53 protein-coding genes and 1 CRISPR repeat array (1 of these 54 cut by a window edge) are annotated in these 54,107 nt (G+C 52.3%); of the genes, 36 read left to right on the forward strand and 17 right to left on the reverse strand.

The features are described from left to right. From AB5213_RS06060 to AB5213_RS06090, 7 genes are all read left to right on the forward strand, one after another. A protein-coding gene (locus AB5213_RS06060) for a hypothetical protein (protein WP_368276449.1) crosses the window boundary here: on the forward strand, positions 1-524 show its end. It extends 802 nt beyond the left edge of the window; only the last 524 of its 1,326 coding nucleotides appear in the window; its start codon lies beyond the left edge, outside the window; the stop codon is at positions 522-524. 40 nt (positions 525-564) lie between these two features. Further along, positions 565-1,359, forward strand: coding sequence for a Fic family protein (locus tag AB5213_RS06065; protein ID WP_195501703.1), 795 nt, complete (start codon positions 565-567; stop codon positions 1,357-1,359). A gap of 44 nt (positions 1,360-1,403) precedes the next feature. Next, positions 1,404-2,057, forward strand: coding sequence for a Fic family protein (locus AB5213_RS06070; protein ID WP_215634321.1), 654 nt, complete (start codon positions 1,404-1,406; stop codon positions 2,055-2,057). 108 nt (positions 2,058-2,165) lie between these two features. Then, positions 2,166-2,783: a hypothetical protein gene (locus tag AB5213_RS06075; protein ID WP_215634322.1), complete on the forward strand. Its 618-nt coding sequence runs from the start codon at positions 2,166-2,168 to the stop codon at positions 2,781-2,783. A 244-nt stretch (positions 2,784-3,027) separates the two neighbouring features. Further along, positions 3,028-5,172 (forward strand): DNA topoisomerase, encoded by a 2,145-nt coding sequence (locus tag AB5213_RS06080; protein ID WP_368276450.1) that lies wholly within the window; start codon positions 3,028-3,030, stop codon positions 5,170-5,172. Between the two features lie 212 nt (positions 5,173-5,384). Further along, complete coding sequence (locus AB5213_RS06085; RefSeq protein ID WP_008370648.1) at positions 5,385-5,864, forward strand: hypothetical protein; 480 nt, start codon at positions 5,385-5,387, stop codon at positions 5,862-5,864. Positions 5,865-6,140: 276 nt separating this feature from the next. After that, positions 6,141-6,659, forward strand: coding sequence for a hypothetical protein (locus tag AB5213_RS06090; protein WP_008370649.1), 519 nt, complete (start codon positions 6,141-6,143; stop codon positions 6,657-6,659). A 347-nt stretch (positions 6,660-7,006) separates the two neighbouring features. Here the strand turns inward: AB5213_RS06090 and AB5213_RS06095 are convergent, their stop codons facing one another. The 3 genes from AB5213_RS06095 to AB5213_RS06105 all read right to left on the reverse strand — a co-directional run bounded on the left by AB5213_RS06095 (position 7,007) and on the right by AB5213_RS06105 (position 8,681). Continuing rightward, positions 7,007-7,354 (reverse strand): Rep family protein, encoded by a 348-nt coding sequence (locus AB5213_RS06095; protein WP_368276451.1) that lies wholly within the window; start codon positions 7,352-7,354, stop codon positions 7,007-7,009. Positions 7,355-7,416: 62 nt separating this feature from the next. After that, entirely contained in the window at positions 7,417-7,686 is a 270-nt protein-coding gene (locus AB5213_RS06100; RefSeq protein WP_177279400.1) for a type II toxin-antitoxin system RelE/ParE family toxin, read from the reverse strand. A gap of 119 nt (positions 7,687-7,805) precedes the next feature. Next, positions 7,806-8,681 (reverse strand): antirestriction protein ArdA, encoded by an 876-nt coding sequence (locus AB5213_RS06105; RefSeq protein ID WP_368276452.1) that lies wholly within the window; start codon positions 8,679-8,681, stop codon positions 7,806-7,808. Between the two features lie 221 nt (positions 8,682-8,902). Between AB5213_RS06105 and AB5213_RS06110 the strand changes: the two genes are divergently transcribed. From AB5213_RS06110 to AB5213_RS06160, 11 genes are all read left to right on the forward strand, one after another. Further along, positions 8,903-9,934 (forward strand): hypothetical protein, encoded by a 1,032-nt coding sequence (locus AB5213_RS06110; protein WP_256171052.1) that lies wholly within the window; start codon positions 8,903-8,905, stop codon positions 9,932-9,934. Between the two features lie 113 nt (positions 9,935-10,047). After that, the gene (locus AB5213_RS06115; protein WP_368276453.1) at positions 10,048-10,272 is read left to right on the forward strand and encodes a hypothetical protein; all 225 of its coding nucleotides are present in this window, start codon (positions 10,048-10,050) and stop codon (positions 10,270-10,272) included. A gap of 91 nt (positions 10,273-10,363) precedes the next feature. Next, positions 10,364-10,879 carry a TadE/TadG family type IV pilus assembly protein gene (locus AB5213_RS06120; RefSeq protein ID WP_008370654.1) on the forward strand — a complete coding sequence of 172 codons (516 nt, stop codon included), beginning with the start codon at positions 10,364-10,366 and terminating at the stop codon, positions 10,877-10,879. Then, positions 10,873-11,361 carry a TadE/TadG family type IV pilus assembly protein gene (locus tag AB5213_RS06125; protein WP_008370655.1) on the forward strand — a complete coding sequence of 163 codons (489 nt, stop codon included), beginning with the start codon at positions 10,873-10,875 and terminating at the stop codon, positions 11,359-11,361. Before AB5213_RS06120 ends, AB5213_RS06125 begins: the two co-directional genes overlap by 7 nt. After that, positions 11,358-11,960 (forward strand): hypothetical protein, encoded by a 603-nt coding sequence (locus AB5213_RS06130; protein ID WP_368276454.1) that lies wholly within the window; start codon positions 11,358-11,360, stop codon positions 11,958-11,960. Before AB5213_RS06125 ends, AB5213_RS06130 begins: the two co-directional genes overlap by 4 nt. A 120-nt stretch (positions 11,961-12,080) precedes the next feature. Further along, positions 12,081-13,577 (forward strand): Flp pilus assembly protein CpaB, encoded by a 1,497-nt coding sequence (cpaB, locus tag AB5213_RS06135; protein ID WP_368276455.1) that lies wholly within the window; start codon positions 12,081-12,083, stop codon positions 13,575-13,577. Positions 13,578-13,580: 3 nt separating this feature from the next. Further along, positions 13,581-14,876 carry a CpaF family protein gene (locus AB5213_RS06140; protein WP_368276456.1) on the forward strand — a complete coding sequence of 432 codons (1,296 nt, stop codon included), beginning with the start codon at positions 13,581-13,583 and terminating at the stop codon, positions 14,874-14,876. Next, positions 14,876-15,781, forward strand: a complete 906-nt coding sequence (locus tag AB5213_RS06145; RefSeq protein ID WP_008370671.1) for a type II secretion system F family protein — start codon at positions 14,876-14,878, stop codon at positions 15,779-15,781. The genes AB5213_RS06140 and AB5213_RS06145 overlap by 1 nt, the downstream gene beginning before the upstream one ends. 12 nt (positions 15,782-15,793) lie before the next feature. Further along, a complete protein-coding gene (locus AB5213_RS06150; protein WP_008370673.1) occupies positions 15,794-16,705 on the forward strand; it encodes a type II secretion system F family protein in 912 nt (303 codons plus the stop codon). 186 nt (positions 16,706-16,891) lie between these two features. Beyond that, positions 16,892-17,266 (forward strand): hypothetical protein, encoded by a 375-nt coding sequence (locus AB5213_RS06155; protein ID WP_368276457.1) that lies wholly within the window; start codon positions 16,892-16,894, stop codon positions 17,264-17,266. Between the two features lie 4 nt (positions 17,267-17,270). Continuing rightward, positions 17,271-20,084: an RICIN domain-containing protein gene (locus AB5213_RS06160; RefSeq protein ID WP_368276458.1), complete on the forward strand. Its 2,814-nt coding sequence runs from the start codon at positions 17,271-17,273 to the stop codon at positions 20,082-20,084. 507 nt (positions 20,085-20,591) lie between these two features. Here the strand turns inward: AB5213_RS06160 and AB5213_RS06165 are convergent. The 4 genes from AB5213_RS06165 to AB5213_RS06180 form a co-directional block, all read right to left on the reverse strand. Beyond that, on the reverse strand, positions 20,592-20,927 hold the full coding sequence (locus tag AB5213_RS06165) for a hypothetical protein (RefSeq protein WP_368276459.1): 336 nt from the start codon (positions 20,925-20,927) through the stop codon (positions 20,592-20,594). Between the two features lie 98 nt (positions 20,928-21,025). Then, positions 21,026-21,733: a hypothetical protein gene (locus AB5213_RS06170; protein WP_368276460.1), complete on the reverse strand. Its 708-nt coding sequence runs from the start codon at positions 21,731-21,733 to the stop codon at positions 21,026-21,028. 272 nt (positions 21,734-22,005) lie between these two features. Continuing rightward, positions 22,006-23,220, reverse strand: coding sequence for a hypothetical protein (locus tag AB5213_RS06175; RefSeq protein WP_368276461.1), 1,215 nt, complete (start codon positions 23,218-23,220; stop codon positions 22,006-22,008). A gap of 144 nt (positions 23,221-23,364) precedes the next feature. Then, complete coding sequence (locus tag AB5213_RS06180; RefSeq protein WP_368276462.1) at positions 23,365-24,267, reverse strand: DUF5688 family protein; 903 nt, start codon at positions 24,265-24,267, stop codon at positions 23,365-23,367. A gap of 425 nt (positions 24,268-24,692) precedes the next feature. Here AB5213_RS06180 and AB5213_RS06185 point away from each other — a divergent pair, with 425 nt between their 5' ends. From AB5213_RS06185 to AB5213_RS06220, 8 genes are all read left to right on the forward strand, one after another. After that, complete coding sequence (locus tag AB5213_RS06185) at positions 24,693-25,562, forward strand: hypothetical protein (protein ID WP_368276463.1); 870 nt, start codon at positions 24,693-24,695, stop codon at positions 25,560-25,562. A 165-nt stretch (positions 25,563-25,727) separates the two neighbouring features. Next, a complete protein-coding gene (locus tag AB5213_RS06190) occupies positions 25,728-27,008 on the forward strand; it encodes a zincin-like metallopeptidase domain-containing protein (RefSeq protein WP_368276464.1) in 1,281 nt (426 codons plus the stop codon). Between the two features lie 17 nt (positions 27,009-27,025). Then, positions 27,026-27,637, forward strand: coding sequence for a hypothetical protein (locus AB5213_RS06195; protein ID WP_368276465.1), 612 nt, complete (start codon positions 27,026-27,028; stop codon positions 27,635-27,637). 56 nt (positions 27,638-27,693) lie between these two features. Next, positions 27,694-28,383 (forward strand): hypothetical protein, encoded by a 690-nt coding sequence (locus AB5213_RS06200; RefSeq protein ID WP_368276466.1) that lies wholly within the window; start codon positions 27,694-27,696, stop codon positions 28,381-28,383. 15 nt (positions 28,384-28,398) lie between these two features. Next, positions 28,399-29,352, forward strand: a complete 954-nt coding sequence (locus tag AB5213_RS06205) for a hypothetical protein (RefSeq protein WP_368276467.1) — start codon at positions 28,399-28,401, stop codon at positions 29,350-29,352. A 74-nt stretch (positions 29,353-29,426) separates the two neighbouring features. Continuing rightward, complete coding sequence (locus AB5213_RS06210; RefSeq protein WP_368276468.1) at positions 29,427-29,882, forward strand: DUF5684 domain-containing protein; 456 nt, start codon at positions 29,427-29,429, stop codon at positions 29,880-29,882. A 175-nt stretch (positions 29,883-30,057) separates the two neighbouring features. Next, the gene (locus AB5213_RS06215; RefSeq protein WP_342999354.1) at positions 30,058-30,660 is read left to right on the forward strand and encodes a hypothetical protein; all 603 of its coding nucleotides are present in this window, start codon (positions 30,058-30,060) and stop codon (positions 30,658-30,660) included. Between the two features lie 90 nt (positions 30,661-30,750). Continuing rightward, positions 30,751-31,041 (forward strand): hypothetical protein, encoded by a 291-nt coding sequence (locus AB5213_RS06220; RefSeq protein WP_368276469.1) that lies wholly within the window; start codon positions 30,751-30,753, stop codon positions 31,039-31,041. Between the two features lie 144 nt (positions 31,042-31,185). Here AB5213_RS06220 and AB5213_RS06225 read toward each other — a convergent pair whose 3' ends face one another. Continuing rightward, on the reverse strand, positions 31,186-32,028 hold the full coding sequence (locus tag AB5213_RS06225; RefSeq protein WP_368276470.1) for a BspA family leucine-rich repeat surface protein: 843 nt from the start codon (positions 32,026-32,028) through the stop codon (positions 31,186-31,188). A gap of 199 nt (positions 32,029-32,227) precedes the next feature. Between AB5213_RS06225 and AB5213_RS06230 the strand changes: the two genes are divergently transcribed. The 6 genes from AB5213_RS06230 (at position 32,228) to AB5213_RS06255 (ending at position 41,751) form a co-directional block, all read left to right on the forward strand. Further along, entirely contained in the window at positions 32,228-38,422 is a 6,195-nt protein-coding gene (locus AB5213_RS06230; protein ID WP_368276471.1) for a SpaA isopeptide-forming pilin-related protein, read from the forward strand. Positions 38,423-38,511: 89 nt separating this feature from the next. Continuing rightward, positions 38,512-39,243 (forward strand): class B sortase, encoded by a 732-nt coding sequence (locus tag AB5213_RS06235; RefSeq protein ID WP_368276472.1) that lies wholly within the window; start codon positions 38,512-38,514, stop codon positions 39,241-39,243. Between the two features lie 71 nt (positions 39,244-39,314). Next, positions 39,315-39,506 carry an antitoxin VbhA family protein gene (locus tag AB5213_RS06240; protein WP_118199908.1) on the forward strand — a complete coding sequence of 64 codons (192 nt, stop codon included), beginning with the start codon at positions 39,315-39,317 and terminating at the stop codon, positions 39,504-39,506. Positions 39,507-39,512: 6 nt separating this feature from the next. Next, a complete protein-coding gene (locus AB5213_RS06245) occupies positions 39,513-40,223 on the forward strand; it encodes a Fic/DOC family protein (protein ID WP_368276473.1) in 711 nt (236 codons plus the stop codon). 84 nt (positions 40,224-40,307) lie between these two features. Beyond that, on the forward strand, positions 40,308-40,490 hold the full coding sequence (locus AB5213_RS06250; protein WP_006236368.1) for a type II toxin-antitoxin system Phd/YefM family antitoxin: 183 nt from the start codon (positions 40,308-40,310) through the stop codon (positions 40,488-40,490). A gap of 13 nt (positions 40,491-40,503) precedes the next feature. After that, the gene (locus AB5213_RS06255; protein WP_368276474.1) at positions 40,504-41,751 is read left to right on the forward strand and encodes a hypothetical protein; all 1,248 of its coding nucleotides are present in this window, start codon (positions 40,504-40,506) and stop codon (positions 41,749-41,751) included. A 569-nt stretch (positions 41,752-42,320) separates the two neighbouring features. Here the strand turns inward: AB5213_RS06255 and AB5213_RS06260 are convergent. The 4 genes from AB5213_RS06260 to AB5213_RS06275 all read right to left on the reverse strand — a co-directional run bounded on the left by AB5213_RS06260 (position 42,321) and on the right by AB5213_RS06275 (position 45,005). Continuing rightward, complete coding sequence (locus tag AB5213_RS06260; RefSeq protein ID WP_368276475.1) at positions 42,321-43,526, reverse strand: hypothetical protein; 1,206 nt, start codon at positions 43,524-43,526, stop codon at positions 42,321-42,323. Positions 43,527-43,532: 6 nt separating this feature from the next. Then, positions 43,533-43,970 carry a zinc-ribbon domain-containing protein gene (locus tag AB5213_RS06265; protein WP_215634359.1) on the reverse strand — a complete coding sequence of 146 codons (438 nt, stop codon included), beginning with the start codon at positions 43,968-43,970 and terminating at the stop codon, positions 43,533-43,535. A 105-nt stretch (positions 43,971-44,075) separates the two neighbouring features. Further along, the gene (locus tag AB5213_RS06270; RefSeq protein ID WP_368276476.1) at positions 44,076-44,531 is read right to left on the reverse strand and encodes a hypothetical protein; all 456 of its coding nucleotides are present in this window, start codon (positions 44,529-44,531) and stop codon (positions 44,076-44,078) included. 84 nt (positions 44,532-44,615) lie between these two features. Beyond that, complete coding sequence (locus tag AB5213_RS06275) at positions 44,616-45,005, reverse strand: hypothetical protein (RefSeq protein WP_368276477.1); 390 nt, start codon at positions 45,003-45,005, stop codon at positions 44,616-44,618. A 133-nt stretch (positions 45,006-45,138) separates the two neighbouring features. On the opposite strand from AB5213_RS06275, the gene AB5213_RS06280 reads away from it, so the two are divergent. Continuing rightward, positions 45,139-46,071 (forward strand): glycosyltransferase family 2 protein, encoded by a 933-nt coding sequence (locus tag AB5213_RS06280; RefSeq protein ID WP_368276478.1) that lies wholly within the window; start codon positions 45,139-45,141, stop codon positions 46,069-46,071. Positions 46,072-46,171: 100 nt separating this feature from the next. Here AB5213_RS06280 and AB5213_RS06285 read toward each other — a convergent pair whose 3' ends face one another. The 3 genes from AB5213_RS06285 to AB5213_RS06295 form a co-directional block, all read right to left on the reverse strand. Beyond that, positions 46,172-46,873 (reverse strand): hypothetical protein, encoded by a 702-nt coding sequence (locus tag AB5213_RS06285; RefSeq protein WP_368276479.1) that lies wholly within the window; start codon positions 46,871-46,873, stop codon positions 46,172-46,174. A gap of 460 nt (positions 46,874-47,333) precedes the next feature. Continuing rightward, the gene (locus AB5213_RS06290) at positions 47,334-47,732 is read right to left on the reverse strand and encodes an HNH endonuclease (protein WP_215634367.1); all 399 of its coding nucleotides are present in this window, start codon (positions 47,730-47,732) and stop codon (positions 47,334-47,336) included. 135 nt (positions 47,733-47,867) lie between these two features. Then, entirely contained in the window at positions 47,868-48,173 is a 306-nt protein-coding gene (locus AB5213_RS06295) for a helix-turn-helix domain-containing protein (RefSeq protein WP_368276480.1), read from the reverse strand. A 246-nt stretch (positions 48,174-48,419) separates the two neighbouring features. On the opposite strand from AB5213_RS06295, the gene AB5213_RS06300 reads away from it, so the two are divergent. Further along, the gene (locus tag AB5213_RS06300) at positions 48,420-48,551 is read left to right on the forward strand and encodes a hypothetical protein (protein ID WP_368276481.1); all 132 of its coding nucleotides are present in this window, start codon (positions 48,420-48,422) and stop codon (positions 48,549-48,551) included. 791 nt (positions 48,552-49,342) lie between these two features. On the opposite strand, the gene AB5213_RS06305 is transcribed toward AB5213_RS06300, so the two are convergent. Further along, on the reverse strand, positions 49,343-50,608 hold the full coding sequence (locus tag AB5213_RS06305) for an ATP-binding protein (protein WP_368276482.1): 1,266 nt from the start codon (positions 50,606-50,608) through the stop codon (positions 49,343-49,345). Between the two features lie 543 nt (positions 50,609-51,151). On the opposite strand from AB5213_RS06305, the gene AB5213_RS06310 reads away from it, so the two are divergent. Both AB5213_RS06310 and AB5213_RS06315 read left to right on the forward strand, forming a co-directional pair. Beyond that, positions 51,152-51,838 (forward strand): plasmid recombination protein, encoded by a 687-nt coding sequence (locus AB5213_RS06310; protein WP_368276483.1) that lies wholly within the window; start codon positions 51,152-51,154, stop codon positions 51,836-51,838. A 24-nt stretch (positions 51,839-51,862) separates the two neighbouring features. Continuing rightward, complete coding sequence (locus AB5213_RS06315; RefSeq protein ID WP_368276484.1) at positions 51,863-52,156, forward strand: hypothetical protein; 294 nt, start codon at positions 51,863-51,865, stop codon at positions 52,154-52,156. Positions 52,157-52,418: 262 nt separating this feature from the next. Here the strand turns inward: AB5213_RS06315 and AB5213_RS06320 are convergent, their stop codons facing one another. Beyond that, positions 52,419-53,552 carry a BspA family leucine-rich repeat surface protein gene (locus AB5213_RS06320; RefSeq protein WP_368276485.1) on the reverse strand — a complete coding sequence of 378 codons (1,134 nt, stop codon included), beginning with the start codon at positions 53,550-53,552 and terminating at the stop codon, positions 52,419-52,421. A gap of 213 nt (positions 53,553-53,765) precedes the next feature. Further along, a CRISPR array of direct repeats spans positions 53,766-54,065; the repeat unit is 36 nt; unit sequence GCCCTAGTGCGTTGCCATTCAATCAGCTGTTATAAT. The last annotated feature ends 42 nt before the right edge of the window (positions 54,066-54,107 follow it).

A 54,107-nucleotide genomic window follows, 5' to 3' on the forward strand; every position in this document is an offset into this window, starting at 1 on the left:
TGATCGTCCCGCAAGAATATAGGCCCGGAATGTCGAGTGAGGAATATCAGGCATGGCATCCATCGGCGAGGGGAAACACCGCCATCTCCGTGGATACGGCGATCTCGGCAAAGCAGCTCGGAAGGCTGGAAGCGATTGCGGCATCCCAGAAGCCACAGCAGATCGTCATGGATGTCCTCTTCCTCGACCCAGGTGATCACCTGTCTCAAAAATCGGATCCCCGAGACCCGATGGACGCGGCGTTTGTCGATGAAAGCCACGTCGCGGTGCCGATCAGCCCGGAATTCGCGTCAATCGTGGCTTCGGATATGAAAGACTCAATCGATGCAAACCTGGCCGGCAAGCGCACGAAATGCGACATCTCCAAATGGCACTCGCTCGGGAAACAGGCTCGCGACATGTTCGCTGAGAACAGTAAACATGACCGCTCTCTCGCTGCCGTCAGGGATGCCAAGACGGCCGTTGCTGACAAGATCAACGAAGGACATCAAGCTAGTTCCGTGCACGATAATCCGAGTCATTAAAGATCAAGACCGAACAAATTTTTGATTGAAAGGACCTTCCATGTATCCCGGTCAGCATATGTCCATCGAGGATAACATTTTCTATGCAAAGCGAAATATCGTTGACAGTATTTGGAAAGAAGCAAATATCGAGGGAATCGATATCACGTTCCCTGCTACAAAAGCGGTTTTCGAAGGTGCTAAAATTGCTAACCTAACGCAAGACCAAACAACTGTAATTAACAATCTAAAACATGGATGGCAATTCATATTTGATTTTATTGATGCGCCTATCGATTTGTCATATGTACGGCAGGTACATCAACTCGTTAGCAACAATCTTGTTCCCGATTCTGGACAACTGCGATATTTTGATGTGTATATTGGCGGAACAAGCTGGCAACCGGAAATACCAGACTTCGACACTGCAAAAGCCGCTATCGAGAAAATTGCGAATATGGAACCTGGGAGAGAACGCGCGCTTAAGATGTTCGGTTATCTTTGTCGCTCCCAACTTTTTAGTGATGGAAATAAGCGAACAGCGCAACTCATAGCAAATAAAATGCTGATTGCTGACGGCTGTGGCATCTTGGCGATTCCGAAAGAGCAAATTAACAATTTTGAGACTCTGCTACTCGACTTTTATGAAACAAACAAACCGGATAAATTCTTTTCTTTTTTAACTAAAGAAGCTATCTATGGACTCGATCGTACCGTACCATCTTCACAGAACTTAAAAGTCAAGTGTAAAGCTGCCACACTTGGAAGCAACGCGTTGAAAACAAGAAGCAATACTGTGGGCATTAGCAAGACACAAAACGCTGACCGTACAGCGCACACCGAGCATATTGAATGAATGTTATGGACATGGTATAATAATATTACGGAGGTAAAAATACTATGTCTACAATCGCTGAGGCTGAAAAAGCTGTTGAATTCAATGTCTTCTATGCAAAAAGAAATGTTGTGGATAGCATCTGGAAAGAGGCAATCATTGAAGGTGTCAATATCACATATCCGCAAGCAAAAGTAATCGTTGAGTACAACCAAACCGTTGAAGGATTGACTGTCACCGGAACAATTACCGTCTACAATCTTAAACTTGCTTGGAATTATCTCTTTGAGCATTTAAACTCACTTGTAGATTTTGAGTTTGTTGCCAAAATAAATTCCATTTTGGGTGCATCGCTTGTTCATAACGCTGGATGTATTCGTAACATACCAGTAGGTATCAGTGGGACCGCCTGGCAACCGGAGATGCCGGACTTCGATACTGCAAAAGCCGCTATCGAGAAAATTGCGAATATGGAACCTGGGAGAGAAAGGGCACTTAAGATGTTCGGTTATCTTTGTCGCTCCCAACTTTTTAGTGATGGGAATAAGCGAACGGCACAGCTCGTGGCAAACAAGATGTTGATCGCTGACGGGCGCGGAATCTTGGCGATTCCACCAGAGTGTAAACATGACTTCGGTGAAAAGCTCAAGCGCTTCTATGAGACAGCGGATGATTCTGAATTACAGAAATTTTTGATTGAAACATCAATCTACAATTAAGAGAAGCAGGAAACTGATTTCAGTCGGCTTCCTGCTTTCTTTTACGGTTAGACGAGTTTTACTTAATCAAAGTATATGATATAATATACTTTGAAAGCAGGTGATAAGATGCGTACTATCGACGCTATGAAAAAACTTGCCCGCAATGATGGGCGATTTACTCATGTTTACACTAAAAGAGAGCTGTCTGAGCTTTTCAACGAAACCGGCAGCAAACTGAATGGAACATTGAAGTCACTTATTAAAGAAAACATTTTGAATCGTGCATACCATAATGTATACGTTTTTCGCTTTTCTCAATACGGAGGACTCGGTACTTTAGATTTGATTGGTAAGAAAATCCGACCAAATGACTCCTTCTATGAAAGCCTTGAGTCCTCTGCTTCAGCATGGAGCCTCATTTCACAGATCCCCACGGTCGTAACCTATATGACCACAGGAAAGTCAAAATGGTATAACACGGGTTACGGAAGCATCGATTTCGTTCATTACAGCAAAACAGATGAGAAACCAAGAACCATCGATAGGTCGTCGATGGGAAGGGTTCCGCTTGCAGACAAACTTCAAACATATCGGGACTTACAAAAAACAAAACGTTCCCTTGATCTTTTAAGAGAGCAATACGACAAAGACCATGGCTGTCGCGACGGAAATATCCAATATTATCCTTGCGAAGATGATGACACATGGGATTTCCTAGATAATTTGGAGGAAGATATACTTTAAAGTATATCTTCCTATTTTTTTGGAGTCTCTATGCCTTTATTTGCATCGCTTACTCTTGTTAAAGAAACTGCTTTAAAAGAGGCTGCTTCTCTAAAATCTCCGTTACTGACTTCGTTTATCGAAAATTACGTCAGGCGTCAAAAGCTCTTTCTAACGAACGAACAGATCGGCAAATAGATTCCTTTGACAAAACTGAGCATTAAAACGTTATCGTTGTGAGAGTCTTTTAGAAAGGAAAGCAATAATGGAATTGATTCTTGCCGAGAAGCCTAGCGCTGCACGAAATTTTGCAAAAGCATTGGGTGGAAAAACCGGTAATTATGCCGGAACTGAATATAAAATTACCAATCTGCGCGGACACGTTATGGGGCTGTTGCCTCCCGATAAACAGGTTCCTACTGAAAAGGTCGAGTTCTATAAGAGTTGGGATCTTGAAAATCTGCCGTGGAATCTCAACGATTTTACATGGAAGAAGGGGATCCTAAGCGGATGCAAGGACATCATTTCCGGTCTTAAAGATGAGCTGAAAGAGGCTGATTGCGTCGTGATCGCAACGGATGTCGACCCATCCGGCGAGGGCGAGTTGCTTGCCTGGGAGGCTCTGGAGAAATGCGGTTGGAGAGGTCCGACCAAGCGTATGTACTTTGCCGACGAGGCGCCGGCAAGCGTGCAGAAGGCTTTCAGGGAACGCAAGACCCTTCCATCTATGGACAAGGACGGCGACTATGTGAAGGCGGTCGTCCGCGAGCGCTGGGATCTCGCGAGCATGCAGTTCACCCGTGCGGCAACACTCGTAGCGCGAAAAAAGGGGTTCCGAACGGTCGTACGCCAGGGTCGGTTGAAATCGGTCATGGTCAAACTGACCGGCGACCAGTTGAAAGCCTATAACGAATATGTCCGCAAGCCGTTTTACGAGGCGCGTTTCAAAGATGAGAACGGCAACATCTTTGCCAGAAAGACCGACGACCCCGAAGATATCCGGTTCGATAGCCCCGATCAGGTAGACCTTTCGCAGTTGCACGACAGCGCTGTCGTAGAGGATTCCAGGGGGAAGAAACACACTGCCCCCGGAAAACTCCTCGACCTCGCCGGCCTGTCCGCTATCCTCGCGAAGCAGGGGTTCAAGCCGGCAAATGTCCTGAAGACATATCAGGAGATGTACGAAAACCAGATCGTAAGCTACCCGCGTACCGAGGATAAGGAGGTCACGCCGGAACAATTCGGCGAATTGCTTCCGCTTGTCGATAAGATTGCCAGCGTGGTCGGTGTGGATACGTCTCTGCTCTCCCATCGCGCCGCAAGGAAGACACATGTCAAGGAAGGCGGGGCGCACGGCGCGAACAGACCGGGAATCAATGTTCCCGAATCCCTTGCCGAGCTTGAAAATGGTTACGGAAAAATCGGTTCCGCGATCTATTCCGTACTTGCCAAGAACTATCTAGCGATGCTCGCTGAAGATTATGAATATGAGCTGATCAAAGGCCATGTAAGGGACTTTCCCGAATATGTCGGGCAGACCCAGATCCCAATCAAACCAGGGTTCAAGGCGATTTTCGATTCGGACTCCTCTTCTACCGAGAAATCGGAAGGGGAGGAGGCGGAGAACGCCTGCGAGTTCGGTAAGGTCGCCTCCCCGTATGTGCACGAAGGAGCCAACAAACGCCCGCAAAAACCGACAATGAAATGGCTTACGAAGAAGCTCGAGAAATATAACGTCGGTACCGGCGCCACTAGGACGAGCACGCTTGCGGAAATCACCGCCAATGAGGAACGCGCCCTCATGAAGGAAAACAAGGGCGCACTCACCATGACGAAGTGCGGCGAGGTGTCTTACGCCTTGCTGGCGAATTGCCAAATCGCCTCACCGGAAGTCACCGAGAAGCTGTTTGAATCCATGAACGAGGTGGGACGGTTTTCACGCAAACCGTCCGATGTCATCAATACCGTCACCGATATGGTCGTGCACGATATGAAGGCAATGCAGGATAACATCGGTGCATTGGACGGTATGAAACTAGGCGACGGAAACGCGATCGTCATCGGCAAGTGCCCGAAATGCGGCAAGGACCTCTATGCGACGAAAAATCAGTTCCGCTGCGCCGGAGTGCATTTCAAGAAGACAGGCGAGAAAGATGGGAAAGCCGTCTTCGCCCAGGACGGAACCTGCGACTTTTCCATCTACCGTTTTGTCGGACCAAAGGATAAGCCGAAGAAGCTCACCGACAAGAACGGCAGGGAGATCGCCGAAAAAGGAAAGACATCGCTCATCAAGGGAATCAAGAAGAAAAGCGGGGATGGAACCTATGACGCGTATCTCACGCTGAATCGCGAGACATGGTCGCTTGATATGCAATTCCCCGAGTTCAAGGGAAAGAAACACAAAGGCTAGTTCGGGACTCCCAACTTTAAACAATGCCGCTTCTGACAGGACCAATTTCGGTTATTCGGATAGCGTCAACGGAATCGTAACCGGTAACCCGTGGAACTTTGACTAATGCGACAGCCGATGGTTTCCGCGATCGGTTTGATACAATTGACCACAATGCAGTCAGTAAATGATGTCCAAGCTGAAGCCGGAGATCGATAGAAAGGAATTTCATTATGGAAGAAAAGACCGAAGCCGTTAAGGGCGAGGAAACTACGGTTGGTTTGACTATGAACTATAACCCGTTTTCGTTCATTTCCTGCCAGGAGGACGCCTTGGTGCTGGCGGGGTGCATCTCACATGGCTTGGATGCAGATGTCATCAAGAAAAGCGGGGACCTTTTCGCGACCGCCCGCGCCATGCTTCTCGATGCGTGTGTCTGCCTGCTCTATCGCCAGGGCGGCGATTCGATGAGCATGCAGGGTCTCGTAGATCTTCTGCAGAACGACATCAGCCATAACGAGGATCAGGATATGCCCTCGATCAAGGCTGCCTATGACAAGATCGAGGCCGACGGCGCGACTGTCGAGGAGGACCTGGGGCTGAAGCGGTACCGCATGTTCCAGGCCATCGCCTACGGTGAGACGGCAATCTCCGTCGAGCTGGACCTATACGCCAAGTTGTCCGCTATGGTCGATAGGCCGCTTGTCGGCTAGACCTGCAAGCCGAATCGATATGCCAGCGATTCGCATGGCGATGCGCTATTCATGCGGTGCCTGACGGCACCTATGATCCGCTCGCCAGGGCTCGCTGATTGATTTTTCTGGCACTCTTCTCTTTGGGGCATCCGGCTATGGGTGCCCCTTTTTTGATGAGAGATGGTAGAATCTTACAAAGAAAAATAAAGAAATGGGGGATTTAACCGTGATCGGTGACAACTTAAGCCAAGCAAACAAAGTAAAGGGCACTTCCTGCCTTTCGGGTGATGTGCGATGATGAATCGAAGCGGAATCGAAACGTATGAGCTGTTGCGCCTGGATGAGGTGGCGCTCGCCGGGTATTTCGATTTGGAAGATACCAGGTTTGAAGAATGGTATGAAAAGAACCGCGCAGTCGGCGACAGATTGTACAGCGCAATTCTTGATAGAAAAATTGACCTCGTAGCTTTCCGCGGAACGGAAGACGGTCGCTACTACTCCATCCTTACGCGTAGCCCGAAACAGGAAGGCTCCCTGCAGCTCACGGATATCGACAGCAAGGGACCGATCGGGCATCGCCGGCTTACGAACCAGAAGATGCTCGATCTTCCGGGATACGGTGCCGTCCTCGCCGCCGTTCCCGACATCTCGAAATGCAATGAACGGGACATCCTGCAGGCGATCGGATTCACACAGAAGGGCGATCGAAGCCTGAAGGAAAAGGCCGCCATCGGCAGGGAGGGCAGCAAACAGCTTGAAGCCGCGCGCAATCGCGAAGGGCTAGAAAACTTTGATGGGCGTGATTTCCGATGAGTGCTCGTCCGGTTATCCAAACTTACAGGCTGGCCTCCCTGCACGAAGCCGCGATCGCCCGACTTAAGAACCCCAAAAACGATAGGTATAAAGAACTCTATCTCCAAAACAGGGGAATCGGCGAGAAAGTCTATAACGCCGTCCTGTCAGGTCGCCTCGACCTCGCTTGTTTTTGCGGAGACTCCAGCAAATACTATTCGGTTCTGACACGGAGTACCAGGCAGGACGGCGCACTCCAAGTTACCGAGATCGACCGGAAAGGGCCGATCGGGCATCGACTCCTCACCGGTCCCAAGCAACTCGAACTTCCGGGATGCGGCGCGACGGTCGCCGCCGTTTCCGATGTCTCACGGTGCACGGAACAGGAAATCCTCGATGCCGTTGGATTCAAGATGCAACAAGGTCTGAATTCCAAAGCCGTCAAATGCAAGGCCGGTCATCAACGGCTCGAACGACTTAACGCTGTCAAAAAACAGGATTCCATGCCAATGAGGTTTCTTCGGCGTGCCGTCTTCGTTCACGTCCGAATCATGTAGCGGTGAAACCAAACAATCGACGAGCCAGCTGTTGATAATCTCGCGCCAGTTCTCCGGCGCACTATCTGGATAGAACTCAAATAGCCAGTAATCCTTACGTGGTACACGTTTCTTTTCGTACTTCTTATCCGCACGTTTCTGGGCTTCAGACCTAGCCATGCTATAATCTCCTTGTCTTGAATGCCCCTGCTGCCGCCAAGCTTGCTGGGGCTTTTTTCTTTTTACCTGCGCTTGTAGACCTCGCGCCTGTGCGCCACATCGACCACGAGAATGACAAGCCTGCCGTCGTTGATATCGCACAGAATCCGATAATCACCGACCCTGTATCGCCACACGCCAGCCAAGTTCCCTGTTAGGGCTTTGCCCCTGCTTCTCGGGTCTTCGAGCTTCGCTATCTCGTCCAGCTCGTCGAACACCCGCGCCGCAACGCCCTTGTCTAGCTTGCGCATCGCCTTGTCGGCATTCCTCGTGAACTCAATCCGCCAATCCACAATGCGCCCTTACCTCATCGATGCTGTAGGTTTCAAGCCTGCCAGCGCGATAGTCCTCAATGTCTCTGAGAATCCCGTACTCGTACTCGAAACGGTCGATAGCTTCTTGCAGGGCTTCGTTAACGTAGAAGCTCCTCGACCTGCCAGTCTCCTTCGCAAGACGGCTGTAGCGCTCGTTCAACTCGGTTGGAATCCTCATTGATATGGCCACGGCTCAACGCTTCCGACGCGCGTGCGGCTTCCGTTGCTTCCCTCATCACGTCATCCAGGCTGCGGTCCGCCGTTTTGGACGAGCCCGCAGGATACTGCGCATCATAACGGTCGCCGATAAGGGAAACCAACTCGTCACGGTCATAATAATCTTCGTCCGGTCCGTCAGCGCAGTTATCGATATAGCCGTCCTCAAGAACGGTGACTTCGCCACCTTCGGTGTAAGCCCGTCCGTATTTCTCATAGTCAAAGGCACTTTCAATCTGGCTCGAACTGTCGAGGATATGCTTCAGTTCCTCATTCTGCTCAACCATCTCGTACCCGTAGTTTCTCTCCGGTGACATCGTGGTATAGATCATATTACCGAACTCATCCTTGTCGTAAGCACCATCGTATCCCCAGCTGTAAAATGGGATGTCGTCGGCCTGTTCGATGAGATTCATAAGCCCAACAAGACTTTCAGGAGTGTCATTCGCCTGAATCCATGCGCCCACCTTCTCCAGATCGGCCGGGTTTGCCGTGACGAGCTGCTTCGCAAGCAGGTTCAAGTCCTCGAGATGGCAAAACTCGTTAAAGAGCAGCCTCGTGCCGAAGGGAATGCCATCATAATCAGAGATATAGATTTCCTCATGCTGTGAATCCTGCAGTTGGTTGAGATGGAGAAAGTCCCGAATCTCAGCTTCCGTCTTCGGCAAGGTGATCCATGCATCGTGAAGGCTACCCTCGTTGTAGTAACCGTAGTTTCCGATGCATACGTTCAGGCCTTTTGTGAAGTCCTGTCCCATGGTTGCCCTTTCTACTCTATAAACCGTAGGGTTGCTTTTGTAAGATTCTACCACTTCACCCCATCTCTATTTCGGTAGGATTGATATCCACCCATACCGACAAAGAAGGGAACCGATGAGAAAGGAAAATAAGAAATGATTTCGCGACATCTGCTCATTGAATTATGAGACGAAGTCGGTATAATAGCCCAAGAGAAACACCAAAAGGAAAGTGCGTGTTTATGAATGAAACCATGAAGCCCTCTTGTGGGGAGGCATATGACGCGACGCCTGTCGCCGTCCTCGCTGCGAGCGAAACCCTCACTATCGCACTCGGCATGCTCACAAAGTCACCTGTCGCGGCAATCGTCGCAGGCGGCTTGACGGGCTGCGTGTGCAGCCTCGCCCTCCCAGCCATCAGCGGGCGCATCCTGGGCCGCAAGCGCGATGCGATCCTTTCCTGGTGGGATGAGAACCTTGAAGTCTACAAGAAGTTCAAGGTGGAGAATCCAGACCGCGAACCGAGCAAACGCGCCGAGAAACGCGAGGAACGGGACCTTGCGATTTGGTGGCTCGATGCCATGAGGCTCGTCCGCACCAAGGAACTCATGCGTGAGAAAGTCGAGGCGCTTATCGAGACGGGTAGCCGCATGCCAGATGGCGTGAATCTCGATGATTATGAGACCGTCGAGGAGTACCGTGCCCGCTACGTCGCACCGGTCTCCAAGATGACCTCCGCCATGCTTTCCCTTGCCGTCGGTCTCGGTACCGCCGCGACCTGCTATGTCGGGATGACCGGCAACCTCCACTCCCCGCTGCTGTTTCTTCTCGGCGGGATTACCTCGATTCTCGTCACGGCAGTCGGCGCGATGTGCGACCAGCGCTCACGCGTTCTGCCCTTCGGCCTGTCTATCGCCACATACCCTCTCGCCGTACTTACGGCGTTCGGGCACGGCGGTGTAAGCGGATTGATCGGCAACCTGCTGTGCGGTGTGGGTATCTATGCGATTTTCGCCATCACCAACCATCTCTTCCGCATCACCGGCGGCGCCGATGCAGTCGGTGCCGGCGATCGCAGGCTCGTCCCGGCGATCGCGACGGCATGCGGGTTCCACGGCACGGTATACGGCATGGGCGCGATGTGCATCGCCATGCTCGCCAACTACATCCCCCGCTACCGTGCGAAAGAGATCACCCTTAAAAGCCGCGTACCCATGGGGCCTTTCCTGCTCGTCTGGCTTTGCACCGGCGTGCCCCTTGGGTGTATCATGTAGCAGTCTATCCCGCTGTCCCCCGCAGAGAAGTTAGGAGTAGCCGATCTGCGAGGAACAACTGAGAATAGAGTCTTTGCAACCGTCCGAATGGACACAAAGGAAGGAGAATTCCCATGAATTCTATCCGCAATCGCGTCTATGCCGGTGAGATCGCCGGCGGCGCCGACACCGTCGAGTACGTCATCGTTGCCATTGTCGCCGTCATCATCGGCGCTGCTCTGATCGCCTTCGGCAACCAGATGCAGAAGCAGATGACCAAGACTGGCAACTCCATCTCCTCCTGGTTCGAGTCTGCCCGCAACGCTGCCAATAACTCGATCAACGGCGTTGGCAAGTAGTCAACCTCCTTTCTCTCTGATAGCATAATACCATACTACTAAGGTATTTGTTTCGAGAATCGAGAAATGTGCAACCAAGGAGGAACTGGACGTGAAAGGCATCTTCAAGAAACCGGAGTCCGAATCGGGCGCCGCAATCATCGAATTTGCGCTCGGTGTCCCGTTCCTCCTGATTTTTGCCATGGCTGCCATGGAATTCGGCCAGATTTCGGCGGCGACAACCGCTGTCGACAACGCCGCCCATGCAGCCGCCCGAGAGCTCGCCGTAAACCCCAGCGGCGATGCCTCATCAGCTAAGGAGGCGGCCGTAAATGCCGCCTCCTCTTTTTTCGCTGAAAACATGAAGATCGAGACAGATGTCTCGGATGCCGAGAGGGAAGCGTACACGCACCGGATTCCCGATTCAAACGGATCGTCCTATACGGACAGGGAGTCGAATGTCTCCACCCGGAAATGCACCGCGACCGTATCCGTGACCATCCAGCCACAGACCGTCCTCGGCGATGCGATCTATGCCGCCGGAGGGTTCGGAGGCGGCATGACGATCGAATCCAACGCCGTGGAGTTAAAGGATGCAACGGTGGAAGGAGGTGCGTCCTCGTGGTAAGGACTCATTCTGAAAGAGGCTCGGAAGTCCTCGAGGCCGCCATCGTCCTCCCCATGCTCATCGTCCTCGCATTCTGTCTTATCCAAGTTTGCCTGATAGCATATGAGGGCACCGCGATGAGCGCCGCAATCGAGTCGGCCGCGATGAAGTCCGATTTCTCCGCCGCAATCGCATCCGGAAATGTAAATCAGGCGGTAAAGGACGAACTCGCATCGAACACGCCGGGTATCGTCAAGGACAACATCACCGTGACGAACTCCAAGGTCTCCTATTCGGACAGGTCCGATGAGGCCACCGTCACCGATACCGGTTCCACGGGAATCACGACCATCTCGAAATCAAGCACCACGGCGCTTCTCGAATCGACCGTCGACTATAAAATCCCGACCCTGATTTCGGTCGGCAGCTTCGACGGTATCAAGATGTCGAAAACGATCAAAGTGGAGGTCCCGGTTTCCGAGAAAATGGAGGTGTCGCGATGACGCGCGTCCGCAGCGAATCCGGCGCAATCAACATCCTGAACGTCATCATCATGCTCGTGCTCCTCATCGCACTCGGCTTCGCATTCGAGCTCTCCGCAGCCCTCGACCAGCAGAACGCCCAGACAAATGACTGCTCCGCAGCCAGGGACGCCACCATGGCGTCGCAGAACCTCCTTGTCGCGAAGAACTCCGATGACCCCGGACTCGCAATCGCGGCCGCGGCTGTCAAGTCCCTGCGTGCCAACGGGTTCAACGGCGAAGTCGAGGTCTGGTTCTATGAAGCCCCCTCCTCGGCCGTCCCCCAGAGCAAACGCGCGTGGGCCTGGGGCATCCAGACGAAATCGTCCTTGAAAGGATACTTTGCGACCTATTCGCTCGGAGATTTCAATATCCCCATCGGAGCGCACGTCACGGCACATGCCGTCCCCTACACTGCGGGAAAGGCATGGAGACCGGCGGATTCGGGTAACGGAAAGTATTCCTTCAAAGCCGGTTCGGACACCCCCGAATACGAGGAGTACACGTCCACGAAAGAGCTTCCGCAAGAAGTGGTCGACGAGATGAAAACAGCCGTCAACCAGGCAACGAACAATAAATAGCCTTTCTGATGAGCTAAAATGAAAGGATATCAGGCGTCATCATGTGCCAATGCCTGATATCCTTTTGCTATGCCGCGTGTCTGACGGCATCTCTACACAGGAAAGCGAGAAAGGAACACCATGCCAGACACCAACGATACCGATGCGATCCTCGCGAAAGTCCGTTCAGGCGAGCTTTCGGCAGGCGATGCAGCCGCCCTGATCGCGAATCTCCACGCCGCATCCTACAAGGCGATGCAGGACGCGCAGACTGCACAGGCTTTGCAGCCCGAGCCTCCCGCACCTCAAGCCGCCAGCCAGCCGGGCATGTCCCAGCAGGCACCGGTCGCGGCTGCCGCACCTTGCTATCAGCCGCAGGTTCCGGCTATGCCGGCATATGCCGCACCGACGCCCGATGCGGTTGCCGAGAAGGCGCAAGAGACGGTTCCGCAGCACCCTCAGACACCTACAGTGCAGCGCCCCGCCCCCTATGAGCCGCCTGCATATGTCCCGGCTGCATCGGCATCCGAGCCGCATCCGGTCTACGACCAGCCTTCCCCTGCCGTGAATCCGTATCGCCAGCCGGCACCCGACACGACCGCCACGCTTCCGGCACAGGATGCCACCGCATCCCAGCCAGAACCGGAAACCGCGTACCATCAGGCCTCGCCCCTTCCGTATAATCCCTCGCAGGAGACCGACAAGTACATTCCCGTCAACGAGATGGAATCCTCCAGCTTCTTTACCGATCCTGAACCTGCTGAGGAACAGGAACCGAAAAAGAAGCGCGAGAAGCCTGCAAAGCCATCGAAGCCGTCCCGTGCCGAACGCAAGGCCGAGAAGCAGAAGGCCAAAGAAGAAGCCAAGGCAGCGAAAGCCCAAAAGAAGGCAGCCGGCCGCCGCGGCGCCACGTCCCCCAATGCTCCGAGCCTCACGGGCATGGAGAAGATTGCCGTGAAGGTCTCCCGCCTGCAGAAGGTCACCGCCGGTCTCGCTGTCATCGCCGTCATCGCGGGAGGTGTCGCCGTCGTATCGGAGATCGACGCCAACAACCGAATCGCAGAAGCGTTCTCCGGCACCACCGAAGTCGTCGCAGCCACGAAGACCATCCACGCCGGCGACGAGATCTCCGCAAGCGACCTCGCTTTCGTCTCCGTCCCGAACAGCACGGTGGCGGACGGCGCAATCACCAAGAAGGATATCGACGACTCCTCCAAGACTCCCGTCGGTCGCGTCGCAACCCAGTACATCGCCAAGGGCTCCCAGCTCACCAACGCATCCACTGCCGGCAAGGACAACCCTGAGTCCCTTGCCGCCGCAATCGGGGACGGCATGGAGGCCGTGACCATCTCCGTGGACGCCCAGTCTGGCATGGGCGGCATGCTCCGCGTGAACGACAGGGTCAAGGTGATCCAGCCCAACGACGGCTCCCTCGGCGGCGATGGGTTCACCGTCCTCGCCGACTCCGTGCGCATCGCAGCTCTCGACGGCAACTTCAGCTCCGGTAGCGGCTCCTCTGACGGATACAGCACCGTGACGCTCGAGGTCACGCCCGAGCAGGCAGGTAAGATCCGCACCGCCGGTGGCCTTACCCTTACCCTGCCCTCTTCTGCCGATACCACCGAGAGCGGTGAGTAGCCCATGGCAGACGAAACCGTTCTCAGGATCAAGGAGCGCATCCGCCAGGAGATGCGCGACCTGCTCGGCGTGACCATGGCCGACGGCGGCTCGATCGACCGTCAGGCGCTTCCGGCCCAGATCGACGGTGTCGCCCATGAAGTGTGCGCCGATTTCGGTATCTCCGACGAAAACTGGATCGGCTACATCATCAAAAGCACCATTGACGATTTCATCGGTCTGGGTCCCCTTCAGCCTTTGCAGGACGATCCCAAGGTTGCCGAGATCTTCATCGATCCCGTCGGCGTCGAGCCGAATGGAACATTTATCACGCCGGTCGCCCGCGCCGAAGTGGACGGCCAGATCGTCGATTGCCCCGGTATCGACCTTGTCTCGCATGATGAGGTCGGTCGGCTTATCGGACGTATCGCCGAGGAGGCGAACCGCCGCTGCGACGATTCGTTTCCCGAAATGGACGCCACCCTTGCCGACGGCTCCCGTGTGCACGCAGCCCACCCGAAGGTCTCCCCCAACGGCTGGTCGCTCAATATCCGTAAATTCAGCAAGGACAAGCTAACCGCTGAGGACCTGCTGGAGCGCGGTGCCATGAGCGAGCCTATGTACATGTTCCTCAAATCGGCCGTCAAGGCCCGTGCGAACTTCATCATCTCCGGCGGCACCGGTTCCGGTAAGACCACGATGCTGAACGCACTCTCCGCCTTCATCGGCTATAACGAGCGCGTTGTGACCATCGAGGATACGCGAGAACTGCAGCTGAAACAGCGCATCGTGATCCCTCGCGTCGCCTGCCCACCGAACTCAGAGGGCAAGGGCGAGTTTACGATGCATGAGCTCCTGGTCGGCGCACTCCGTGAGCGTCCCGACCGTATTGTCGTCGGCGAGTGCCGTGACGATGAGACTTACGAGATGCTTCAGGCCATGCAGACAGGTCACGACGGATCGCTCACGACGATCCATGCGAACGACTGCGCCGGTGCATTCACGCGTATCGAGAACATGATCCTGAAGAGCCATCGCAACATGACCATGGAGGCGATCCGCCGCCAGATCGGTGCCGCGATCGATGTCGTCGTGCAGGTGAAGCGCTGGAGGGGCGGCTACCGCCGTATCGAGTCCATCACGGCCGTCGAGGGCTTTTCCGACGGTAACGTGACCCGCAACGAACTGTTCCACTGGGAGGGCTCGCCGGAAAACGGCAGGCATGTCGCCACTGGATACCAGCCGGCGCGTCTAAAGGAAAAGATCCTCGACGCGGACGCGGAATACGACCCCCGTTGGTTCGAAGGCGGTGTCTGGTAATGGAACCTGCCGTCATCATCATGATGCTGAGCGTTTTCTTCCTATTGCTTTCCATCACCGTCGGCCTCTACTCCCTGTTCTGCGGGCTGTCGGCTGCCGGCGATGTACGCCGCATGAGGAATTCGACTGCCCTTAGAACCGGCGAGTCGGACGATAAGGACAAAAAAGTTCCCACACCCCTTCCGCGTCTTGCGGAAGCCGGTATCGAAGTCAATGGCAAGACGTGGATTCTCCTCCTCGTCTTGCTCGCGGGAGCGGGTGCCCTTATCGGATTCATGGCCCTTGGACTTATCGGAATCGGTTTCGCCCTCATCGGGCCCCTGATTGCCGAGCTGTGGGTTCGTTCCCGCGGAAAGAGCCGAAAAGCACGATTCGATGAGCAATTGGCGCGGTCGCTTCCCATGGTCGCGGAAAACATGCGTGCCGGATCCTCGATTGAAAGAGCCCTGCGCTCTGTCGGGGAGAATTCAGACGACCCTCTGAAATCCGAGCTCCTGGCCTGTGCCGGCGCAATGCAGATCGATGGCGATATCGTCGCCGCGCTCGATGACATGGCGAAACGAACCGGCAGCAAGGACCTTGTCCTCCTGCAGGCCGCCGTGGCTTCGCACAAGGAGGTTGGCGGATCGCTGGCTGACTCGCTCGAGCGCATCGGAGACACCATCGACGCCCGGTTGTCGCTCCGTCGGCATATCGAGTCGGAGACGTCATCTGTAATCGCATCCATGAAGGCGCTTATCGTGATGCTGCTCATCCTGTTCGCAATCATCATGGTCGGCATTCCGCAGGCATATGATTTCTATACGCAGGACCCGCTCGGCATTCCCGTGCTGATCGTCGTGGTGCTATTTGCGGCAACGGGCTCCGTCATCATCTACAAAATGGCAGACATCGACGTGGAATAGGAGCCAATCGAAATGAATATCCAATATCTCCTCGTGCTCCTGTTCGCCTGTGCTGCCGGCGGTATGACTTATGTTCTCGCCGGCGAGCCCTTCCGCAAGCCGCTGGCGCGCGCCAGGATGTCCATCGCCGCCCGTAAGGGGATGCACGCCAAACCGACGCAGCGCATGAAGATCGCCGAGGCAATCGACCGCGCCGGAGAGGCGTTCGAAAAGGTCATCCCGCTCAAGCTGTCGGAATCCCGAGAGCTGCAGGACAAGCTCGACCTGGCAGGGTTAAAGATAACCCCATCGACCTGGCGTGCCATCTCCCTCGGGATCACGATCTTCACCGCCATCATGCTCGCCGGTGCCGCCCTCGTGGGCGGATACGGAATCGCGATGGCACTCCTAGTCGGAATCATCGGCGCCGTCGGCGGATGGGCGGTCTGCGGAGTCTGGCTGTCGCATGCGGGAAAGACGCGCGGCGAAGAGATCGATCGCTATCTGCCACCGGCACTTGAACTGCTCACCATTTCCGTCTCAGCCGGCGTGCTCGTGGAGCGTGGATTCAGGCAGCTTGCCGAGAACAAGGCCCTCGGTCCGCTGGCAGACGAGTTCGCGCGTACCGATATGGAGATCTCGCACCTCGGCGTGTCCCGCGTAGATGCCCTGGACCATATGCGCCGCCGATGCGATTCGCCGCTCATGGGATATTTCTGCGCGGCGTTGATCGAGGCGACCAGAAAGGGTACCTCGATCTCAGGCGTCCTCGAATCGCAGGCAAAGCTTGCACGCAAAGCGCGTTACGATGCGCTGACCGCGCAGATCAACAAGCTCTCGACGAAGATGGCTGTCCCGCTGGTCTTCTTCCTGATCGCCGTGCTCGTCCTCATCCTTCCCCCGCTCATCATTCCAACCGCAAGCATGCTCATGGAAATCATGTAACCGGGAGCATCAGCTTAATGACATGAAGCAGCCGGGGTGCAGATTTGCACCCCGGCTGCTTTCTTTTTCCCACCATAATCCCGGACATACCGGTAACTTTTTACAGTCTGCCGCGCTATAATTTTCGATAACTATAAACGTTCAAGTAGGTTAGGGAATTTCATGCTAGATAAGATTAAAAACGGGGTGAAAGACATCCCTATCTCAGCGGAAGCTTTTGGGTTTGCAGCGGTCGTGGCGAGCGTGGCGCCCGTGCCGGACGCTGTAGGCAATTTGGTAACTTCTATCAGGTACATTGCACTTTCGCATTCTGTCTGGTCTGTCCTGCAACCGGCAATTCCAGTAATCATTCTCGTCCTCGCAGCCATTGCGTTTTGCAAAAATAACTATAAGGTTGCACTTGCGGCTGGTATCGTCGCAACTATCTATTTTTTACTTCCGGCTTCCCATATGAGCACTGAGCCAGTTGTAATCCAGCTCTGCGATACCATCTGCCTTGCCCTCTACACATTAAAATTGTGCGTTCAAGATAACTACGAAGAAACCGGTTATGCCGAATAGGGAGTTGAACGATCCAATGGAAAAAAGTAACGAGATCGCCCACGTCAATGCGGAACTCATCCCACTGGATAATTCTGCTGAAAGTGATGATAAGGCACTCTCCCGCCGCCGTGTACTCGAAGCCGGCGCAGCGGCGTTGGCATTGCTCATGATGCCCAAATTAGCGTTCGGGGCAACCTGTCCGGGTGGAAATCCTCCGAACGAAAAAGGTTGGTTCGGTTCAGGAAATGGATCTGTTGTCCATCATGGTGGAAACTATATCGGTGTTACATCTAAAACCTGGTGGTGGCAGGTCGGATATAGTTGGGATGCAAGCCAATGGCTCTGCCTCTCCTTCAGGGTATACGTCGAATCGATTTTCACGGATGAGCTCTATGATATTTTTAAGGTTCACGTCCAGGCAAAATGCGGCGATGTAAACACTTCAACCGGTCATCGAATCTGGTTTTCCAAATATAAAGATAACTATCTCCATTTTTGGGTGAGCAATCTTGGAATCGCCGGCAGTTGCCAAAAAACTGACTGGGAAGATAATAAATACTTCGCTTTCTCAAACGAAAACCTCGGTGGCGGAAATCGAAGTTGGTGGAGTATTACTGGTTGGTCCGATTTGGGATACGACTCCCCGACATACCTCTATAAGCGGAACAATGGTCTTCAAGACGCCTATTTCGGCCTTGGAGTTTATGTTTATAACGTCATGTGCGGAGGCGTCAATAACTGGGCTACACCTGACAGAGTTTTTCTTAGTGGATTTACAAGTTCCCCTGATAGCTTCATGGGCAGTGATATCCACGCAAAAATCGATAAAATTACCCTCGACCAGGACATGTCCCTGTTCGGCAAGATCGTCGCAATCGTTCCGGATTCCGTCAAAAGCGGATATCAATGTCTGGATGTCGATGCCGCAAGACAGTCCTCCGGCACGCTCGTTCATCTTTACGGTGCGGACGGAAGCGGAACGAATTATACGCAGCGCAATTTCGTCATGGGCCTCGGCGCGATGGACGAACGAGGCGGTATCACATTCACCATCTTCCCGGCCCATGTGAAAGGTTTCAGTCGTGTGCTCAATGCGTCGGGAGGAAGAAGCTATCTAGAGCAAGCCGCCCGAAACCGCACTGCTCCTTCTTCCGTTCAAACGCTCCAGCTCTACGGGGATGACAATGCCATCGCCGGTCGATTCTGGGTCACAAAGAGTGTCGACAAGAACGGCAGGTACAACATTATCAGCGATGCGTCCGGTTTTGCCTTCGACCAAGCCGACGGCAAGACCGCCGAAGGAACCATTGTCCGGCTACATTCCGACGGCAATCACGGTTCCGAATGGTCGAATGAAGCGCACAAGTGGCGTATCGAGGAAGTGTTCTTCAAGGGCACGATCTCGCTCGATGCCGAGCGTGTCGAGCCCGGCAAGACAATCTCTGTCATCGACCCGTCAAAGACGTGCACGCCCTACGATCAGGGCGGCACCGGTTCGGTGAAATACCTGTACCGTTGGTACTGGATGCAGGATGAGCGGGAAAGTCCGTTTGCCGAAAACAAGTATCCCGAAGCCTTTACGTTAAGCAGCTGGTGCCATCTTGCATATTGCGGCGATCAGATCTGGCGTGACGCCTATGCCGGCGCGGGATACCCCGTTCGCGACACTAATTTCTTCGTTGAGTCCTTCAAACTTAGGATCAAGTACGGTAGCGGTTTCATCGAGAACAACGCCGACTTTGGAGCAATCTGCTACGCCGGATGCATGGGCATCGAAAATTCAGGCGATTTCTCTTGGTCCGATGTCTGCCGCGACGGCGAGGAACTTGGCAAGGGCGGTGTCAGCAACCGCATTACCGGCATCAAGATCTGGCTTGAGGGAGATATCGCCAAGGAATACGATATCGCCTATCGCGCCTTCATCTATGGGCAGGGCTGGACGGAGCGTTTCCATTCCAACGGCGGTTCTCAGGATGATGCGGAGCTGTGCGGTTCGGATGATGCATCCGGCAGCAAGGGAGCCATCAAGTGTATCCAGGTATTCGCCATCCCGAAGCCGCGCGGTGCCAAGCTGGCACGAGAGTTCGCCGAAGACAATTCGTTTATCCCGGAAAACTCCCATTCGGGTGGCTATCTCACGGCACAGGCGATGCTCGCGCTCAACCTCGATGACACGTCGGGGTTCGATGGGCACAAGATGATCGCCGATGCGTATCAGGGCGACAGCTCGAAGGGACTGAAGGCACTGCCCGTACCGCCGACTCCTCCGCCTCCTGTCGGTATCAAGGTGTTCTATTATGTCGACGGTGAAACCGATCCTTGTTTCGAGGAAGAGTACGAGATGGGAACGACCTATCAGGTGAATCCCGATGCGACTGCCGCCGGTCAGAAGGACAACTGCCTCAATCTGGTCTGCTGGTACACGGACCCGGAGTGCACGCAGCCCTATGAGCCGCGGGCACTCGATACCTCGTTGAAGCTGTACGGTTACAACCCTTGCTCGGTAAAATACGATACGACCACCCGCAGCAGCGTGCTGGACACCTCGTATAACTGGTCGACGGACGCGGACCTTGGCACCGCGCTCGACCTGGCGACCCTGTACCCGCAGGACGAGGTCGTTAAGTATGGGACGAAGCTGACGTTTGCCGGTCCGTGGTCCGCTTGGTGCGAGGATGCCGGGAAGACGCGCTGCGTGTCCAGCACGCCCGGTGTATACGCCAACGCGGCCGCCAGCGGATCCCCGATCCTCTCGGCGACCATCAAGGGTAACACGACAGTCTATGTCGATTGGCCTTGGAGCGGCTACGACGGCGTCATGAGCGCACGGTTGTAGTGGAGATCGACTGAAGGAACTGAAAGAGGGGCAAGCGGAAATTCCGTCTGCCCCTCTTTTTTGTTGTGAATGTTTAAACTTGCCGCTTTATGGCAAAGAAAAGGGCGAGACCTAGAGCGTTTGGTCGGGATCCAGTTCCCCGAATACTACTCTAAGCTCGCCACTAATACTATTATACAAAACCATCTTTGTATTTGCAACCGCGGAAACAAGCCAGTCTCCTCTGCCGCCAATCCATCGCTTGAACAAAGAAAAGAATACATGCGCCCTATTCAAGAAATGAAAAGCCTCATCTTTCATTGCAAATGAAAGATGAATCCACCCGTTAAAATTCGCAAGCGCTTGCGAATAAAAAAAGAAGAAGGCTGCGGAGAGAGACCGCAATCTTCTTCTTTTTCCTGTATAAAAATAGGCTGATGCCGGTAGATAGGAATACCGGCCAACAAGGTGATTCCCGAAGGAATCTTTGAAAAACAATATTACTATAGCATAGTATAGACAGTTTGTCTACTTCCTCTGTTGCGCCGGCAAGACATCGTCGGGATCGATCTCATAGAGCCCGAATGCCGCCGCGATCTTCATCATGTCACGCATACCGGCAAGATAGGCCGTATCGACCTGGTCACAGGCATGGACGCGGACAGCGCGGATAAAGCGATCCGTCACATCCCGAAGCTCCTGCGGAATCTCATGAGAAATCTTGAGCCAATCCTGCTCCGCAAGATGTTCTTCCATCTCACTTTGTCGGAAGCCGGGGTCACGCTCGCTCAACTCGACCATCGACCCGTCCTTCAGCTCAGACAGGGCCGAGCGCAAAGCGACCTGAAAGCTATTTTCCTCCATACGTATCCTCCTTCCGTTAATGCAATATGCTAGTATTATAGCACTATAGCAACCGAAAAGCAACCGTATGTTCGAGTGTCCAGGGTATATCGCGCCTTTCAAAACCGATGCAGACTATAGCCCGATTTATCCGGCACGAGCCCGTAAATGCTTTTCGGAAAATACTCTTCAACTGGGACTGATTCCCTTGCCGCATCGAAGAGGCCGGATTTCAAGGCATGAATTATCCGCTCTTCCGCAACTACCGCCATGAGCTCGCAGTTACTCAATGCGAAGAATATGATCTTCTCCGTGCCGAATAATTTGGCGGCACTCTCCCATACCGATGACAAGAGCAGCGCCGAGGCGCCTCCCACTCCCCCGCTCAGCCTACCGATCTCCAACATAGCGAGCTGCCCCGTTGTGCCGGTGAAGCCGATCCGTATATCCGATTTGAGGTTGCGGGATGCATATTCGAACAGCTTCCCTCTCGGCAAGCCGAATGTATCGAGATTGTCATACGTCACGATTGCGGCCGCGTAGCCGTCCGTTTCGGATTCACCCTCGACGACGTAGGTGACAAGCAGATCGAGATAGCGATCGTAGATGATCCCCAGCTCGTCATAGCCGTCAGCCTTCCAGGCCGGCGACAGCACCGGATAGATCCTGTACGGTATGACTTCTTTAGCAGGGACCTTATATACCCCGTATTCCATATCAAGGTCGCATATCGGCTGCCCCACATCGAACGCATCAACCATTTCATTTCCCATCCGATCTCCTATCGGATGGAAGCGGCGATACCCACCGCGCCACATCCTTCCCATATTCAATTCCTCCTGTAATGCTTTGTGTAATAGTACTATAACATCAAAAAAGCGTATTGATACAGCCGACTACATTTACGATGGCTTTCGGTACATTTCGATGAGATCCTTCCCGATACTTCCTATAGTCGCTTGAAACAGGGAGGTGCGACGAACGCTAAAAAAGGGGCAAAAAGCCCCTTTCATTACCGTTCTCTTTCAGTTCTTGAAACTGAGTCATTCATCCGCGGTATCTGCAAAACCTTATCAAAACCGTCGTAAAACCCCTGGTTTCAACTACGGGGAGTGTCAACTCGCTTGACACGCAATGGTTCCTTTTGCCCGACTGCCAACTTTTCAATATGTCGTTGAACACTGCCGATGTTTCGTTCGATGCGACTTTCGATAACATTAAGTCGAGCCCGGATACCATCGTTCCCATGGGACAAGATCTCCTTTGCCTCAAGAGGGAAACCGACAAGCTTGTCCCTATCGAACCAGCTGTAATTTCTGAAAAGGCTGAGCTGCTTGTCCGGAGCCATACCTTTCGGTCCAAACGGTTTCGCGATATAGCTATCTTCAGCGAGAATGTTGTAGGCGTGACACCAAAGGCTTGTCCCATTATCGAAAATCGGCGCAAGCCTTGTAAATTCAAGTGTTTCAACATTTCGGATTACCCCGAAGTTACGCCAGTGCCGGTCTTGATTGGCAAGGATATAATCACAGGTGAACATTTTTGCCAGACCTTCCTCTACATTTTTGAGACCAAGGCTCTTGTAGGTGTCCACCAGAAAGTCATAGTCACTTATAGAATCAGGTTTCTTTCGTGTTGAAAGTACGTCATATGCGGTGACTAGCTCCTCATCCTGTCCGAGCATGTTCTCACATGCGGAATAGATTCGGCCATTCTCCTCAAATAGGAAGTAAGGAACGTAATCGTTTCTGCTTAGCAGGCGGTTATACAGCGCCGTCGCCACAACTTCGTTCAGAACCTCCTGTCGTGTCGACCCAGTCCCGCCTTTCACGAGGAATCGCTTGCCATTGACGATTTTCCATTTTTTATTGAGATCGCCGCCAAGCGTCGAATTCGGCGACATCAGGTTCGGATTGCCGGACGATTTCTGTCCAAGAGTCAACATTCCAAGATCGTCTGTAAAGTCATTGTCGAAGAAATTGACATCCTCCCATTTCAAAGGATTCTTACTGTCGTTGATCCAGTAACGATCAGACAGCGAAAGTCCAAAATTCTCCTCCGCCAGCTCCAACGTGCTATTGAGATTCAAAGAATCGAGAAGTTGCTGAATCTGATGTCGGGACGCCGGAATCGCACGCCGCCGCCACCAGTCGTTGAGCGCACGTCTGGTCACGATACCTTTTGAATCAGCGAGAGCCACGGGTGCATATCTGAGATCATGAACATCAACAATCTTCACCACTGCGTGAATATCGCGGTCATATCTGAAAGAAACAACGGGATGGTTCTTGTTCATCAATGTGTATTCAGCCATCTTCACGATTTCCCCTTTCGATATACTAATACAATAATACCATTAACGGCACGACGATTCAATCTCGAGCACTCGACTTGATTCGAGACATTCGAGCAACGCGAATCAGATGTCACCCGAATGCCCCGAAGGGGCTCCGCCCCTTTATCGAGGGCGGATACCTGAAAGGCGGTACTCGCCGTCTGCGAGGCGCATCGGATAGATACTGTCCGTGAGGCGTTCCTCCGGCGCGACTTCTGTCTCATTGATTTCATGGACCATTGCGAGAAGCATTTCCGGTTCACCGGCTGTCTGCGGTACAGCAATGACTTCTGAAATGCTCGATGGAAGGAAGACGAGGCTGTCGGTCCCGAATATCTCTGCAAGTCTCCTGCGAACCGACGGGAGCAACATTGCCGCGGCCCCACCGAACTGCTTGTCTTTCCTGGCCACCGCAATCATCTTGAAGCCGGACGCGTCATCACGCAGCGTCATGAAATCGACAATCCCTTCAAGGTTTGCAAAAGCAGCCTTTCGGATTTTCTGACGGGAAATTCCGAAAGTCTCAAGATGGCTGTCCTGAAGTCGAATCGTTCCGATTCCATCATTCATCTGCATCAGTTCGACGCGATATGTAATCAGCATGTCGAGATATCGATCGAATGTGATACCGGCCTTCGCAAAGCTTTCCATATTGTTTTCGGATACGACAACTGGATAGATTTTCTCGAACAGCTCGCCACTCTTGAAAAAGGCGTTCAGCCTCTCCCCGATCGTCTCCTGGTCTTCCGTCACACAGTATCTTCCATCAAGATCGTTTAGGGTATCGAAAAGCTCCTCGTCCGGCATCTGCGCCCAGCGCTCATTCTGGTAAACGTTTACAGACACCCTTGTTCCGGCATCCAAGGTGTACCCACGCTCGATACCATTATTTAGCGTCTTCTCAGCGTAGCGAAGCCTGAATTTGGCATCCCTCTGTTCCGCAATATGATTCAGCGCCGGCAATCTCATCTCCAGCTCCTCCCTGGTCATCATTCTCTGTCCATTCATTTCTCTTCTTTCTTCCATTTGGTTTTCCTCCTTGTTTTTCAACCTACTGTTTTCTTTGGTGCCCTTGCAGGTTCGGCACTCAACATCCGCTCTTCCGTCGGCGCTTCCGAACCCTGTTCAGTTTTCAATGTGCTGGCGATTTCCCGTCGCCGGTATCCGTTCAAGACCACGATGGGACTGAAACGACAAGGGACAAGTGAAACGATGCGCCGTAGGGCAGCCCTTGCGTTTCCGGACCTCGGTGGGCTAGGAAACCCGCGAGCGACGGGGACCGCTCACATGGAACTAACAGTGATCGGTTGCAAAGATGGGCAGATATCGCGGCTTTGACGAAATCCGCAAGCGTTTGCCAAAATACGGTTCAGCAAAAACATGGAGAGAAACGTGATGGTCGGATGAGAATGAGTGGTAGAATCTTACAAAACAGGGAAGGAGGCAAGTGTTTGAGGGAAATCATCGTCGACAGGGGAAATGGAGCCAAGGCATTCGTCCTATTCGAACTCACCAAAGGCAACATCGCGGAAATCAAGGACCGATACATTCTGGAGCAACTGCGTTCCGCAATCGATAGCCCATGGAGCACTGCCCTTCCCGACGGAATTCGCTCAGCTCTGATACGTTCGGTTTCAGAAGAGATGGAAGACAGATTCCTTCTTGAGAACATGGACAAAGATACCGATATGAGCGTCAAGAGCGCTATCAGGAGTGCCGCGATAAAGGTCAAAGACCAGCATGGAGTCAAAAACGGACCCTGGGCCGATGCATACGGCGATGCCGATGTCCTCGATTATGCCTACCAGGAGATTTTCACGCGATTCAGCGATGGTCCGGGCGTCCTGCTCGATGAAATCGAAATTCCCGAAGGATACCGAATTATCTCAGGTGAGAAATGGGCAAGCGACCTCTCGGGAATCGGACGGGAATGGATCGACGACATCAAGCCCTTCCTCCTGCTGGCGGATAAGACCGGGGAACTCATGATTTGCGACATCATGTCGAAGCAGACCGTGCCAGTCGTCGCCGTCAGAAGCGATTTCGCAGAGCGGTTTGACAGGCTTGCCGACGAAGACGGCATGATCGGCGATAAGTTCTGGACATATGCCTGCATCGCAGAGGCCAGGGACCGCAATATGACTTTCGATTTCCGCGGTGCGGTATCGAGGGCATTCGAATTGAAGGGGCGAGTCGAAAAAAGCGATTCGCCAGGGCGAGACGATGGAAAGTTGACCGTGAAGGGCGAGATCGCGCGAGCGGGTGCCGATAAACTCGCCGAAGAGGCCAAAAAGAAGGGAGAGTTGTTACTTGACGAGTGATGTAAGAGAGATTGATTCGACTTGCAGGACGGATGGCAACTCGTATGGGCGATGCGTACCGCGACCCGCATTTCATGCGGTGCCTGACGGCACCTATGATCCACTCGCCAAGGCTCGCTCGATGGATAGACTTTCAGGATCAAAACGACTAGAAGGAGACGACAAATGACAATGACTAAATTCTCCCGCATCAACAAGCAGCGCGAAGAAATCACCATGCGTGTTCTGGAGGACATGGAGAAAGGCGGTAACGAGTGGAAGAAACCGTGGGTAGAGGCCTCCCCTCTCCCACCGCATAACCCGGTCTCCGGTACCCAATACAGCGGACGCAACTTCCTCTACACATATGTCTACGGCATGATGCGAGGATATGCCGACCCGCGTTGGGCTACCGAGAAGCAGATCAAGGAAATGGGCTGGAAAATCCCAGAGAACCTGCAGAACGGACGCGGTGGCATCAATGACGAACTCGGCGTAGGCATCGAGCACTGGGGCATGTACGCCTACATTCCGCGCGTCAAGAAAGACGGAACGCCGCTTACCGACAAAGGGGGCACGCAGAAGTTCACCAGGGTCCGCGCCGTCAAAGAGAACGGCGTCTGGGGACGCTACCGTAAAGGCGATAACGGAAAATATGAATTCGAGCAGCTGCCGAGTGGCGTCCATCCGCACCCCGAATGCGACCGCTACTTCAAGGTATTCAACCTCTCACTTATCGAGGGCGTCCCACCGCTTCCCGTTCCCGACCTCGCGCCGAATGACGATATCGAAGTCGGGCTCCTTGCCGATGACGTGATCGCGTCGAGTAGGTGCGAGGTGTTCGAGGGGAGCACCGACGGCGCCTACTACAACTTCGTCAATGACAAGATTTCGGTTCCGTCCCGCGAGGCGTTCAACAGCAATTCCTCGTTTCTCGCCTCACTGCTCCATGAGATGGGCCATTCTACAGCGCCCGCACTTGACCGTCAGATGACGGGTGACATGCGCAGCAAGGAATATGCACACGAGGAGATCGTCGCTGAGCTAAGCAGCATCTTCAGCTCCGTCGATCTTGCCGTCAAGGCCGAGACCGACCCCGAGGCCGCCGGTTATGGCGAGCATGTCGCCTACCTCGAGTTCTGGAAGGGGCGTCTCGACAGCGTGGCCGGCACGGACGAATATGAGGCGACCAAGGAAGAACTCTGTGACGATTTCTTTGCCGCCGCTTCCCAGGCATCGCAGGCGACCGACTTCATCATCGACCGCTACGAGCAGGAAGTCGGGCATCCGGCAGCCGGCAAGGAGATCGTGCAGAAGCTCGATATGCCCGAAAAGACGGAACAGGAAGATCGCGCCGGCCGCAGTCTCTCGCACAAGAAGGAAACGGCTCGCGACGCGTCTGCCCACATGCAGGGCGACCGCGCAGACCTTTTGAACATGCGCGATGAAAATGCCATCGGAGCGTAAGCAAAGGGGAATGGGCAATGGCTAAGTTTGATTTCGATAAACCCGTCGCCAGTTTCAGCTGGTATCTGCAGAACGGCAGCGCCGATGACAAAAGGGGTAACCGTCTCCACGTCGGTACCGGACAGAAGGCCCAGATCTATTTCGACCCGGAGAGCGGTGAGTTCATCGGCAAACTCAAATATGTCGACGACTATATCGACCTCGCGGACGGCGCAAAGCAGCATTTCGAGCTGCCCCGCACAGCCCGCGAGTATAAACCGAGCGATTTCAGTCCGAAATTCCCGATCTCTAACGTCAAATTTGAAGTAGATGAGTCCGTGAAGGATTTTATCCACGTCCTGCCGCGCGGTCTCTTCTTCTACCAGAATGAATTCTACGATGCCGTCTTCGGGGACAAGACGGACTACCCGGAATCACTTAAGGATTTTCTCTTCACCCGCACGGGCGACATCGAGACCGCCGGTGAATTCTATGGAGCAATCGAAAAGTGGCCGCAGAGCGTCTACGGCACCCTCGTGGAAATGTGCAATGTCGAAAACCGTCCCATTCCGGAATATGAGAACGATCGGGCTCTGCCGCTCGACTACCATAAAGAGCTGCTGGCTTCCCTCTTTTTGCGTTCGTTGTAACTGACATGAATACATGGTATAATAGTACTAGCTGCAAAACATAGGGAGGAACGCAAATGAACAAGTTGGAACTTGAGCTGGATGAGAAAAAAGTGCTTGCTGATGGTGAGTATAACCTTGATGAGCTTTACGGATATATCGACTACATCGCCGTGACCGAGAAGGGGCTTCGTAAGGAAGGAAACTTCTACATCGAGGATGATCCGGTTGACGACGGTTTTGGAATGATTGCTGCTGTCGAGCTGATTCTTCTCCGGAACGATTGGTTCCGGAAATACGTGAAGACACTCAACTGCTACTGGTGGAATGAGGAAACAAACAGTTTCGATGTTGAGGATGGGATTGAGGAAGCCGTGAGAAATTGGGGTTCATTTCATTCGGGCACCTATTCCTCCCCCACCGGCATCCGGAAAGATGCGATTCCGATGCACAAGCTGGAACTCATCCTGGATGAGCAGAGAATCATCGACGACGGGCTTATCAGGATCGATGATGTGAACAATTACCTCACAAAGCTGATCGTCGAGACAAATGGTCTTCGCAGGGAGGGAAACTTCTATATCGAGGAGAATCCTGAAGACGATCTGGGTGCAATCACCCATATCGCCCTCTGTCTCTCGAAGCAGAACTGGTTCAGGAACTACGTGAAGGTCCTGAAGTGCTATCGTTGGAATGCCGATACGCAAGATTTCGATGTCGAGGATGCGATTCAGGATATGATTTTTGCCGATTTTCCAGTCAGCTAATATTTTGGAGTTCCCGTGGGAAAGACGTTAAAGAAATATCTACTTTTTGATCTTGACACCACCGCTCTTAAAGAAGAGTTCGGACCAAAGAGATATACAGTTGCCTATTCCATGATCAGACAATTCCTAGAAAACTGTGGCTTCGAACACAAACAAGGGTCTGGATATCTTTCCACTGAATCGATCTCTCTCAACCAAACAATCGCTATCTACCAAGCCATGACAGAAGAAATGCCATGGCTTGATTCGTGTTCCAAGACAATGGACGTCGGAAACGTCAGGGGATTTTACAACCTAAAGACGTTGTCGCAAAACCTCGTCGCCGACAATGCCGTCGATAACTCACAACTTGAGCTTGCTGATTTTGATAGAGTTTTTCCGACGGTCGGTATCTCTCACGATGAAAGCATGTCACGACGATATCTGATGTTCGACCTAGACTCCGCTAGCCTTAAGAAGGAGTTCGGGCCAACACGATACGCTTTGGCATATTCCGACCTAAGAGAAGCACTTGAAAATCGCGGTTTCGAGCATAGACAAGGCTCTGGTTACCTCTCAAAAGCTCCTATTTCTAAAAACAAATTGATCGTGCTCTACGATTCGCTTGTTGAAGAACTTCCTTGGCTTAACACTTGCTCTACAGCTATGCATTTTGCAGATATCGGCAAAACCTTCAATTTGAAAACCCTTGCAAGAAACAGTAGCACCTCAATCTCGGATGTTGAATTTTTTAGAAATCAAGGTTCACAAAAAAGAACATCGCGTGCGAGCGCTGAATCAAAAACCCAATCAGCTCGTGCCACCGGAAAAGACAACATCATTCAATTTGCGCCTCGTCAAAATGGCAAAGATATTCCCTCCTCGAAAGGAACTTCTCTTGCCTCTAAATCGCAGAAATACGTTGCTATGGCAAATGCCCTCAATGCTGCTTCGAAAAGCTACGTGTATCGTAACGAAGTTGCACGGTAGCTGATAGAATTAGCGTAATGAAGAAGCTGCGCATGTGGATCGTGTACAGTATGAACAATCGGAAGGTTTAGATAATGGATATTTACTCTGCCCTGTTCGGTGCGTCTTTCATTACGCTGATCGTGTTGTTCGGCATCGCGATTGTGACGCTTGTCGGCAAGTGGAAGGTGTATGCCAAGCTCGGCATGCCGGGTTGGTACTCCCTCATCCCCGTCTTCTCCGACTACAAGCTCTGCGAGCGAGTCCGCGGCGGTGAGGAGAACAAGACATTCCTCATGGCATATCTCATTGTGCTGATCTGCTCGTGGGTGCTCTGTTGGGCGCCGGCGGTCAACTGGATTCTCATCATTGCACAGTTCGTGATGAACATCATCGTCCTCAACGATCTTGCCCACACTTTCGGTAAGGAGTCCGCCTATACGATCGGCCTCGTACTGCTCGGTATCGTGTTCTGGCCGATGCTCGGGTTCGGCGAAAGCGTGCCTGTAGACACTGAGGATGATAGCGATACGAGCTACGAGGTGCTTTAGCTGAAATTCGCAAGCGTTTGCGAATTTCACTGAATCGTATGCTGGATATGCACCTAACTGTTTCTGGATCAAAAGGAGCTACCGTCAGTACGGCGATAGCTCCTTTTGCTGTATTCAGCTAATTATCCAGCCTGACGCTCTGTCCTTTAAAACATCTCGCTTAAGGAGTTGCCCTATGAGAAAAATAGTTCCAATACTTTGCATTTTGGCGTTGTCGCTATCGGGATGCCGCGCAACAACCTTGCTCAGAAATGGAGTAGATGAATTAAGGGATTATATCGCATCGGAAAATGCCAAGACAAAAAAGAAGCTGAATGATCGGCGCAACGAAAAGATTTCTACTCTAAATAGAGCAATTTCCGAGAAAAATGAAGAAATCATATTTGAACTCATGGCTGATGATCTGAGAGAAGATGGAGACAAACTTAAATCACAGCTAAAAGATTTTGTGAATTTTATTCCCGGTAAAATTGTAGAGACGAGTAACCATAGCTGGGGAACTTTAATCCACGCGGAAAACTATAAGGATGCCCCAGATAACGTTATCGAAAGAAAGATCTGGCCTCATGACGATGAAGGCAATTATTATTGTAGCGTTCGGGTATACCGGTTATCTTATCTTGCAATAGATGATCAGGGTACAGAATACGAAATTACCATGGAATATATCAAAAGCAATGAGGCAAATCCGGAGGAGATTGGATTAAATTACGTAAGTATTTTCAAAACGGATCCAGATAGCGATGAAATAATTAGAGCGGGAAGAACGTGGGAATGAACAAGAAGAGATTCTTTGGTGGCGTCTCTTTTCTAGTGAAGCCGTATGAATGAATTGCCGTGCGGCAATGATGTCTGAAAGGAAAATCTGATGCACTCCTATTCTGCCCTGCCTGGTGCGTTTTTCTTTACGCTGGTCTTGCTGTTAGGCATTGCAAGTGTGACCATTGTCGGCAAGTGGAAGGTGTATGCAAAGCTCGGCATGTCCGGCTGGTACTCTCTCGTTCCCATCTATTCCGACCGCAAGCTTTATGAGCATGTTTGTGCCAACAAGGAGAACAAGACGCTTGTCATGGCGTATCTCATCATTTCTCTCCTCACCATCGCACAGCTCGCGACGATCATCATCTTCCTTAACAACCTCGTCCAGATATTCGTCTAGATGAAATTCGCAAGCGCTTGCGAATTTAGCTTAATGAGACGCTGGTATGTGCCTGGTTGTTTTCTTTTAGAGTTAACAGGGCTACCGCCAGTACGGCGATAGCCCTGTTTGCTGTCTTTAGCTAATTATTCTGTTTGGAAAATTTCAAATTGGACATCTGGAAAATTGTCTAGTGAAGGCATAGTCCCAATCCGGATCGATCACACCTGGTGCCCCTGTACTAAAGCGAGCGTTTTCCCTCCAATTTTCTAGGGTCCAAGAACTCAGATCTTCGGATAGGTTCATGCAGCCATAGAACATCCTGTTCAAATCCACTGCCCGCGAAATATTCCATGTTTCGGCACCGATTTTTCTTAGCCTTTCACATTCGAAAAACATCTCATGCAAGTCAACAGCACTGTAGAGGTTGTAGCCGTCCATGCCGAGCCGTTTTAGCGATTTGCAACCATAGAACATTCGACTCGTATCAGCCACCAACGGCATTCCGAAGCGCGGCATCCTGACCTGCTCAAGGTTACCGCAGCTTTCGAAAAGACCCTGAGCTGCAGTCGTGTATGTCGTATCCAGTTTCTCCAGATCGGCTGCACGGAGATTTTCAAACCGGTTGAACCAATGGCAGAGTTTTCTCGGTTTTATCCCGCCGTCCGCAACGGAAACACCGGTAACGCGATCAGCGATCGCGTCAGTTGTCCAGCAATGATCGTTAAAATTTTCGAAGACCTTCGTTACACGCTTTCCAGCAAATTCTGTTCCCAACACAGGAATACGCCCATAGCGGTAAAAGTTAAGTGATTCATCGTCTACGGAGTATACGGCAAATTGCCTGTCAGCCATTTCGATTCCTTTCTCTCGGCCTACGGCAATATGATTGCCTGACAAACGAGAAAGTCTTGAAACCGCGGAATCTATGGTCGAAATTGTTTCAGATGAACGATATGAACAACCATACCACTGGTTTAAATCTATCCTTACATTCAGTCCCACCATAAAAGACCGGGCTTTCCTGTTTGCAACTCCCCAGGTTGAAACGTGGTTGTTTGGCAAGAGGTATGCGATTGGTGAAACGGCACGTGAAGCGGGCTATTTGCAAAGGCATCGCAATGCGGAAATTGGTAAAATATCAAATCGATCCTCTTTAATACGCTGCAAGAGTTGCAGCCGGAAAAGGAAAGGAATGATGCAAGACATGAACGAAACAGACAACAAGCAAAAGAAAGGAGGAGGCATGTTCAGCAAGATCAAGGCCGTCGGTCGCCGCGCTGCGACCGTTGCCGTCGGTACCGTGCTCGTTTTGTCGCAATGCCTGGGCAGCTTCGGTGCCGCATTCGCGCCGAGTACGGCCTATGCAGATACTTCAACTAAGACGGCAACCGTCACCCTCGCCGATACCGAGAACGGCAGCCTGTCGTTTGTCGGCAGGGACGACGACACCAAGACCATTACGGTGAATGTCGGCGAGACGGTCGCAATCAAAGCCTCTCCCGCCGACGGGTATTTCGCCGACAGCCTCTCCGTCTTCAATAACTCCGATAACGATGCCTCCGCCGTCTCGCTCAAGGACGGGATCGGCACCTTCAAGGTGACCGGCAGCGCCACCGTTTCCACCATGTTCTATGAGAACGGTTCGAACGGCTCCTCCATCCTCAAGGCCGTGAAGGTCAAGGAGGGTAAGGCCAACAAGGCTATCGACGAGAAGACCTATATCAAGGAGAACGCCGATTCCAAGTACGTCGGGCTCGGCGACAAGCTGGAGAAGAAGGATGTACTCACCGTGACCACCACGGTCGTCGACTCCAACATCCTCCCGAACGCCTCTCTCGATAACCTCTGGGCCGACGATGACGGCGATGGCATGTCGAACCATGCAGACGCGCTGCGAGCAAACGCAGTGAGCCATGCAATCCTCTATGATCTCAACGAGGATTCCGACTACTATGTCGGCTACGCCGGCTCCCGCATCTCCGGTGCCACCCTTGCTGATTGGGGTGCGTCCGAGAACAACGCCGACGCCAAGATGCGCGACGGATTCGTGTTCGACGATGCCACCGGTCTCATCTATGTGCCGAAGAAGTATACCGAGAAGAACAAGAAGGGCGAGCTCAAGGTCGCTTCCTCCCGTATCCAACTGCTCTATGCAACTGCAGACAAGGGCGCAGAGAACAGCATCAGCGTCAAGATCTCCGAGGACGGCGTGGACGGGGATGTCGCCGAGAACGGAACCGCCAAGGTCGATATCCTCGCCACCGACACGAAGATCGTTCTCGCCAAGGACAAGGCCGCCCGCGAGTCGCTGAAAGACAGCTCGATCGATTCCGTCATCGCGAACGGCATCGAGTACACCCGCGATATGGACATGTGGTCCTACGATGAGGGCACCGGTACGCTCGATCTCAAGCTTGCTCCGGCCGGCGTCCGCACCGTCAAGGTCAAACTGACGAACGATACCGGCAAGACTGTCGGCAACTTCCTCACCTCTATCGCCACCAAGGCCTTCGCCGGCAACGTGAACAACATCGGCACCTGGAAGTTCAATACGGCACCATATGTCGGCATGACCTTCCACACCAACGGCCACAACAAGTACACCGGCACCCCGACCGGCGGCTATACCATGCCGGCAGTCGAGAATCCGTCCGGCGGCCGCTACGAGACGAAGACCATCTACCAGGCGCTCGGCACCCAGGGCGTGGACGTCTCCGCCCTGCAGTCCGGCAACTACTCCATCGAGCGCACCTGCACGATCAACGCGCAGACCACGTCCTCCGGCGTGGAGATCCCCAACGCCGCAAACCTCAACCTGACTTGCGGCCATGTCGGCGTCAACCCATCCGGCCAGCTCCAGAATGGCTACAACCAGCCGAAGTACACCGATGACGATTACGGTCAGACCGTCCGTGTCGCCGCCGTATACGGCAACGAGGCCGTCGTGGGCGTCACCGTCCCGACCACCTTCACGCAGGCAGGTGCCGGCTTCTTCAAGGTCAACTGGCAGCTCAACAAGGTCAACGTGACCTTCAGCAAGATTTCCGCCGATGCCAAGGTGACGAACGGCAACAGTGAGTACTCCTATGCGGGCGCCGAGTTCGATATCTACCGCACCCGCGACAACGCGCTGGCCGCCCATATCACCATGAACGGTAACGGCCATGCCAACTACCAGCTCGACCCGAACGAGAACTATTACGCCGTCGAGACCAAGGCCCCGCAGGGTTTCCAGAAGTACGAGGGACGCATCGAGTTCTCGACCGGTAACAGCGCCGGGGAACAGCAGTTCAAAGACGACCCTGGTGTCGTGAAGATCACCGTCGCAAAGAAGGATTCCGCGACAAGCGGTACCGCCCAGACAAGCCTTTCGCTTGAAGGCGCCGAGTACAAGATCACTTCGCTTTCAACTCCTGGCTGGGAAGCGACCGGAAAGACAAATGCCAAGGGCGTTCTGTACTTTGATCGCGTTCCGTTTGGTGATATTCAAATCGTAGAAATCAAGGCACCCGCCGGTTATAAGCTTGATACAACTGTGCATACCTATACGGTTAATGCCAATCAAGGCACCGACACCGGCGTTTTTGAGCTTGAGCCGGAAGACGATTTCGCCGAGAACCCGCAGGCGTTCGATGTCGAGATCGCCAAGACCAAAGGCGGCGAGGACGACAGCTGGGAGTCCGACAACGGCCATGGCAAGCCCGCTGTCGGCGTGCAGTTCCAGATCATCTCGAACTCCACCGGCAAGGTCGTCGGCACGCTGACCACCAACGAGAGCGGATTCGCCTCCACCAAGGATTCCGATACCTGTGACGAGACCTCCATCTCCGAGGACAAGACGGATGATGCAACCCGTCCGTGGTTCGGCGAGGGCAAGCGTAATGCCGGCATCGACGGCGCGCTGCCGATCGATCAGAAGGGCTACACGATCCACGAGGTGGATTCCACGGTGCCCGAGGGTTACGACCATGTCGATGACTGGACTATCTCGGCAGATGAAGAGGTCAACCAGAGCACGAAGTACTACTCCGTGATTGACAAGACGTTGACGAGCCGACTCCAGATCGTTAAATGCGACGCGGAGACGGGCAACACGGTTCTGCTCTCCGGCTTCAAGTTCCAGATCCTCGATGCTGACGGCAAGGTCGTATCGTTTGACGACCCGTATGACGTGAACGCCAAGGTTGACACGTTCACCACCGACGCGAACGGTCAAGTTTCCATGCCCGGAAAGCTGAAGTCCGGCAAGTACGCCGTCAAGGAAATCGCCACCTCCGCCCCGTATCTGCTCAACAGCGAGACGGTCGGTTTCGAGGTCTCCAAGGACTACAAAGACGCCTCTCCCATCACCGTCGTAAAGGTCTTCGACAGGCAGGTCATGGGGCAGGCGACCATCACCAAGTCCTGTGCCGATGACGGCAAGAATCTCAAAGATGCAGAGTACGATGTCGTCGCGCAGGAGAATGTCGTCTCCCCCGATGGCACCGTGCGTGCGTCCAAGGGACAGGTCGTCGACCATGTGACCACCGGTGACGATGGAACCGCCACCACCAAGAAACTTTATCTCGGTTCCGGTTCCGCAACCTATGCCTTCATCGAGACCAAGGCTCCGAAGGGCCATGTGCTCGATACGACCCCGGTCGAGTTCACCCTTTCCTATAAGGACGACAAGACCGATCTCGTGACCGCTTCCGTAGAGCAGAAGGACAAGCCGACCAAGGTAAAGGTCAACAAGACCATTCTCGGTACCGATGATGTCCTCGCCGGCGCCAAGTTCGACATTTGGAACATCGATGACCAGGAGACCTTCCAGACCGGAACTTCCGTCGCAATCCGCGCCGATGAGGGCAAAGAGGTCTCCGTCAAGCAGAATGTCTCCTCTTCCACCGTCACGGTCAATTCGAATGAATATTCGATTGTCCTGAAGGACAAGGACGGCAAGGAGATCGAGGTCGGAAGCGACACGGCTGTCGAGGCTGGTGACTACACCGTCGTGGCTAAGAAGGGCGACGATGAGGTGAAGCTTTCCGACGCCACGATTTCCGTAGACAAGGGTAAGTCCTATACCGTCGCCATCAAGAATCATATCTTCGGAACTTCCGCAGAACTCAGCGAGACCGGTGACTCGGTGCCGAGCGTGAAACTGACGTGGGATGCCGCCCGCATGGCATACACCACCGACAAGGCCCTTGCCTCCGGCAAATACACCGTCTCCGTCGATGGTGTCGCGGTGGGAAAGATTTCCGTCAAGAGCGGCGAGATCGCCTACGCATCCATCTCCAATGACACGGTCAAGCGCGAGCCCGTCCTCCTCAAAGACGGCAAGAAGTTCACCGAGCGCACCACAGATGTAAAGGGTGAGTTCGACGTGAAGCACCTCACCACCGGTTCCTACCGCATGGTCGAGACCGAGGCTCCAGCCGGCTACATCGAGAACCCGAACGTTTTCGCCTTCACAGTCGATTCCGACGGCATGACCGAGGGCGTGATCGAGTACACGATCGATGTCACGGACGACTACACCAAGCTCCATGTCTCCAAGCGCGATATCACGAATGAGGCCGAAATCGAAGGCGCGAAGCTCACGCTCAAGGATTCCGATGGCAAGGTCATCGATTCGTGGACTTCCACCACGGAGGACCATGTGATCAATGCCCTCGCGCCCGGCAAGTACACGCTCACCGAAGAGCGCACGCCGCACACTTATGATGTAGCGGAGTCCATCGATTTCACCGTGGAGAAGACCGGCGAGATCCAGACCGCCGTCATGTACGACAAGCCGATCTCCATCAAGGGCGAGATCGACAAGCGCCAGGAGATCGCTGACCCCACGCATCCGTATACGGAGGCTAACGGGGACGGCGAGAACAACGCCGATACCAGCACGTCAGATGACGGAAGCTATGATTACACCCTCGATTTCCGCTCCACCTCTAACACCTGGACGGATGAGTTCACCGTCGAGGACGACCTTTACGGAGTCATGACCGGTAAGGCCACCCTCGATTCGATCACGACCCCGCAGGCGTACAAGGACTTCGATGGCAAGATGAACGTCTGGTACAAGACCGATCAGACACCATCCGATTACTCCGACGAATCCGGTGCCAACCAGACCCTTTCCGACGGACACGGCAACCCGTGGCTCACCGACGAGTCCAATTCCGAAACCCTTGGCGAAGACGGCCGCAAGATTGATTACACCGGCTGGAAGCTTTGGAAAGCCGACGTGTCCACCACCGAGGCCGAGGACCTTAAGGTATCCGACCTCGAGCTTGCCGAGGGCGAGCACGTCACTGCAATCCGTTTCGAGTACGGGCGCGTCGAATCCGGCTTCACCACGCGTGAGGACGATTGGGACCGTGACGGCATCAAGGACTCCCATGATGACGTGAACGACGCAACCGAGACCGCCAAGGGCAACGGTTCGTACTCCGATGGGGTCTCCATCCTCGTCGATCTCGACGGCTCCGGCAAGTTCACGGCATTCGGCAATAACGGTCTCGGCGGTAAGATCAAGCAGAAGGATGGCACCTATACCTGTAAGGACGGGGATACCGTCTATTCCCTCACCCTGAACAAGGACGGGTCCGCCTCCGCGAAGATGACCGATAAGGACGGCAAGGAGACCAAGGTCGACCTCGCCACCGGTCAATTCAAGATCAGCGAGGGCGTTTCCGGTGACTATGCACCGGCTATCGTCCATATGAAGGTCACCGACGATTACCGCGCTGGCGACTCCTTGGAGAATTACGCCAAGGTCGACCTCTACCGCAACGGCGGTGGCGAGGACCAGCTCGAGGACCATGACGATGACAAGGTGAAGCAGACCACGAAGTCCGATTCCGCCATCATCGGCACCACGCTCACCGGCGAAGACGGCAAGCACACCGTCAAGGTCGGCGAGAAGGTCGAGCTCACCGATACCGTCTCCTACACGAATATCGAGGCAGGTGTCGAGCATACCGTCACCGGTACGCTTATGGATAAGACCACCGGCGCTCCCCTCTCCGATGGGGACGGTAACCCACTCAGCTCGAGCGTCACCTTCACTCCGGAGGAGAAGGACGGCACCGTTGAGGTCAAGTTCACCGTCGATACGACACATCTGGACGGCCACGATCTCGTGGCATTCGAGACGCTGACCACCAAGGAAACGGAAACCGACAGGGAGACCGGCGAGAAGACAACCGTCGACAAGACCGTTGCCGAGCACAAGGACATCGACGATGCGAACCAGACCGTCACCGTCACCAGCGACAAGTCCTCGATGGCTCAAACCGGCCGCAACATCCTGATCGGCGCCGCAATCGCGGCTGCCGTCGCCGCCGGTGCGGGCGGTACGTATATCTACCGCAAGCGCCATCAAATCGATGACGCCGACGATATGATGGAGTAACCTTTAAGAGGGGCTTCCATCGCCTACTGAAGGGGCTATTCGGGGTAACCCGATGGCCCCTTTTTCACTAAAAAGGAAAGGAACTGAACATGACGAAAAGGAAAAGGATAAGCAAGATCGTTAACGGGATACTGCTCTGCATCTGCATCCTATCCGCGGCCGCAGCCCTCCTGCTGGGAGGAGAGACGGTTAAAGAGGGATGGGAATACGATAACCTCGCCAAGGATGCCGAGACCCAGACCGCAGACGGAATCGACTGGGCTATGCTCCGCAGCCGTAATCAGGATATCGCGGCATGGCTCAGGGTCGAGGGAACAGCTATCGACCTTCCCGTCGTAAACACGCGCAAGGGAGACCCCGCGGACTTCTATCTGAGCCACGATTTCGACCGCAACCCGTCGTTCGCGGGTTGCCCATACCTGGATGCAAGAAGCACAGCAGAAGGTGCGCACGCACTCGTATACGGACACCACATGGGGTTTACCGGTCAGATCTTCTCCCCTATTTTCGCGACCTACAGGCAAGCGGAATTCGACAAGATCGGCGAGATGTATTGGTTCACCCCCGATAAAGGACGGCAGGTTCTCAAACCTGTCATGGCGATGTCTGTCGATAAGAAATACCAGCCAATCCAGACGTTCGATTTCACTTCCGCAGAGGAAGTACGGTCGTGGCTTTCGGATATGAAAAAAGACGCGACCGCCGTCAGCGATGACTGCGACGCCACGATTGCAAACGCAACCCGCGCAATCACACTCGTCACCTGCTCTTCGATGAATACGGGCGGTCGAGCTAGAACGCTTCTTATTTTTGTTCAGTAAGGGCGTAGTACACTTGTACCATAATACAGATATGGTATAATGATATTATACTTTTAGAAAGGAGCAAAAGAATGATCAAAAAAAACGATCGCCCAAAGTTTGTTGCAGAAGCTATATATACGAACACCTTGGAAGGTAAAAGAGTTTCTGATTTCTTTCTTGAAGAAGCAAGCAGGTATTGCAACGATGAAATCGACCTTGCTGAATTTGATCGCCGCCTTTGCAAGCACTACGGCATTTCACCGTCTCAGCTAGAAAGGTAGCCACCTATGTCCTTTGTCAACCCATATATTGATACTGAAACAGGACTTCTCATCAATTCGATAGGTGCAAAAACTCAATCAGAACTCGATCAAATAGAAGCGGACTTCGTTTCTATTGGGCTTTTGAAGTTATATGACGAAAAATTTAGAGTCAGCTATTCGCTTGAAGACCTGCAATATATCCATGCTTCTTTATTTGGCAAAGTATATCCGTGGGCTGGACAAATCAGAACTGTTGAAATACACAAAGTTGGAGATCCAGACAATTCTAATTTTGCGCCTTCGGCCCTAATCGAACCAGCTTTCTATAATTCGATGCAAGAACTTGGTGAAGACCATAATCTCCAAGGTTTAAATCAATTATCGTTTGCCGATCGTCTTGCATACCATTTTTCAAATGTGAACTATATTCATCCTTTTAGAGAAGGTAACGGGAGGACTCAAAGAGTGTTTTGGTCACTATGCGCAATGGAAGCAGGATATGACTTAGATTGGACTTCTGTTAGCAGTCGAGACATGGAAAGTGCGTCTAAAATTGCCAGGCTCAATGACGACTTGACTGCCTTAAAAGCAATTTTCAAGGAAATTGCCATACCGTTTAATAAAAACAGCAGTCTACCTATAGACGCTGTTTACAAAAGACTTCTTCGAGTAAGAAACCATTTGTCCATGCAAGCAGACAGAACATATGATTTAACTGAAAAGTATATTAGATAACTCCAAAAATAGCGTTAAAAACAGCGCTATTGTGGTATAAGAACTGTAGATATAGGTACGGGTTCAGTTTTAGAAGGCGATACAATGGACAGCGATATTCCACCGATGCTTGGAATCTCACAAGTCAAACGGGATTTCTCCCGCATCGCAAAAGACGTGGCGACGACTGGAAAGCCGGTCGTCGTCCTGAAGGGAAGCAAGCCGATCGTCCAGATCGTACCGCTCCCGAATTCATCCATCCAGGATGAAGCACCAAAGACAGCATAAGGAGGAAATGCAAATGGATGATATGAACATGAACAACGAGCCGCCCGTTTACGACAGCGGCGATATGAAACCGACAGATCCCATCCCCACCGAGGGTGAGAACGATGCCGGGCTCACCGAGGAACTTCCGATGTATGAGGATACGTCGACCGGTGACCGAGGCGGGCGCAAGAAGATCATCGCGATCGCCGCAGGCGTCGTGCTCATCGCCGGTCTCGGTATCGGCGCATTCGCGTTGAGTTCCCATAAGACAGCGAACACTCAGCCGGCCAAGCAGGAGCAAACCGTCACACCGGTCAAGGACAACTCTGAGGAAAAGACGGACAATCTGTCGACTTCTGATATCGCCAAGCTATGCTCGACGCTCAAGCTGGACGATGCCGATCTGTCGATCGCTTCTGACCAGGTACGGGTCGATGCCAAAAGCGGCCGCGTACTCGTGACCCAGGTTTCCGAGGACGATGCAGCCAAGATGGTCGATTCGACTGCCCGACGTTCCGCCGCCCTCGCTGCCTTACTCAACGGAAAGAAAATCAAGGGCGTCAGTGCCGTCGATGTGACGTGGGTTGCCACTGACAAGGACGGCAACATCAAGGTCGCCGTCGCATACGATGTCACAAAGGCGCCGACCGGAGGATCAACCGTCGACATCATCAACGGATCCGGCGGACATGTGATCGCCGATGACATCTGGTCCACCGATGGTGTGCATGACCAGGGCTATGACCAGAATGCCGGCACCGTGAAGAAACCGGATGGGACCTCTATTTCGACTGGAGCCAAGACCGAGGAGAAGAAAGAATCCGACGGCAAGGACCAGAAGTCCGATGACTCCAAGAAAGAGGATAACAAGTCTTCCGACTCGTCGAAGTCTGACAGCAAGGGAAACTCCTCCGACTCCAAGCAGAATTCCAGCAATTCGCAGAGTTCCGGCAGCAACAATTCCTCTTCCAACGGCGGTAGCCAGAAGAAGTGGGTTGCCGAGCAGGGACACTGGGAGACAGATTACAGCCAGGTCTGGGTGCCGAATGTAGTGTATACGCGCCATCCTCGTTTCTGGGTCAACCATGGTGGTACTATGGTAGGGCCCTTCGATTCCGAAGATGCCGCCTATTCGTGGGTTCATAATGATATGGACAACGGCGGCATCGGAGGATCTGTCGTAAACGATTCGTATACCACATCTGAGGACCAGGGACATTATGAACAGCAGGCTACGGGACAGCATTGGGTTGTCGACGTCGCCGGTCACTGGGAGTAATGTACATCGTTCCTCTCCTCTTACATTCGGTAAATAGATTGTACCATAGTACTACGACACTAGCGGTGAGAATTTACCGGTAAAAAGAAAGACCTCGGAGTTTAATCCGGGGTCTTTTTTGCAGGACGAAATGATGCCTGATACAATCAGCAAAGGCGCGGGGTGCGCTGAAGCCCTACCCGAGTTTTCGGGGAGGTGGTCATATGGACATTCTACGTCTTTTAGTCATAGCGCTCATGCTTACGACCGGGCAGATCATTCTGGGTCGTTAAATTCGACCTATTAAATGACTGAAGCCGCCCCTGCAAGGACGACTTCAGTGACGAGGTGAAAGCCTCAAAACCTGTTTCTATCCACGTAGGGCGCCGGTTCTGCAAAACCGTTAAGCGCACCCTCGCGTCATCTTTAGTATAGCTGCTACCAATATTTCTACCGGTTAGTTTTGAAAATTCCCAAAAACTTTCCTGCAAAACCAATCATTGTCTTCCGTGTTGACACTCCCCGTAGTTGAAACAAGGGGTTTTACGACGGTTTTGATAACCCAGAAACGATATCTGCAGTCACAATTCCTATGCCAATCCTTTTCTACGGCGTTGAGCCATTCGGCACGCTTGCGAGCAGACATCGTTCAAGGATCCGATTCCACTTTGAAGGAACGGTGCCCCGCAATTCCGACAAATACCGATCCTCAGAGAGTCCCTGTAGACTATTCGATATAGCAATTCTGCGAACAGGGAATTGCGTTTCAAGCTCGGCACCGGACGACTGGAAAACCATGCAGACGTGTCAGTTTCCCATCCTAGGCTTATCTGACCGTATGAAACAGCAAGGTTCGAAACGGAGCCGATCAACGCATTTATGATATTTTCCGCATCGCTTCGTTGCGAACAGCCAACTTGCGTACAAAGCAGATAGTTCCTTTCTGCTTTGTCGTTCCACCCATCGAATAGACCTCTATATTTCTCGGAAGAAACAGACGATGTAAGGATGAAGGCCGATTCGCTCTCGTCATAAGAGGCGGATCCGAATACCTCGGCATAGATATCTTCGGTTCCAAAATCACCGATCTTTTCCCGATGAGTCAAAATCCCGACTAGCTGCTGATAGGAACGATAATCAGTCAACTTATCCGCTAACAATCTGCAGCTTCCTTTTCCCGATGAAAAAAAAGGATTAAATGTAAATGGAATGTACCAGAGCGTTTTATCAAGACACTCAACATAGCAGCGAGCGAAACCCGTGTCCTCCATCGGTGCATCGGAACCGGCAGCAAGAAAACTGAGCAGCTTGGCAACCAAGAAGATGACAGAACGCGCCATGCTCCAATCGGCAAGAGTCTCCACCGCGACCATAGTAGAATCTGGATCCGCGTTACCGAGTACGTCCGTGAGCCATTGACCATTGCAGGGGATTTGCTTGGCTGCATGACGTGCCGAAGCTATGCTCGATTCTAAGACTGTGTTCGCGCTCAACTCGGTCTCATATCTGAGCAATTCAGGGACAGGCGGTCCAAAGTGTATGCCACATGAACCGGACATTATTTCTTCGATACTGTATAACCGCATGCCAGTTATGGGATCAGCCGATGGAGGCAATAGTGGTGGAAGCGCGGAAATAGCGTCAGCGAGAGCTATCGGCCTTCGTGCCGTCAAGAGTGAGTTGATCTTTTGGGTTTCTATCCCAACGGTCTCGTCTTTCGAGAGAAGGGCTTTAGAAATAGGCCTGATGACAATATGCATCCCAAGATCATTGGTACCGATTGCCGCTTTTTCCATTTTGCACTACCTTTCCTTTTTGCCATAGCAATAGGGACAGCCTTTCCCTGCCGCCCTTGAATATATGGCAGCCTCCCACTCATGCCCGCACTTTCCCAGCCACCACGCCTTCTTATTGGATTTTCCGGCAATCTGCATCGGGCGAAGCCTACCGTTCTTCGTGGGATGCCATTCGGCGGCCAGACTTGGATTCACCGTGACGAGGTCGTTAACGCCTTCGACGACATGTCTCTTTGAACAATGGGGACATCCAATTCCCCTGCTCCTATTTCCGATTACCGCCTCCCACTCATGCCCGCATGTTCCTTTCCACCAGACCTTTCGGTTGGATCCGGCAGTCACCTGCGTCGGTCGAAGGCAGTTATTCTTCGTCGGATGCCACTCCGCTGCCAAATCCGGATTGACTGTCGCTAGATCATTTTGACCGACGATTAGCTTTGCCATTTAGTTGACCTTCCCTTTTAACCAGTCTACAGCCCACCGATTATAGAGCTTAAAAAGAGTCGCCCGAAAAAGACGACTCTTTAGACCTATCAGTTTTAGATCGCACTACTTCTCTTCTGCCTTACAAGGTGTACGAGTCAACCATTTCGTCATGACAAGTTGTTTGACCGGTTCGCCATCGACATTCATCCCGCTGACAAATAGCCAACGTTTGCTACTCGGTCCGAGAACAGTCCATGCACGTCCATCCTCACCATACAGAATGTCGCCGAACAAGATGGGCTCTCCGTCCGCATCGACAATCTCCTTACGTGCCATCGCGTGGCAGAGCTTACGGAACTTACTGTAGCGATGGGAAACCTTTTTATATTCGCCTTTAAGCGTATTGAACTCGTGGCGCAGAGAGTTCAAATCGTTTTGGAGCTTCCCGGTCTCTTCGGCCCGTTCAACCAAAACATGGAAAGCTTGCTTAGCAGCCTCTCCCGATGCACCGGAAAACACGCTATCAATTGCAAACTCAATCGAACGGATGTCTTTATCGGTAACTTTCTTTTTGCCCATAGCCACTCCTATCAGCCAAACTTTTATTTATCGTTAAAATCCATTGTACCACAATACTACGACACTATAATTAGGCACTTGAAATTAGCGCGAACGTTCCAACATGTATTCAGTCAGCCAACGTCGAAAAGCATTGAGGAACGGTTGGCTGTTCTGTGTGTCGGCCCATCCACAGAAGCCGATGAAGCCGTCAGAGTTGAAGCTTATCGCCTCGCGACCGTTCCACTGGTCAAGACAGTCAATCTTGATATATGCCTTCTCAAGACCACCTTCCGGCTTCATTTTGCAGCACAGACTGTCAGACTTCCGACGTGGCGTCATGAAGTGCGGGGTCATCCCGTCACGGTGAGACCTGGCGCACTCGATGGCGATATAGCCCTGGAGGGCATCGAGATCGCAGTGGCGTATATCGTCGTAAGCGAAGCCGAGTGACGTGAAAAGCTCGCGGCAGAACGTGGAAGTCAGAACTTGCATGATGGAGTCTTTCTATTTGAGGTGGTTGGATGATACTATGATAGCATAATAGGTAATGCGATATCGCATAATTGCGTTGTCACACTTACAACGTTAGCCTTTTAATAAGGTTTGTAATGAAAGGAAGTCCGCATTGAGTCGAGACAAGATTGCAGTAATCATCCCATGCTTCAACGAGGCTCCGATGATAGCCAAGGTCGTTGGAGACTTCCACCGCGAGCTACCCGAGGCATCAGTCTATGTCTACGACAACAACTCGACCGACGACACCGCCGCCATCGCCCGCTCGCGAGGCGCTGTCGTCAGACTCGAACCCCGCCAAGGCAAGGGAAACGTCTGCCGCCAGATGTTCCGAGACATCGAAGCCGACTGCTACCTCATGGTTGACGGCGACGATACCTACCCAGCGGAATCGGCGCGGGCACTTTGTGCCCCCGTTCTCGCGGGCGAGGCCGATATGGTCGTGGGCGACCGCCTATCGAACGGAACCTATGCGAAGCAGAACGGACGTACCTTCCACGGTTTCGGCAACGACCTCGTTCGTGCCATGATCAAATGGATATACGGTTACGGTTTCGAGGATGTCATGACCGGTTACCGTGCCATGTCCAGGCCATTCGTCAAGACCTTCCCTGTCCTGTCCGAGGGTTTCCAGATTGAGACCGAATTATCGATCCATGCCGTCGACCGGCGCTGGCGTATCGTGAATATCCCCGTGAAATACCGTGATCGCCCCAATGGCTCGGTCTCCAAATTGAATACCGTAAGGGATGGGCTGAAAGTAATTGCCATGATCGGCACGCTGTTCAAGGACTACCGCCCGTTAAAGTTCTTCTCGCTGGTCGCTTTGGCATTCTGCATTGGAGGCCTATGTGCCGGCATGCCTGTTGTGAGTGAGTACCTTGCCACCGGTCTCGTGCCCAGACTCCCGACAGCCATCTTAGCCGTGGCGTTCATGTTTATTGCCGCCCTCTCTCTGGCTACTGGATTCATTCTGGATGCCGTGGCAAAAGTTGAGCGCAAGCAATGGGAGCTGCGCGTATACCGCCAAGCTGAGAACGAGTGAAACGATCAGACCGTGACGGTCTTTCAACTGATGCATGCTAGATTCGTTACTAGAAGCGTCTAGATTATCTGGTTGAAATACGGTTTGATATACAGAATGCCTAAATGAAAGATTTTAACTGCTGCTCAAACCTTTTATAAAATACTTTCTGCATTTTTTGTTTGAACTCTTCAGCAGTAAAATTTCTGTAAATCTTAACAGAATAGCTCTTTGCCATTGGAAAAATAATTTCATTTTCTTGTGACAAATTCGAATTGTAGCAATCAAGGTAACTGCTAAATTTATTAACATCTATCCCTACGCTCTGACCTGTATTGGAGTGAAGAAAAGTGTACTTAGCATTCCTAGATACATGATTATAACCTTTTGTAAAATCAAAAGACGAACTCCAAGATGCTACCATTCCATGCCATTTAATTCGAGGCATGCGCCGTTTTGGCTCTTTTGCTAATAGTTTCGGCCAAACATAAGCTTTATCTATTATCCGGAAAATATCGCCCTGGTACTCCCACTGGGATTCAAACTCAGCGATTTCTTTCGGAGACTGAACCAGCTCCTTACGATACTCATTTCTTACTCGAATTAACGCTCCTAAGATCTCATCATATAATCTAAGAGACTCTTCACTATATCCTTCTCCACATAAAGGTCTTTCACGAAATTGAGTAAGAACAATGCGTAGCAACTCTAGTTGCGACTCATAATTTAATTTGTTAAGTGGATGTGACAGTGATGTTGAAAAAATCGGTAAGCCCAAGCGTTCAGTTTCTAATTCGCGTAGTGTTGATGTCTGTCTATTCATCTTTCGCTGATCCGTTCAAGCAAGATTAAATACTTATCATTTTTCGGGATAACAGACTATTGAATAATCAAGTTATTCAATAGTCTCTTCAGAGATTTTATCTACTGAATAGTGCTGCTTAATTTGCTAAATTCGTTCCTCATGTGAATCATGCTCTACTACATTGCGTTGATTAGCCAGCGATTCACACGAGTCTCTTGTTTCAAGCGCTTTGTTGGTTAATGACCTCGCCCTATCAATGCTCTCCATTTCTTTTAGCTTGTAAATGCATTGGGGCTGATGTATAATGCAATTAGGGTCAAGGCTTGAGTAGTTCCCGAACAATTGGCGTTCGGCCAGACGCTCAAGTTTTTGACCCTGTTTTTTTGTCTATGTAGACAATCTTGTCTGGCGTCAATGCCCCTTGGAATAATTCATACGTCTCCAAGATAGATAATTTCAAATCGTAGCTGACATGACATTACTCTTCATATCTGTTGCCCTTGCCGCAGTTACAGTCCTCGCATAGCGTCTGCAGATTGCTCATTACCGATTTGCCACCACGCGAGACAGGGACAATATGATCGACGTGCAGTTTGACACCGTCCTCCTTTCCCCTGCCACAGCGAACGCAGTGAAAGTTGTCTCGACGGAGCACGTCGTAGCGCATGGCTCTCGTGACCTTAGCGTGCTCGGCATCGTTGGCTATGCGACGGTCCTGATATTCCAAGCGGCGCTTCTCACGTGCCTGCTTTCGTTTCGCCTTCTTGTGATCTTTGATAAGCATCGTGATGATAATTTCACTGCCCCAGAGAACAGCAGCGAAAATCAGGATCGGCTTAAAGGCATCTATGATCGGGGAAAGGTAATTGCCTTCCATGGTAATCACCCGAACATTCGCTTGTCACCGGGGTCGGATAATCCACCGCTACTCGTTAACTCTTTGAACGTGTCGCACTTGTCATCTTTGTAACAGTACATGTAGTAGGTTCTCCTTGATCTGATCGGATATTTCCTAAAGCTTTGAGAGTGCAGCGATGAGTTCGGCACGCTGGGCTTCAGTGAGCTTGTCAATGTTACGGACGATAAAGCGGATAGCCGTAACCATCTCCTGCTCATCATAGGTTCCGATGATATCCAAGGGTTTCACCCCAAGGACATCTGCCAGGGCGGCAACCGTGTGCGCCCTCGGCTCCCGTTCGCCGTTGACATACCTGCTCACCGCCGCCGGTGTGAGACATGCTGCCTCGGCCAGCTCCTTTTGACTCATCCCCCGCTCCTTGAGCAAGGCGGCAAGTTTATTTCCAGTCAACGTTGCCATTATGTACCCTTTCTCGGTCGTATGTGGCAAAAACTACCGGATATCGGTAATTATAGACAACGCACTAGGCCATGTCCGCGGAGTTACCCCCTTGTTTTTATCGAAACCGTCGCAAACTCCTGGTTTCAAAATTGGCGATAAACTGTGAAACAATTTCGGATCTATCGTCTCGGCTCATATGCCGCCGTGATTATACTTGCACTCGCTTAACCTGATTTGTTAAATAAAATGCACAAATCAGGTTAAATGAAAACTGTAAATTTGGTTAAACGTGCCGGTAAAACAGGCAGTCTTTGCTTAAAGGCGATTGCATTAAATGTTCCTGAAGTCCATCTCGCAGTTTTCGATAAATTCAGCACTCTGGATAGGGTAAAATAATGCCGACGGCAGCCCAAGTCGTAGGAAGCTGGGCAGAGCCGTTGCTTAGTAGAGTTAGGTCATCGTCTTAGCGACGGTGGCCTTTCTTTTTGGGCTTCGAGCCCTGCTTGAGTGCCTTGGAAAGGCCAACAAGCGCTGTAAGAAGCATCATTCAATCTGTTGTTATAATTAAGTCCCACCCACGATATGCTTGATGAAGACCCTAGGATGAACTCACATGAGAGCCCAAGCGTACGGTGGTTTTATCCGCCTAAAGAGGATAAAATGAAAGCAGAAAACGACGCATCCCGTGTAAGCAACATGGAGCGCGGGCGGCCTAGTTTTCAGTCTTTGTTAAATGCCCGGGCTCCGACCCCCCGGGCATTCTTATTTGCGCTTGTGGCGCAAATGCCGTCCACTGTCCGCACCGCGCGTACGCCTACGGACCTTAATCCGAACCTCATACGAGTTTAAAAACGCGATGATGAACGTGCCGACCGTTGCAAGAGCGGCCAGCGCGTTAAGGAATTTCAGCATATGGTGACCTCCGATCAAATCGTCGGCCGCCCGCGCACGGAATGCGCCGTGACATCAATTCTAACCGAACCTGCGACTGCCCCAGTTAACTGGTACACCTCTGTTATTGTTCATATTCAACGTCTCAAAACGTATAGGGATTGCACCTATCGCAACGATAAGGCAAGGGGAGAAGCGCAGCGCCTTCTCCCCCTTCAATGATTTATTTCTCGGTTACCGCTTTACCAGCCAAGGCTGAATCTCCTTTTCGAGGGCAAGGTAATCCCACCGCAGCTCTACGGCGCAAGCGTGTCAACTGGTGCAACGATGACGCCCTCTGGCATCGTGTGCGCCGGCATACCGAACCCGATGACGATGAGCTTGGCCGCGGGCGGCTTCTTACCGCGCTCAACCAACTTTCGCTCCAGCCGAAGCAGGTTTGCAGATGCCTCGGGAATCTGGGAGCTTCCAAGTTTTACTTCCACGGCAATCCAGGTTCCATCGCGCCTGTGAATCACGGCATCGACTTCGAGATCATCGGCGTCGTGGTAATGGGATACCGATGAGTCGTTTACAGCGGCATAGACCTTAAGGTCGTGCAGGACGAAGGATTCGAAGAGCAGTCCCAGTGTTTTCGGGTCTGATACCAATGACTCCGGATTTGCTCCGAGTAGCGCGACGGCAAGTGAAGGGTCAGCGAGATGCCTTTTCGCGCTCTGTCGCAGTTTCACAGGCGACCTGAGCGCTGGATGCCAAGCTGGAATATCGTCGATGATGTTTATTCTACGCAAGGCATCCATATAGCGCCGCAGTGTGCTCCTCGATACATCACCGCCGAGGTCCTTCTCAAGAGACTTTTCGCCGGCAAGAGTGGATTCGTTGCGGGCAAGTGAAGAAAGAAGAGCCCTGACTTTCTCTGGATCACGCTTCACGCCGTCAACCTTTGAAACATCAGATTCGCAAACACCGTCGACATACGCAGAAGAGATACACATGGCATCTTCGGTTGACCTGCCAACGGCTTGCGGCCAACCGCCTCGACACACCAAGTCTGCGATGGCAGAGATGCCTTCAATTGATCCAAGAGCAACCCCGATCGGCTTTTCAGCGAACAGTGTTCCGAGGGAGACCGATCCCGATGAAATGCCGAGCTCGAGGAGAGTCATCGTGTCCATGCGGAGTCGAGACACGCGCCCAACTCCACTGTGCATAGGTTGGCTTGCGGCGTTCGGCGTAGCAGACCCAGTTAGAAGAAACTGTCCGGGCTCACCCATTCTTCGGTCGCACTCGAAACGCACTGCATCCCATATTTTAGGCTCCTCCTGCCACTCATCGATGAGTCGCGGAGCTGAGCCTACTACCGCCTGGGCGGGATCGAGTCGGGCGAGTTGAAGTGCCGCAAAACCGCCGGCTGGATCTGAGAGGGACAGGGAGGACGCTGCAAAACGTTGCGCCGTTGTAGTTTTCCCGCACCACTTCGGTCCCTGGATAAGCACGGCACCGAAGATACTGAGATCGCGTTCAATTAAACGATCGATGCATCTAGCTATATACCTATTCATAGAACTTCCCGTCGTTCATTGAGCCATCTTGTTTTATAGCATTTTACCAGCACGTGAAACATTCTGACGACGTCACGTGAAACAATCTGGCGACAAACTGTGAAACAATTTCGGAACTATCGTTTCAACACGTATGCCGCTGTAATCATACTTGTACTTGTTTAATCTGATTTGTTAAACAAAACGTGCAAATCTGGTTAAATGAAACCTGCAAATTCGGTTAAACGTGCTGGTAAAACAGGCAGTCTTTGTTTAAAAGCAATGGCATTAAATGTTCTAAAAGTCGATCTCGCAGTTTCCAATAAATCTATCACTCTGAATAGATTAAAATGATGCCGACGGAAGCCTAAGTTGTAGAGAGCTGGGCAGTGCCGTTGCTTAACGAAGTTAGGTCATCGTCTTAGCGACGGTGACCTTTCTTTTTAGGCTTCGAGACCCGTCTTTGATTTTCCCGTTGTTAAACCAGGGGTTTTACGACGGTTATGATAAGTCCCATCCACGATATACTTGATGAAGTCTGAAGCTCCCTGAAAGGTGATCACAATGGCCCATATAGCGAAATATCAATCTGGCGCGATCGGTCACATGTGCGCCCTTTACGAGAATGAGGCGATGCAAGCCAACGGTTACAACCTTGGTCCCAAAAGGCTCATTTCCCAAGTGCAGTTCATTAGCGAGCGAATTTCCGCGCTCGCGCTGAAACGCCATATGCGCAAGGATGCGGTGAGTCTGTGCGATTGCATCGTCACACTCCCCCGCTCTTTCGATGATAATCGCGAACGCGAGTTCTTCAAGACGGCATATACATTTCTATCTCAGCGTTATGGTGTCGATAACGTCGTATCAGCCTACATACACAGGAACAGCTCCCGTCCGCACATGCACTTTGCCTGGATACCAGTTACCGAGGACGGTCGCCTTTCGGCGAAGAGTGTCGTGACACGTCTTGAGCTTAAGACGCTGCATCCCGACATGCAGCGGTTCATGGAATCGTCCCTTGGATGTAAAGTCGAGATTCTTCTCGATTCCGAAAAAGCCGGCGAAAGAATCCTGAGCGGGTTGGGGTTGAAGGACTACATAGATGCAAAAGCCGAGCTGGAACGACTTGACAGTGAAATTGCTGTGAAAAAAGCTCAGCTGAATGAAATCTTGCGTCAGGAACATGAGGCGCGTGAGCGTCTTGCGGAGCTTATTCGCTCCGCCGAGCAAGAAGACGCTAAGGGAGATTGAGAACGCGAGAAGGAGAGGTTGCTGATGGAGTACAGGCTTGCAAACGGATCCGCGATCACGGACGAAGATATTGAGCGCGAGTGCGCGGAATACGAATCCGGCTCCTGGGAGGGGAACCTGGTGAATCTCCGCGCCGACCGCTCCAAGCTTTCCGAGGGGGAGCCCAACACCAACCTGTACTTCAAGTTCCCGAGGACGGACGCCGATCTCATCGAGGAGGCGGCCGACATAAAGGCATACAACGAGGCGCTAATGGAAGACGATGTCACCCGCTATTCGATGGATGACGTCATGCATATGGCAATGGAGGCCGAGTGAGATCGAGGTCGTAAGGGTGGGCCACCGCCAGAGTGTCTGCAAGACCACGCAGGTCAACGCCGAAAAAATCGACCTCACCAGATACGTTCTATGACCCGAAAAAGAAGTGGTGCGAGTATCTGTGCTGCCCTTGATCTAATCGGCCCGTAAAACGAATTCTGTTAAGTCGTCTACCTGAGGCTTTGTGAAATCTGCTACTGCCGTGTCGTGACCATAGAAAACGGGGCCAGGAAGACACTTGGACCCCGCTGAATGCTCGACATTATTTCGACAACAGACTTTTCGATGCTACATAAGTATCGGCCGTGTTATTCGGAATGTCTTGCGGCGCGTATCCCTTGCCAGTCGAAATGCTATACCACTTGCCGTCTGCCCCACTGATATATTTTGAAAAAGGAGCCGGCAGATAGGAATTTGTTCCCTCACCATCGTCATAGATGACCCATTTCCAATTAGAACCGAGACTGACTTTGGACAGCGATTGGCAATTACCGAACATTTTGTTGGCACTAACAACTGAAGTGAAATCGAAGCCGGAAAGATCGAGAGATTGCAGAGACAGGCAGTCGAAGAACATTCCGAACATTCCACTACGGGATGCGTGTACGGACCAGTCTTTCATATTGATGCTCTCAAGCGAATGGCACTCTTGGAACATACAGCTGAAGTTCAAGGTTTTTGAAACATCCCATGAGGAAAGGTCGAGTGACTTCAATTTCCTAGCCCTGAAGAAAGCGTCGAACATCTGACGACACTCAGACGTGTCAATCTTTGCCACATCGACGGTTTTGAGATTGGTCATGTTTGCAAACCATACGCTGACACTTTCGGGAGCGATGCCAGTATCCACGACGGTGACCGTTTCGATCTGCGACTGATGAGCGGCCCAAGGAGCGTTTGATGAGCCATAGCGATCTGTGGGCGTCTCGACGAGCGTATACGTCCCCGTCTCAAACCCCGTGTACACCTCGGTCACGGTCTTGAACTCGAACTTATCGCCGACTTCCGGGACCTCAGCGCGTTTGTAGAAATCCAGACTGTTATCATCGGCACTATACACGGCAAATGCGGTTTCGGCCTGATCGGCTGAACCAGCGCCAAAAACATCCTCGCCGCTACCGAACCAGCCGCCAATCGTATCGCCTGTCTCATTGACCTGCTGGGCGATTTTGGTGCCGAAGCCGAGTAGTCCCGCGCCGATTACCACGGCGACAATCAGGACGATGACGTATTCGACGGTACCGGCACCGGACTCCGGATACGTCCTGCATGACCGTTTTTTAGTGGGGGGGGTAATTCTGGGCAATGATAACATGGGCGATCTCTTTTCGATGATGGTGAAATTCCCGCTCATATCCTGATATTCGTTTTGCAAGCACTGTGGATAATGATACACCAAAGCCCCCGGCGCCGTCCGTTCCGTCCTGTACGTGTACGGCTGGTGGAAGGAATATAAGCGGAACGGATAGCGAAGGGAGAAAAAAAATAGCACGGCTGGCACCGGGCTATCAATTCGTCTGTACCTGCGTTGCCCGCTTTCCGAAGATTGACCGTCCGAGGACGAGCTTCGCTGGTACAACTTGATTCTACCACGCATCGACTAGCTCTAGCGGTGTGACATTTGACCAACTTCTGCTGTTATAATGTACGGCGAGAAGATGGGACATGGGAGCAAGCCCTAGTGCGTTGCCATTCAATCAGCTGTTATAATTCATAGAAATCAGGGATTCCGTAGTTGTCAGCCCTAGTGCGTTGCCATTCAATCAGCTGTTATAATCTATTCTTGAAAGTTAGTCGCTTATAAGTTGCCCTAGTGCGTTGCCATTCAATCAGCTGTTATAATCGCTTGCGCCGATGGCCCGAAGGACGTGAGGCCCTAGTGCGTTGCCATTCAATCAGCTGTTATAATTCATAGAAATCAGGGATTCCGTAGTTGTCAGCCCTAGTGCGT

Origin of the sequence: Coprococcus sp. RTP21204st1_G4_RTP21204_210225, from assembly GCF_040915385.1 — a bacterium.
GTDB lineage: Bacteria > Bacillota > Clostridia > Lachnospirales > Lachnospiraceae > Allocoprococcus > Allocoprococcus comes.

Excerpts from the sequence above, each read along its gene's own strand:
- AB5213_RS06065 (WP_195501703.1), top strand. The coding sequence starts at position 565 with ATGTATCCCGGTCAGCATATGTCCATCGAGGATAACATTTTCTATGCA.
- AB5213_RS06070 (WP_215634321.1), top strand. The coding sequence starts at position 1,404 with ATGTCTACAATCGCTGAGGCTGAAAAAGCTGTTGAATTCAATGTCTTC.
- AB5213_RS06075 (WP_215634322.1), top strand. The coding sequence starts at position 2,166 with ATGCGTACTATCGACGCTATGAAAAAACTTGCCCGCAATGATGGGCGA.
- AB5213_RS06080 (WP_368276450.1), top strand. The coding sequence starts at position 3,028 with ATGGAATTGATTCTTGCCGAGAAGCCTAGCGCTGCACGAAATTTTGCA.
- AB5213_RS06085 (WP_008370648.1), top strand. The coding sequence starts at position 5,385 with ATGGAAGAAAAGACCGAAGCCGTTAAGGGCGAGGAAACTACGGTTGGT.
- AB5213_RS06090 (WP_008370649.1), top strand. The coding sequence starts at position 6,141 with ATGATGAATCGAAGCGGAATCGAAACGTATGAGCTGTTGCGCCTGGAT.
- AB5213_RS06095 (WP_368276451.1), bottom strand. The coding sequence starts at position 7,354 with ATGGCTAGGTCTGAAGCCCAGAAACGTGCGGATAAGAAGTACGAAAAG.
- AB5213_RS06105 (WP_368276452.1), bottom strand. The coding sequence starts at position 8,681 with ATGGGACAGGACTTCACAAAAGGCCTGAACGTATGCATCGGAAACTAC.
- AB5213_RS06110 (WP_256171052.1), top strand. The coding sequence starts at position 8,903 with ATGAATGAAACCATGAAGCCCTCTTGTGGGGAGGCATATGACGCGACG.
- AB5213_RS06115 (WP_368276453.1), top strand. The coding sequence starts at position 10,048 with ATGAATTCTATCCGCAATCGCGTCTATGCCGGTGAGATCGCCGGCGGC.
- AB5213_RS06130 (WP_368276454.1), top strand. The coding sequence starts at position 11,358 with ATGACGCGCGTCCGCAGCGAATCCGGCGCAATCAACATCCTGAACGTC.
- cpaB (WP_368276455.1), top strand. The coding sequence starts at position 12,081 with ATGCCAGACACCAACGATACCGATGCGATCCTCGCGAAAGTCCGTTCA.
- AB5213_RS06140 (WP_368276456.1), top strand. The coding sequence starts at position 13,581 with ATGGCAGACGAAACCGTTCTCAGGATCAAGGAGCGCATCCGCCAGGAG.
- AB5213_RS06145 (WP_008370671.1), top strand. The coding sequence starts at position 14,876 with ATGGAACCTGCCGTCATCATCATGATGCTGAGCGTTTTCTTCCTATTG.
- AB5213_RS06150 (WP_008370673.1), top strand. The coding sequence starts at position 15,794 with ATGAATATCCAATATCTCCTCGTGCTCCTGTTCGCCTGTGCTGCCGGC.
- AB5213_RS06165 (WP_368276459.1), bottom strand. The coding sequence starts at position 20,927 with ATGGAGGAAAATAGCTTTCAGGTCGCTTTGCGCTCGGCCCTGTCTGAG.
- AB5213_RS06170 (WP_368276460.1), bottom strand. The coding sequence starts at position 21,733 with ATGGGAAGGATGTGGCGCGGTGGGTATCGCCGCTTCCATCCGATAGGA.
- AB5213_RS06175 (WP_368276461.1), bottom strand. The coding sequence starts at position 23,220 with ATGGCTGAATACACATTGATGAACAAGAACCATCCCGTTGTTTCTTTC.
- AB5213_RS06180 (WP_368276462.1), bottom strand. The coding sequence starts at position 24,267 with ATGGAAGAAAGAAGAGAAATGAATGGACAGAGAATGATGACCAGGGAG.
- AB5213_RS06190 (WP_368276464.1), top strand. The coding sequence starts at position 25,728 with ATGACAATGACTAAATTCTCCCGCATCAACAAGCAGCGCGAAGAAATC.
- AB5213_RS06195 (WP_368276465.1), top strand. The coding sequence starts at position 27,026 with ATGGCTAAGTTTGATTTCGATAAACCCGTCGCCAGTTTCAGCTGGTAT.
- AB5213_RS06200 (WP_368276466.1), top strand. The coding sequence starts at position 27,694 with ATGAACAAGTTGGAACTTGAGCTGGATGAGAAAAAAGTGCTTGCTGAT.
- AB5213_RS06210 (WP_368276468.1), top strand. The coding sequence starts at position 29,427 with ATGGATATTTACTCTGCCCTGTTCGGTGCGTCTTTCATTACGCTGATC.
- AB5213_RS06215 (WP_342999354.1), top strand. The coding sequence starts at position 30,058 with ATGAGAAAAATAGTTCCAATACTTTGCATTTTGGCGTTGTCGCTATCG.
- AB5213_RS06220 (WP_368276469.1), top strand. The coding sequence starts at position 30,751 with ATGCACTCCTATTCTGCCCTGCCTGGTGCGTTTTTCTTTACGCTGGTC.
- AB5213_RS06225 (WP_368276470.1), bottom strand. The coding sequence starts at position 32,028 with ATGGTGGGACTGAATGTAAGGATAGATTTAAACCAGTGGTATGGTTGT.
- AB5213_RS06230 (WP_368276471.1), top strand. The coding sequence starts at position 32,228 with ATGAACGAAACAGACAACAAGCAAAAGAAAGGAGGAGGCATGTTCAGC.
- AB5213_RS06235 (WP_368276472.1), top strand. The coding sequence starts at position 38,512 with ATGACGAAAAGGAAAAGGATAAGCAAGATCGTTAACGGGATACTGCTC.
- AB5213_RS06240 (WP_118199908.1), top strand. The coding sequence starts at position 39,315 with ATGATCAAAAAAAACGATCGCCCAAAGTTTGTTGCAGAAGCTATATAT.
- AB5213_RS06245 (WP_368276473.1), top strand. The coding sequence starts at position 39,513 with ATGTCCTTTGTCAACCCATATATTGATACTGAAACAGGACTTCTCATC.
- AB5213_RS06250 (WP_006236368.1), top strand. The coding sequence starts at position 40,308 with ATGGACAGCGATATTCCACCGATGCTTGGAATCTCACAAGTCAAACGG.
- AB5213_RS06255 (WP_368276474.1), top strand. The coding sequence starts at position 40,504 with ATGGATGATATGAACATGAACAACGAGCCGCCCGTTTACGACAGCGGC.
- AB5213_RS06260 (WP_368276475.1), bottom strand. The coding sequence starts at position 43,526 with ATGGAAAAAGCGGCAATCGGTACCAATGATCTTGGGATGCATATTGTC.
- AB5213_RS06265 (WP_215634359.1), bottom strand. The coding sequence starts at position 43,970 with ATGGCAAAGCTAATCGTCGGTCAAAATGATCTAGCGACAGTCAATCCG.
- AB5213_RS06270 (WP_368276476.1), bottom strand. The coding sequence starts at position 44,531 with ATGGGCAAAAAGAAAGTTACCGATAAAGACATCCGTTCGATTGAGTTT.
- AB5213_RS06275 (WP_368276477.1), bottom strand. The coding sequence starts at position 45,005 with ATGCAAGTTCTGACTTCCACGTTCTGCCGCGAGCTTTTCACGTCACTC.
- AB5213_RS06285 (WP_368276479.1), bottom strand. The coding sequence starts at position 46,873 with ATGAATAGACAGACATCAACACTACGCGAATTAGAAACTGAACGCTTG.
- AB5213_RS06290 (WP_215634367.1), bottom strand. The coding sequence starts at position 47,732 with ATGGAAGGCAATTACCTTTCCCCGATCATAGATGCCTTTAAGCCGATC.
- AB5213_RS06295 (WP_368276480.1), bottom strand. The coding sequence starts at position 48,173 with ATGGCAACGTTGACTGGAAATAAACTTGCCGCCTTGCTCAAGGAGCGG.
- AB5213_RS06300 (WP_368276481.1), top strand. The coding sequence starts at position 48,420 with ATGAAAACTGTAAATTTGGTTAAACGTGCCGGTAAAACAGGCAGTCTT.
- AB5213_RS06305 (WP_368276482.1), bottom strand. The coding sequence starts at position 50,608 with ATGAATAGGTATATAGCTAGATGCATCGATCGTTTAATTGAACGCGAT.
- AB5213_RS06310 (WP_368276483.1), top strand. The coding sequence starts at position 51,152 with ATGGCCCATATAGCGAAATATCAATCTGGCGCGATCGGTCACATGTGC.
- AB5213_RS06315 (WP_368276484.1), top strand. The coding sequence starts at position 51,863 with ATGGAGTACAGGCTTGCAAACGGATCCGCGATCACGGACGAAGATATT.